This window comes from Collinsella aerofaciens (genome assembly GCF_015558785.1).
Classification (GTDB): Bacteria; Actinomycetota; Coriobacteriia; order Coriobacteriales; family Coriobacteriaceae; genus Collinsella; species Collinsella aerofaciens_P.
Genome location: NZ_JADMOP010000007.1, coordinates 1 through 57,671 on the forward strand (window position 1 = coordinate 1; position 57,671 = coordinate 57,671).

Annotated in this window: 53 protein-coding genes, 2 tRNA genes and 1 pseudogene (1 of these 56 running past the window's edge); 5 read left to right on the forward strand and 51 right to left on the reverse strand. The window is 60.1% G+C overall.

What is annotated here, in order from left to right; translation table 11 throughout:
* Positions 1-2 precede the first annotated feature (2 nt).
* The 8 genes from I2G40_RS04615 to I2G40_RS04650 all read right to left on the reverse strand — a co-directional run bounded on the left by I2G40_RS04615 (position 3) and on the right by I2G40_RS04650 (position 8,619).
* Positions 3-76 (reverse strand) — tRNA-Glu (locus tag I2G40_RS04615).
* A gap of 22 nt (positions 77-98) precedes the next feature.
* Positions 99-175, reverse strand: a tRNA-Glu gene (locus tag I2G40_RS04620).
* 127 nt (positions 176-302) lie between these two features.
* Complete coding sequence (locus I2G40_RS04625; RefSeq protein WP_195544348.1) at positions 303-1,697, reverse strand: CCA tRNA nucleotidyltransferase; 1,395 nt, start codon at positions 1,695-1,697, stop codon at positions 303-305.
* Positions 1,698-1,861: 164 nt separating this feature from the next.
* Positions 1,862-2,794 carry a 1-phosphofructokinase family hexose kinase gene (locus tag I2G40_RS04630; protein ID WP_006233968.1) on the reverse strand — a complete coding sequence of 311 codons (933 nt, stop codon included), beginning with the start codon at positions 2,792-2,794 and terminating at the stop codon, positions 1,862-1,864.
* Between the two features lie 188 nt (positions 2,795-2,982).
* Positions 2,983-3,915: a 1-phosphofructokinase family hexose kinase gene (locus tag I2G40_RS04635; protein ID WP_006233969.1), complete on the reverse strand. Its 933-nt coding sequence runs from the start codon at positions 3,913-3,915 to the stop codon at positions 2,983-2,985.
* Between the two features lie 74 nt (positions 3,916-3,989).
* The gene (gene ptsP / locus I2G40_RS04640) at positions 3,990-5,693 is read right to left on the reverse strand and encodes a phosphoenolpyruvate--protein phosphotransferase (protein WP_035138206.1); all 1,704 of its coding nucleotides are present in this window, start codon (positions 5,691-5,693) and stop codon (positions 3,990-3,992) included.
* A gap of 133 nt (positions 5,694-5,826) precedes the next feature.
* Positions 5,827-6,090 carry an HPr family phosphocarrier protein gene (locus tag I2G40_RS04645; RefSeq protein ID WP_022094575.1) on the reverse strand — a complete coding sequence of 88 codons (264 nt, stop codon included), beginning with the start codon at positions 6,088-6,090 and terminating at the stop codon, positions 5,827-5,829.
* Positions 6,091-6,615: 525 nt separating this feature from the next.
* A complete protein-coding gene (locus tag I2G40_RS04650) occupies positions 6,616-8,619 on the reverse strand; it encodes a fructose-specific PTS transporter subunit EIIC (RefSeq protein WP_195544349.1) in 2,004 nt (667 codons plus the stop codon).
* Between the two features lie 272 nt (positions 8,620-8,891).
* Here I2G40_RS04650 and I2G40_RS04655 point away from each other — a divergent pair, with 272 nt between their 5' ends.
* Positions 8,892-9,749, forward strand: a complete 858-nt coding sequence (locus I2G40_RS04655) for a MurR/RpiR family transcriptional regulator (RefSeq protein WP_055286452.1) — start codon at positions 8,892-8,894, stop codon at positions 9,747-9,749.
* A 59-nt stretch (positions 9,750-9,808) separates the two neighbouring features.
* Here the strand turns inward: I2G40_RS04655 and I2G40_RS04660 are convergent, their stop codons facing one another.
* From I2G40_RS04660 to ileS, 25 genes are all read right to left on the reverse strand, one after another.
* Positions 9,809-11,440 (reverse strand): DNA repair protein RecN, encoded by a 1,632-nt coding sequence (locus I2G40_RS04660; RefSeq protein ID WP_195544350.1) that lies wholly within the window; start codon positions 11,438-11,440, stop codon positions 9,809-9,811.
* Complete coding sequence (locus I2G40_RS04665) at positions 11,430-12,290, reverse strand: NAD(+)/NADH kinase (RefSeq protein ID WP_117746039.1); 861 nt, start codon at positions 12,288-12,290, stop codon at positions 11,430-11,432. The genes I2G40_RS04660 and I2G40_RS04665 overlap by 11 nt, the downstream gene beginning before the upstream one ends.
* Entirely contained in the window at positions 12,287-13,090 is an 804-nt protein-coding gene (locus I2G40_RS04670; protein WP_195544393.1) for a TlyA family RNA methyltransferase, read from the reverse strand. Before I2G40_RS04670 ends, I2G40_RS04665 begins: the two co-directional genes overlap by 4 nt.
* Before the next feature lie 35 nt (positions 13,091-13,125).
* A complete protein-coding gene (locus tag I2G40_RS04675) occupies positions 13,126-13,365 on the reverse strand; it encodes an exodeoxyribonuclease VII small subunit (protein ID WP_006233978.1) in 240 nt (79 codons plus the stop codon).
* Between the two features lie 2 nt (positions 13,366-13,367).
* A complete protein-coding gene (nusB, locus tag I2G40_RS04680) occupies positions 13,368-13,955 on the reverse strand; it encodes a transcription antitermination factor NusB (protein ID WP_195544351.1) in 588 nt (195 codons plus the stop codon).
* A 3-nt stretch (positions 13,956-13,958) separates the two neighbouring features.
* Positions 13,959-14,321, reverse strand: a complete 363-nt coding sequence (locus I2G40_RS04685; protein WP_195544352.1) for an Asp23/Gls24 family envelope stress response protein — start codon at positions 14,319-14,321, stop codon at positions 13,959-13,961.
* A gap of 24 nt (positions 14,322-14,345) precedes the next feature.
* Positions 14,346-14,909 (reverse strand): elongation factor P, encoded by a 564-nt coding sequence (gene efp, locus I2G40_RS04690; protein WP_006233983.1) that lies wholly within the window; start codon positions 14,907-14,909, stop codon positions 14,346-14,348.
* A gap of 160 nt (positions 14,910-15,069) precedes the next feature.
* Positions 15,070-16,200 (reverse strand): M24 family metallopeptidase, encoded by a 1,131-nt coding sequence (locus I2G40_RS04695; RefSeq protein WP_195544353.1) that lies wholly within the window; start codon positions 16,198-16,200, stop codon positions 15,070-15,072.
* A gap of 132 nt (positions 16,201-16,332) precedes the next feature.
* Positions 16,333-17,442 (reverse strand): hypothetical protein, encoded by a 1,110-nt coding sequence (locus tag I2G40_RS04700; protein ID WP_195544354.1) that lies wholly within the window; start codon positions 17,440-17,442, stop codon positions 16,333-16,335.
* Positions 17,439-17,972, reverse strand: coding sequence for a shikimate kinase (locus I2G40_RS04705; protein ID WP_195544355.1), 534 nt, complete (start codon positions 17,970-17,972; stop codon positions 17,439-17,441). The genes I2G40_RS04700 and I2G40_RS04705 overlap by 4 nt, the downstream gene beginning before the upstream one ends.
* Positions 17,973-17,980: 8 nt before the next feature.
* Positions 17,981-18,478, reverse strand: a complete 498-nt coding sequence (locus tag I2G40_RS04710; RefSeq protein ID WP_195544356.1) for a YqeG family HAD IIIA-type phosphatase — start codon at positions 18,476-18,478, stop codon at positions 17,981-17,983.
* Position 18,479: 1 nt separating this feature from the next.
* Positions 18,480-19,913 (reverse strand): endolytic transglycosylase MltG, encoded by a 1,434-nt coding sequence (mltG, locus tag I2G40_RS04715; RefSeq protein ID WP_229089763.1) that lies wholly within the window; start codon positions 19,911-19,913, stop codon positions 18,480-18,482.
* Complete coding sequence (gene ruvX, locus I2G40_RS04720; protein ID WP_195544357.1) at positions 19,906-20,334, reverse strand: Holliday junction resolvase RuvX; 429 nt, start codon at positions 20,332-20,334, stop codon at positions 19,906-19,908. Before ruvX ends, mltG begins: the two co-directional genes overlap by 8 nt.
* 17 nt (positions 20,335-20,351) lie before the next feature.
* Positions 20,352-23,009: an alanine--tRNA ligase gene (gene alaS / locus I2G40_RS04725; RefSeq protein ID WP_195544358.1), complete on the reverse strand. Its 2,658-nt coding sequence runs from the start codon at positions 23,007-23,009 to the stop codon at positions 20,352-20,354.
* A gap of 152 nt (positions 23,010-23,161) precedes the next feature.
* Positions 23,162-24,571 (reverse strand): AI-2E family transporter, encoded by a 1,410-nt coding sequence (locus I2G40_RS04730; protein WP_195544359.1) that lies wholly within the window; start codon positions 24,569-24,571, stop codon positions 23,162-23,164.
* On the reverse strand, positions 24,568-25,359 hold the full coding sequence (locus tag I2G40_RS04735; RefSeq protein ID WP_022094589.1) for an RNA polymerase sigma factor SigF: 792 nt from the start codon (positions 25,357-25,359) through the stop codon (positions 24,568-24,570). Before I2G40_RS04735 ends, I2G40_RS04730 begins: the two co-directional genes overlap by 4 nt.
* 1 nt (position 25,360) lies before the next feature.
* Complete coding sequence (locus tag I2G40_RS04740; RefSeq protein ID WP_195544360.1) at positions 25,361-25,738, reverse strand: ATP-binding protein; 378 nt, start codon at positions 25,736-25,738, stop codon at positions 25,361-25,363.
* Positions 25,731-26,324, reverse strand: a complete 594-nt coding sequence (locus I2G40_RS04745; RefSeq protein WP_195544361.1) for a hypothetical protein — start codon at positions 26,322-26,324, stop codon at positions 25,731-25,733. The genes I2G40_RS04740 and I2G40_RS04745 overlap by 8 nt, the downstream gene beginning before the upstream one ends.
* A 100-nt stretch (positions 26,325-26,424) precedes the next feature.
* The gene (locus tag I2G40_RS04750) at positions 26,425-27,774 is read right to left on the reverse strand and encodes a replication-associated recombination protein A (protein ID WP_195544362.1); all 1,350 of its coding nucleotides are present in this window, start codon (positions 27,772-27,774) and stop codon (positions 26,425-26,427) included.
* 60 nt (positions 27,775-27,834) lie between these two features.
* Positions 27,835-29,082: a deoxyguanosinetriphosphate triphosphohydrolase family protein gene (locus I2G40_RS04755; RefSeq protein ID WP_195544363.1), complete on the reverse strand. Its 1,248-nt coding sequence runs from the start codon at positions 29,080-29,082 to the stop codon at positions 27,835-27,837.
* 31 nt (positions 29,083-29,113) lie between these two features.
* On the reverse strand, positions 29,114-29,536 hold the full coding sequence (locus tag I2G40_RS04760) for a prepilin peptidase (protein WP_195544364.1): 423 nt from the start codon (positions 29,534-29,536) through the stop codon (positions 29,114-29,116).
* Between the two features lie 81 nt (positions 29,537-29,617).
* Entirely contained in the window at positions 29,618-30,913 is a 1,296-nt protein-coding gene (locus tag I2G40_RS04765) for a glycosyltransferase family 2 protein (RefSeq protein ID WP_195544365.1), read from the reverse strand.
* 82 nt (positions 30,914-30,995) lie between these two features.
* Positions 30,996-32,009: an RluA family pseudouridine synthase gene (locus I2G40_RS04770; protein WP_195544366.1), complete on the reverse strand. Its 1,014-nt coding sequence runs from the start codon at positions 32,007-32,009 to the stop codon at positions 30,996-30,998.
* Complete coding sequence (gene lspA, locus I2G40_RS04775) at positions 32,009-32,608, reverse strand: signal peptidase II (protein ID WP_229090660.1); 600 nt, start codon at positions 32,606-32,608, stop codon at positions 32,009-32,011. The genes I2G40_RS04770 and lspA overlap by 1 nt, the downstream gene beginning before the upstream one ends.
* A gap of 372 nt (positions 32,609-32,980) precedes the next feature.
* Positions 32,981-35,758, reverse strand: coding sequence for an isoleucine--tRNA ligase (gene ileS / locus I2G40_RS04780; RefSeq protein ID WP_229090663.1), 2,778 nt, complete (start codon positions 35,756-35,758; stop codon positions 32,981-32,983).
* 511 nt (positions 35,759-36,269) lie between these two features.
* Here ileS and I2G40_RS04785 point away from each other — a divergent pair.
* Positions 36,270-37,352 (forward strand): iron-containing alcohol dehydrogenase family protein, encoded by a 1,083-nt coding sequence (locus I2G40_RS04785; protein ID WP_195544368.1) that lies wholly within the window; start codon positions 36,270-36,272, stop codon positions 37,350-37,352.
* Positions 37,353-37,400: 48 nt separating this feature from the next.
* Here the strand turns inward: I2G40_RS04785 and I2G40_RS04790 are convergent, their stop codons facing one another.
* Both I2G40_RS04790 and ftsH read right to left on the reverse strand, forming a co-directional pair.
* Positions 37,401-37,856 carry a 2-thiouracil desulfurase family protein gene (locus tag I2G40_RS04790; protein WP_138112401.1) on the reverse strand — a complete coding sequence of 152 codons (456 nt, stop codon included), beginning with the start codon at positions 37,854-37,856 and terminating at the stop codon, positions 37,401-37,403.
* An 81-nt stretch (positions 37,857-37,937) separates the two neighbouring features.
* Positions 37,938-39,830, reverse strand: coding sequence for an ATP-dependent zinc metalloprotease FtsH (gene ftsH / locus I2G40_RS04795; RefSeq protein WP_195544369.1), 1,893 nt, complete (start codon positions 39,828-39,830; stop codon positions 37,938-37,940).
* A 122-nt stretch (positions 39,831-39,952) separates the two neighbouring features.
* Between ftsH and I2G40_RS09825 the strand changes: the two genes are divergently transcribed.
* Together I2G40_RS09825 and I2G40_RS04805 are read left to right on the forward strand one after the other, a co-directional pair.
* Positions 39,953-40,021, forward strand: coding sequence for a cob(I)yrinic acid a,c-diamide adenosyltransferase (locus I2G40_RS09825; protein WP_148331232.1), 69 nt, complete (start codon positions 39,953-39,955; stop codon positions 40,019-40,021).
* Positions 40,012-40,170: pseudogene (locus I2G40_RS04805) on the forward strand (cob(I)yrinic acid a,c-diamide adenosyltransferase); the annotation flags it as partial. The gene I2G40_RS09825 and the pseudogene I2G40_RS04805, both read left to right, overlap by 10 nt.
* A gap of 129 nt (positions 40,171-40,299) precedes the next feature.
* On the opposite strand, the gene I2G40_RS04810 reads toward I2G40_RS04805, so the two are convergent.
* From I2G40_RS04810 to thyA, 4 genes are all read right to left on the reverse strand, one after another.
* Positions 40,300-41,649: an MATE family efflux transporter gene (locus tag I2G40_RS04810; protein WP_195544370.1), complete on the reverse strand. Its 1,350-nt coding sequence runs from the start codon at positions 41,647-41,649 to the stop codon at positions 40,300-40,302.
* Positions 41,650-41,774: 125 nt separating this feature from the next.
* A complete protein-coding gene (locus I2G40_RS04815; protein ID WP_138112397.1) occupies positions 41,775-42,689 on the reverse strand; it encodes a TrmH family RNA methyltransferase in 915 nt (304 codons plus the stop codon).
* Between the two features lie 109 nt (positions 42,690-42,798).
* Positions 42,799-43,317 (reverse strand): dihydrofolate reductase, encoded by a 519-nt coding sequence (locus I2G40_RS04820; RefSeq protein ID WP_195544371.1) that lies wholly within the window; start codon positions 43,315-43,317, stop codon positions 42,799-42,801.
* Positions 43,318-43,326: 9 nt separating this feature from the next.
* Positions 43,327-44,175 carry a thymidylate synthase gene (gene thyA / locus I2G40_RS04825; protein ID WP_055309513.1) on the reverse strand — a complete coding sequence of 283 codons (849 nt, stop codon included), beginning with the start codon at positions 44,173-44,175 and terminating at the stop codon, positions 43,327-43,329.
* A gap of 218 nt (positions 44,176-44,393) precedes the next feature.
* On the opposite strand from thyA, the gene I2G40_RS04830 reads away from it, so the two are divergent.
* Positions 44,394-45,158, forward strand: a complete 765-nt coding sequence (locus I2G40_RS04830) for a DUF134 domain-containing protein (RefSeq protein ID WP_195544372.1) — start codon at positions 44,394-44,396, stop codon at positions 45,156-45,158.
* Positions 45,159-45,278: 120 nt separating this feature from the next.
* On the opposite strand, the gene ffh is transcribed toward I2G40_RS04830, so the two are convergent.
* The 12 genes from ffh to recG form a co-directional block, all read right to left on the reverse strand.
* Positions 45,279-46,754, reverse strand: coding sequence for a signal recognition particle protein (ffh, locus tag I2G40_RS04835; RefSeq protein ID WP_195544373.1), 1,476 nt, complete (start codon positions 46,752-46,754; stop codon positions 45,279-45,281).
* Between the two features lie 10 nt (positions 46,755-46,764).
* Complete coding sequence (ftsY, locus tag I2G40_RS04840; RefSeq protein ID WP_195544374.1) at positions 46,765-47,682, reverse strand: signal recognition particle-docking protein FtsY; 918 nt, start codon at positions 47,680-47,682, stop codon at positions 46,765-46,767.
* Entirely contained in the window at positions 47,682-51,218 is a 3,537-nt protein-coding gene (gene smc / locus I2G40_RS04845; protein WP_195544375.1) for a chromosome segregation protein SMC, read from the reverse strand. Before smc ends, ftsY begins: the two co-directional genes overlap by 1 nt.
* Positions 51,219-51,228: 10 nt before the next feature.
* Positions 51,229-51,954 (reverse strand): ribonuclease III, encoded by a 726-nt coding sequence (gene rnc / locus I2G40_RS04850; RefSeq protein ID WP_195503185.1) that lies wholly within the window; start codon positions 51,952-51,954, stop codon positions 51,229-51,231.
* A 3-nt stretch (positions 51,955-51,957) separates the two neighbouring features.
* Positions 51,958-52,200 (reverse strand): acyl carrier protein, encoded by a 243-nt coding sequence (locus I2G40_RS04855; protein ID WP_006234023.1) that lies wholly within the window; start codon positions 52,198-52,200, stop codon positions 51,958-51,960.
* Positions 52,201-52,324: 124 nt separating this feature from the next.
* Complete coding sequence (gene plsX, locus I2G40_RS04860) at positions 52,325-53,344, reverse strand: phosphate acyltransferase PlsX (protein WP_117847658.1); 1,020 nt, start codon at positions 53,342-53,344, stop codon at positions 52,325-52,327.
* Between the two features lie 87 nt (positions 53,345-53,431).
* On the reverse strand, positions 53,432-53,611 hold the full coding sequence (gene rpmF, locus I2G40_RS04865; protein WP_022094017.1) for a 50S ribosomal protein L32: 180 nt from the start codon (positions 53,609-53,611) through the stop codon (positions 53,432-53,434).
* A gap of 64 nt (positions 53,612-53,675) precedes the next feature.
* Complete coding sequence (locus tag I2G40_RS04870; protein ID WP_055309521.1) at positions 53,676-54,230, reverse strand: YceD family protein; 555 nt, start codon at positions 54,228-54,230, stop codon at positions 53,676-53,678.
* Positions 54,230-54,727, reverse strand: coding sequence for an ATP synthase subunit B family protein (locus I2G40_RS04875; protein ID WP_040358176.1), 498 nt, complete (start codon positions 54,725-54,727; stop codon positions 54,230-54,232). The genes I2G40_RS04870 and I2G40_RS04875 overlap by 1 nt, the downstream gene beginning before the upstream one ends.
* A gap of 68 nt (positions 54,728-54,795) precedes the next feature.
* Positions 54,796-55,293 (reverse strand): pantetheine-phosphate adenylyltransferase, encoded by a 498-nt coding sequence (coaD, locus tag I2G40_RS04880; protein WP_117847654.1) that lies wholly within the window; start codon positions 55,291-55,293, stop codon positions 54,796-54,798.
* A complete protein-coding gene (gene rsmD / locus I2G40_RS04885; protein ID WP_161160165.1) occupies positions 55,286-55,942 on the reverse strand; it encodes a 16S rRNA (guanine(966)-N(2))-methyltransferase RsmD in 657 nt (218 codons plus the stop codon). Before rsmD ends, coaD begins: the two co-directional genes overlap by 8 nt.
* Positions 55,939-57,671, reverse strand: the 3' portion of a protein-coding gene (gene recG / locus I2G40_RS04890) for an ATP-dependent DNA helicase RecG (protein WP_195544376.1). It continues 445 nt past the right edge of the window; the window shows 1,733 of its 2,178 coding nt (coding positions 446-2,178); its start codon lies beyond the right edge, outside the window; it ends in the stop codon at positions 55,939-55,941. Before recG ends, rsmD begins: the two co-directional genes overlap by 4 nt.

A 57,671-nucleotide genomic window follows, 5' to 3' on the forward strand; every position in this document is an offset into this window, starting at 1 on the left:
GGTAGCCCGTACCAGATTCGAACTGGTGATCTCCGCCTTGAGAGGGCGGCGTCCTAAACCGCTAGACGAACGGGCCATAAGCCTCAGCAGAAAAAAAGTGGTAGCCCGTACCAGATTCGAACTGGTGATCTCCGCCTTGAGAGGGCGGCGTCCTAAACCGCTAGACGAACGGGCCACATGACATCTGCACTGCCGTGCTGCGAAGAAATATATTACGGGACAAAAAACGTCAGCGCAAGAAGAAATTCCAAATTGCCGAAAAATTGTCGGCAGGTTATGGAACACGCAGGTAAACTAGGTAGCTAATTCAAGTTGAGATGGACCAAAAGAGCTTCGCGATCGTTGGGAATGTTGTCTTCGATCACGGCGTCGAGGGCGGAGTTGAGAAGCTGCCCCAGTTCCGGCCCGGGCTTGACTCCGGCACGGATCAGGTCGCCGCCGTTGATGGCGAGCATCTTGAGCGTATAGGGCTCCCCCGCCCTCAGCAGCTCGTGCGCCATCGCGCGCATCTCCTCAATCGTCTCAACGTAATAGAAGCACGACGGGGCCTTGCCAAGTGTGTCGGCACGCTTAAGATCCATGAGCTCGTCAATCAGGCGGGCCGTGTCGACGCCCTCACCCGAAAGCGCGCGCATCATATTGAGCAGACAGGAGCGCTCGGGGCGCAGCGGCTTGTCATGGTATTTGATGAGCAGGCACACGTCGCGCACCAAGTCGTGCGAGAGCGCCAGGCGATCCATAATGACGCGCGCCTTCTTGGCGCCGAGCTCGGGATGACCGTAGAAGTGTCCGCTACCGGCATGGTCGACCGTGAAGCACTCGGGCTTGGACACATCGTGCAAAAACGCCGCCCACATAAGGCTCGACGAGGGCGCGACGCCGTCACACAGCGCGAGCTCCCCCGCCACCGTCAGCACACGGGCGATATGCACGTAGACGTTAAACGCATGATAGACACTGCGCTGATCAAACCCGCGACCCGCTGCCAACTCGGGCAAAGCGGCACAGATGAGCTCGGGATAGCGAAGCATCGCGTCTCCCCCATGACCGGTCGAAAGAATGCCCTCGAGCTCAATACCCACACGCTCACGCGCCACGGCATCGAGCAGCGGCGCGCACTCGGCAAGCGCACGCTTGGTCTCGGGCTCAATCATAAAGTCCAGACGGCAGGCAAAGCGCACCGCACGCAGCATGCGCAGGGCGTCCTCGTTAAAGCGACGCTTGGGATCGCCGACAGCGCGAATCAGCTTGCGCTCCAAGTCACCCTGGCCGTCGTAGCGGTCGACAAGCCCGCGCTCGGGATGCCAGGCCATGGCATTGACGGTAAAGTCGCGGCGCGCCAGATCGTCCTCGAGCGAGGCGGCACGCTCCACACTCTGGGGATGACGACCATCGGTGTAAAAGCCATCCAGACGGTACGTGGTGACCTCGATACGCTCGCCATCGGAAATAGCCGTGATTCCGCCAAATTTAATGCCCGACTCCACAACCGCGATGCCGGCGGCCTCGAGCGCCGCTTTGGACTCCTGCCACAGGCCGCTACAGCACAAATCAACATCGTGGCTGGGGTACCCCATCAGGGCGTCGCGCACCCAACCGCCCACGTACCAAGCCTCAAGACCAGCCGCCTCAAGCGCGCGCAGGACGCGCAGGGACGCATCGGACGGTTGAGTACCGTTGAGCGAAACATTGCACATGCCTATGGCCTCCTGCGACTATCAAATTGGCTATCGATTGCGTCTGCAAGAAGTCTAGCAAGAAACAGCCTCCACTGCACACGCAAGTCCGATAAACAAAAACGCATCCGTCCTAGTCTAAGACGGATGCGAAATAATCAAACTATTCAGACAAGGTGCCGGAACTAGCAGACCTGGCGAACCTCGATGTGCTTCTTATATTCGTCCACCTTGGCAAAATCACCCAGACCGGGGCACTCGACCACGTTGGCGCCAGTGGCCATCGAAAGGCGCAGGGCGTCCTCGACGCGCTCGGGAGCGTCGTGCCACACGGACAGGAAGGCAGCGAGCGAGGAATCGCCGGCGCACACAGTCGACAGCAGCTTGACGTCGAAGGTGCGGTTGGCAAACCAGATATGCTCGCCGTTGGAGAAGTACGCACCGGCGCCACCAAGGGTCAGCAGCACGTTCTTGGCGCCCTTGGCGTGCAGCTCAGCCATAGCGCCCTTGACGGACTCGTCGTCGCCACCGCTCACCTTGATGCCAAAGATGTCAAGCAGCTCGTCGTCATTGGGCTTGATCAGCAGTGGCTCCAGAGCAATGAGGTCTGCCAGCTGATGGCTCGAGATGTCGAGGACGAACTCGGCCCCCTTGGCCTTGACACGGCGCAGGACCTCGGCCAAGAAGCCCTCGGAAGTGTTGGGAGGCAGCGAGCCGCTGATGACCAGGCAGGTCATGTCATCGAGCGAATCGATAAGTTCAAACATCTCCTGCTCGTTGGCCTCATTGATGGCGGCACCGGCATTGACCATGTTGTACTCGGTGTCGGGACCGGCGTTGAGGAACACATTGACGCGCGTAATACCGTCGGTCCACACGGGCTTGACGGGCACGCCCAGGGCCTCGGCGCCCTTAACGATAAACTCACCCGAGAAGCCGGCGAAGAAACCCAGGATCGTGGTGTCGACACCATAGTGGTCAAGCGTAAACGAGACGTTGAGGCCCTTGCCGTTGGGCGTGTAGACGGCATTGCGGGTACGCGTGACGGTATTGGCAGTAAGGCCGTCGCAGGCGATGTTGTAGTCAATGGCGGGATTTGCAGTGAGCGTGTAAATCATGAATGTTCCTTTCACGAAGCAACGTGTTAATGAAAGTATATTCCACGCATCGGTAAAAGGCTAGGACAACTCGGCGAACGGTGTGGAAGCGATGAAGCACGGCGGGACACCTCTCCCCCGTGGCGGAACAAAAAGGCGCCCCAGCCGAAACCGGGGCGCCACATGCGCACGAATATGTCACGTTTCAATTACTGACGATCGAGCTTGCGGACAGCAACGCGCTTGCTGTACTCGTCGACGTGACCGAAGTCGCCGATGCCGACGGACTCGGCAACGTTGGCGCCGGTGGCCATAGCGAGCTTCATGGCCTCCTCGACGTTGTCGCGATCCCTGTACCACTTGTGCAGGAACGCAGCGAGGGTGCAGTCGCCGGCGCAGACGGAAGAAACCAGCTTGATGTTGAACTCACGCTTGGCGTACCAGATGTCCTCGCCGTTGGAGAAGTAAGCGTCGCCGCGGCTACCACGGGTGAGCAGCACGTTCTGAACGCCAGCGTCGTGAGCCATCTTCATGGCAACGCGGACCTCGTCGTCGGTGTCGACCGGCACGCCGAAGATGGCCTTCATCTCGTGATGGTTCGGCTTGATGAGCAGCGGCTTCTTGTGAGCGAGCTCCTTGAGCTTGTCGGAGGACAGGTCCAGGACGACGTCGGCGCCACGAGCCTGTGCGTGCTCCATGACCTGAGCCAGGAAGTCAGGCGTAGCTTTGGGAGGAACGGAGCCGGAAACGATCAGGCACTCGAGATCGCCCGCGGTGTCCAGGATGTTGTAGAGCTCCTCCTGGTGCTGCGGCGTAATCGGAGCACCAGGATTCAGGATGCCGTACTCGTGCTGGCCATCGTTGACGTAGGTGTTAATGCGCGTGATGCCGTCGGTCCAGACCGGGCGGCAGAGGCAACCCAGGTTCATGACCTCCTCGACGATGAACTTGCCCGTGAAGCCGGCGAAGAAGCCGAGCGCGACGGTGTCGACGCCCATCTTCTTAAAGGCGAAGGACACGTCGAGGCCCTTGCCGTTAGCCGTGTAGCTGGCCGAACCGGTGCGAACGTTCTCGTCGGGCTCGAGCGGAGAGCTCGAAACCGTCATGTCGACAGCCGGGTTAGCGGTTAGCGTGTAGAACATTTACAGTACCCCCTGTATATGTGAGGGCCGCGTGGCCGGCCCATTCCAACCACGCGGTTACCTCTGATACCAAATTAGCGAGCTGCGGACTCGAGCAGTGCCTTGACCTCGGCGGCGGTGTTGCAGGCGAGTGCCTTCTCGGCGAGCTCGTCGCACTCGGCCTTGGTCCACTGGCTGATGGTCTTGCGGGCGCGCAGGATCGACGGAGCGCTCATCGAGAACTCCTCCAGGCCCCAGCTGATCAGCAGCGGCTCGAGCAGCGGATCGGCAGCGGCCTCGCCGCACATACCGACCATGATGCCGGCCTTCACGCCGCTCTCGATGATGTTCTTGAGCGAGCGGAGCACGGCGGGATAGTAAACCTGGTACAGGTTGGAGATGGTGTCGTTACCACGGTCGGCGCACATGGTGTAGCCGATCAGGTCGTTGGTGCCGATGGAGAAGAAGTCGGCGACCTCGGCAAGACGGTCTGCGAGCAGCGAAGCGGCGGGCGTCTCGACCATGATGCCGACCTCGATGTTCTCGTTGAACTTGCGACCCTCTTCGGTCAGCTCGGCCTTGCACTGCTCGACGAGCTCCTTGACAGCCAAGACCTCCTCGACGCAGGTGACGAGCGGGATCATGATCTTGACGTCACCGAAGGCGCTAGCGCGCAGCAGAGCGCGGAGCTGGACCTTGTACTGGTCGGGATTGGCCAGGCAGTAACGCACGGCGCGGAAGCCCATGAAGGGGTTGTCTTCCTTGACCATATGCAGATACGGAATCTCCTTGTCGCCACCCACATCGAGCGTGCGGATGATGACCGGAGCACCCTTGAGCGCGCTGGCGACCTTACGGTAGGCGTTGAACTGCTCCTCCTCGGAAGGAAGCTCAGCGGAGTCCATGAACAGGAACTCGGAGCGGAACAGACCGATGGCCTCGGCATCGTGATCGAGCGCGTTGGGCACGTCATCGGGGTTGCCGATGTTGCAGGCGATGATCTTCTTGATGCCATCAGCAGTCACGGACGGCTTGCCACGGAAGGCCTCGAGGGCTGCCTTCTCGGCAGCGAAGGCCTCGGCCTTGGCGGTGTAGGCGGCGAGCGTCTCCTCGTCGGGATCGGCCTCGACGATACCCTTGCCGCCGTCGACGACAACGGTCATGCCGTTGCGCAGTGCGGTGCAGCTGTTGGAGACCGAAAGGACAGCCGGGATCTCGAGGGCGCGCGCAATGATCGCGGAGTGCGACGTGCGGCCACCGGTCTCGGTGACGATACCGGCAACGTGGGCCTTATCGATCGTGGCGGTCATGGACGGCGTGAGGTCGTGCACGACAACGACAGTGTTCTCGGGCAGGACGGAGAGGTCGACGACCTCCTTGCCCAGCAGCTCGGCCAGAATACCGGTGCGGATGTCGGCGATGTCAGCCGCGCGAAGACGGAACATCTCGTCGTCCATGGACAGGAACATGTTCTCGAACATGGTCGAGGTGTCCATGAGCGCCTGCTCGGCGCAGGTACCGCCGTCAATGGCGGCGTTGATGGCGTCGGTCATGCCCGGGTCCTGAGCCAGGACAATGTGTCCGCTCATGATCTCGGCCTCGGCCTCACCCACCGTCTCCTTCATGTGGTCGGCCTGAGCCTGGGTCTTCTCGCAGAAGACCGAAAGAGCGGACTGATAGCGCTCCTTCTCTGCTGCCGAATCAGCAACCTCGTGCGGCTCAAACGTCAAGTCGGGATCGACGGCGACCATGACGGTGCCGATACCGATGCCCTCGGAAGCGTTGACTCCCTGATACATTCCCATTCCTCTCTCCGTGTCATGTGATAAAGCGTTTTGCCATATCCATGACAAAAGAGCGCAGTTACCTTACAACAGGTCACTGCGCCCCCAAATATGAACTTAGTTGTTCAACATGCGACCCGTTTGAGTTCTACTCGCCAAGACCGCTCTTGATGAGCTCGATGGCAGCAGCCAGAGCCTCGGCCTCGTCAGCGCCGTCGCACTTGACCTCGACCTCGGTACCGCAGGGGATACCAGCAGCCATGAGGGCCATCGGGGACTTGCCGTTGACCTCCTTCTCGGGGGTGACGACCGTCACGTCACAGGCGTACTTGCCCATGGTGGAGGCGAACAGACCAGCCGGACGCATGTGCAGACCCTGAGGATTAACGAGGGTAGCCTTCTCAGAAACCATAGTTGACTCCTTTTTGTGTTTAACCCCTGTCATGCATGTGGCAGGAGTCAGATTCACGACGTTGTTTATATTAACTCACATCAAACGGTTTTTCATTGTGTTTCAGACGAATTATTGGACAGATGTGTTTGTCGTCCGCTTGCTCACCGGGCGGGGCGATTAAGTTTGCTGCTCTACAGTCCTGCGCAAGACGGAAAGCACATTAAGTGCTTTCCTTTGCGTGCGGAACTCGCGACAAACTTAATCGCCCCGCCCGGCGAGCAAGCTGCGGAAACTCGGTCGGTCCAAAGTAATATCGTGCGAACGGAATTCTGGCTGAAGAACTGTTCGCGATAAAGACTCGATAGGTAGCCCCCTCTATATCCTTTTATAAGTTGCGGTGAAATAGGGACTGAATTTGAGGTTGAATCGTTTAAACAGTCCCTATTTCACCGCAACTTATGGGAGGGATAGAAAAAAGGCGGAGGCCCTGGAGAGGGACTCCGCCTTATATACAGGGGGCGATGGTATTCGCGTGTTGCGGGATTAGACCAGGCGGGCGTTGATCGTCTTGGCGATCTTGGCGGCGTCGGTGGAACCCTTGACGGTGGCACGGAAGTCCTCGTCCATGAGCGCCTCGGCGACCTTGGACAGGATCTTAAGGTGCGTGGTGCCGGCCTGGGCACCCGGGATGAGCAGCGCGATGGCCACGTTGACGGGAGCGCCGTCCATGGTGTCCCAACCGGTCACACCGGACTCGTCCTTGACGACGATGACGGCAGCCTCGGTAATGGCGTCGGACTTGGCATGCGGGATGGCGAAGCCCTCCATCATGCCCGTGGTGCCCTCGGCCTCGCGGGCCAGGAAGGCGTTCATCACGGCGTCGGCGTCGCTGGCGATACCAGCCTTGACAGCCTGGTTGGAAACGAAGCTCAGAGCCTCGTCACGAGAAGCGAAGTCCTCGGCGACAAAGACATTCTCGACCTTCACGAAGTCGGCAGCCTCGGCCTTGGGGGCCTCGACGGCAGCGGCCTTGGGGGCCTCAACGGACTTGGCTACAGGAGCGGCCTTCTGATTCTTCTCGAAGTCGTACTTCTTGAAGGCCACGAACAGGATACCACCGACCACAGCGCCGATGAGGATCGCGAGGACCCACAGCGGACCGTTCTCGACAACGGGCAGCACCAGGAAGCCGCCGTGAGGCGCCGGATCGTGAACGTTGAAGAAGATGGTCAAGATGGAAGCGATGGAAGAACCGAGCATCATGATGGGCATGACGGGCCAGATGTTCTTGGTCATGAACGGAATGGCGCCCTCGGTGATGTGGGTGCAACCAAGGATGAGGTTGACGATACCGGCGTCATGATCCTCCTGGCTGAAGTACTTCTTGCCGACAACGACGGCGAAGGTGGTGATCAGCGGCGGAACGATGCAAGCGGCGGAGACGGCAGCCATGAAGTTGGTGCCGAAGTTGTAGGTCTCGGTGCCGACGCCAGCTTCGAGAGCGGTACCGAGCAGGAAGGTACCAGTAGCGTAAGCAGCCTTGTTGACCGGGCCGCCCATATCAAAGGCGCACATGCAGCCGATGGCCAGGCCAAGGATCACCGGACCGGAGTTACCGAGGCTCTGCAGGAAATCCATCATACCCTGGTTAATGGCAGCCATGGGGCCGGAAATACCGAGCATGACCAGGCCGACGATGGCGGTAGAGCACAGCGGATACAGGAAGATTGCCTTCAGGCCATTAAGGCTCGCGGGAATTTTAGAGAAAACCTTCTCGAGCAGCAGGATGACATAGCCGGCGAGGAAGCCGCCGACGATGCCGCCCAGGAAGCCGAAGCCCACGCCGGCGCCACCGGCGTCGATCATGCCGGTCTCGGCGTTAACAGGCAGGCCCTGGATGGCAATCATACCGGCAACGAAACCGGGGACGAGCGCCGGGCGCTTGCCGATGGATTCGGCGATGTAGGCGGAAAGCACCGGAACCATAAGGTTCATGGCGATGCCGCCGATGATCTTGAGCATCGCAGCAAAGCTGTTGTAGTCGGCAGCCGTCGAATCAAAGGACGTGATGCCCCACAGGAACGAAATGGCGGTCAGAACACCACCGGCAACGACGAAGACCAGCATGTGGCTGACGCCGTTCATGAGGTGCTTGTAGATGACGTGGCCGATGGACTCCTTCTCCTCGACCTCGTCCTCGACATCGGCGGCAGCGGCAACCGTGTCGTCGCCCTTGGCGGCGAGCGCGCGGTCGATCAGCTTACCAGCAGCCTCGACAGACAGGGCCTTGGAAACACCAACGGAAACCATGGGCTTACCGGCGAAACGCTCAGCCTGGACATCCTTATCGGCTGCGACGACGACGGCCTTGGCACCGGCGATCTCGCTCTTGGTGAGCTCGTTCTCGACACCGACCTGGCCATGAGTCTCGACCTTAATGGTCAGACCGCGCTCGGCAGCTGCCTTCTCCAGCGCCTCCTTCGCCATGAAGGTGTGCGCAATGCCGGTCGGGCAACCGGTCGCGGCGATGATGTCAAACTTAGCCATGTGTCCCTCCTTCTTGAGTACAGCGCCCTCGGGCGCTCCCCTACACGCGCTTCGATGCGCGTTTTTCCACAACTGAAAGATACCAACCTACCGTCCGCGTGAGAAGAGACAAGGCGCAATTCTCCGGTGAAAGGTTCTTTCATAACCGTAAACGGCAAGTGAAAGTTTACCATCAACACTTGAAACGGCAAGGTGTATCTTGTAATTGAAAATGCCCGTATACTATGGCATTGCAAATCAAGTTAGATTTTCATGCCAACCAGGAGCCATCCATGACCGATAGTAGCAAAAGCGCACTTTCCCTCATTAGTACCCACCAGGGATACAGCGAGTCCGAGCAGCGCATTGTCGACTATATATTGGAGCACCAGTCCGAGGCGCCACGCCTCACGGCGGCTCAGCTCTCGCGCGCAGCCGCCACGTCCGAGGCGACCGTTTCGCGTTTCTGCCGCAAGCTGGGCTTTGGCAGCTTCCGCAGCTTTCAGTTTTCGTTGGCGCGCGACTTAGAGAGTCAGCGCAACGAGGGCCTGACCGACGAGGTCTCGCTCGACAACATGGAGCAGAGCCTTAAAAATATCCTCGCCGCCAAGGTGAGTGAGCTTAATGCGACCATCGACGGCATTGATCACGACACGTTGGCCGCAGTTGTACACGCGCTTAAGAACGCCGGCGTTATTGAGTTTGCGGCCGTAGGCAACACCAACGCCGTCGCGCTCGACGCGACGTTCAAGTTCTCGCAGCTGGGCCTGCGCTGCATGGCGAGCACCATTAGCGAGACATCAATCGGCTTTGCGCTCACGTTACGCCCGGGTGACGTCATCGTGCTAATCTCAAACTCTGGCAAATCGCGCCGACTGAATCGCATGGCAAAAGCGGCTCGCAACTGCGGCGCAACCGTAGTCGTCATCAGCAGCGATAGCAAGTCTCCACTTGCGCGCCTCGCCGACTACACCTTTAATACCGTCAATCACGAAGCGCTGCTGACAACGGGTGACTTCGCATTCTCCAAGATGAGCGCCACGATGATCATAGAGGTCATCTACAACTTCCTGCTGCCCGAAATCGAGGACGCCCGAGAGCATATCAGCTACTACGAAGAGCTCATCCAACCGGATAAGGTCGTGGAGTAAAACGCGAAGTGGGACAAAAAATTCAGTCTATTTTGTCCCACCAGCACCGCTGATACGACCTAACCTCGAGCTTCTTCAAGCATCTGCTTGGCATGCGCCAAGCTCGCCTCCGATTGATCGCCGCTCAACATGCGGGCGATCTCGGCGGTACGCGCTTCGCCGGTTACCTCGTCCAAATGCGTCTGGGGAACATCGCCCGGTTCCTTACTGACAACATAATGTTTGTCGGCCATGACCGCAACCTGCGCAAGGTGCGTTACGACGATGACCTGATGAGTAGCGGCAAGATCGGCCAGCACACCAGCAAGAGCACGAGCCGTAGAGCCGCCGACACCGGCATCGACCTCGTCAAACACCAGCGTATCGACACCGTCCGCGTTACCGAGGACAACCTTACTTGCCAACATGACGCGGCTGAGCTCGCCGCCCGACGCAATGCGGCGCAGGGGACGTGGAGTCAAACCGGCACCGCTGCGGTATAGCAGCTCGTAGCTCGAAGGACCAACGGGCGTCCACTCAGCACGGGGAAGATCACGCGACTCCCAGACGAGCTCGGCGCCGCCCATCTCCAGGCGAGCCATCTGGCGGCAAACCTCGTGGCAGAAGCGCGGGGCCGCCATATTGCGAGCGCGCTTAAGTGCCTTGGCAGCGGCAAACAACTCGTGCTCGGCGCTCCCGAGTGCCTCACGCGCCTTTCTGATCTGTTCATCGCCATCATCGACCAGGGACAGCAGCTCTTGCGAGCGATCGCGCATGGCAAAAACATCGTCCATGGTAGGACCCCACTGACGCAGCAGGCCCTTGAGGTCGGAATACCGCTCACGCATGCGAGCGAGCTCGCGCGGATCGAAGGCGACGCCATCGCGATAGGCACGAAGTTCGTTCGCGCAATCCTCAAGGGAGATACAGGCATCCGAAAGCAAATCGGCAATGTCGCCAAGTTTGCGATCGACGGAAGCCATACGGGAAAGTTCTGCCACGGCGCTGTTCACGGCATCGAGCGCTCCCCCTTCAGAGGCAAGCGATGCATGGGCATCATTAGCTGTGGCAACCAGCACCTCGGCATGTTCGGAGCGCGGCAGCAGTTCCTCGAGTTCCTCATACTCGCCCGGTTTGGGGTCGACCTCGCCGATGCGCTCGAGCGCAAAGCGCGCTTCCTCGACGCGGCTCCCCTGCGCACGCGAGGTCTCTTCGACACGTCGAACCTCCTTAGCGGCAGCGCGCGAAGCCTTAAAGCAGGCGCGGTAGTGCTCGAGCGCCTCGAGTGCAGGGCGCCCTGCCCAGGCATCGACCATCGCAACATGATGCGCCGGATCGAGCAAGCGCTGGTGCTCGTGTTGGCCGCACAGATCCATCATCACGCCAACGCGCTCCGAAAGCTCGCGCACACTGGCGATGCGTCCGTCAATCTTCACGCGGCTGCGGCCCTCGGCAGAAGAAAGACTGCGCTGCACGATGAAGCCCTCCGTGTCGTGCGGGCCGTCAAACAGGCGCGCCTCGACGCTCGCCAGTGCCTCGCCCTCGCGCACCATAGACGAATCCGCGCGCTCACCCAAAATAAGCTTGAGGGCCGAGAGCAGCGCGGTCTTGCCGGCACCGGTCTCGCCGGTCAGGACAGTCAGGCCGGCACTCGGCAGCAGCGTCGCCTCGCGAATGAGCGCAATGTTAGAAACCTGCAGCTCATCGATCATGACGGACTCCGTAGAATACGCGGCTCACCGAGTTATAGAAGCTCTCGGGGCCGTAATCCAGCAGCAACACATCTCCGGGCCCGCGGCGCACCGCCACGCTCTCAACGGTGCCATCGCAGGTAATAAACTGTCCATCGATAGCAATCGCTGGAACGCTCGGACGATCATCAGACATAAAGATTTCGACGACATCACTCGGCGAAGTCAAGAAGGCACGGGCCTGAATGGTGTGCGGCGCAATGGGTACGCAGACCATGCCCGTATAGTCGGGGCTCACGATGGGGCCACCGGCACTGAGCGCGTAACCCGTAGAACCAGTCGCCGTGGACACGACCACGCCGTCGCCACGCAGGCGATCGATATGGTGGCCGGACACCGTGATGTCAAACTCGACCATATCGGACAGGGGGCCGCGCGTGAGCGCCATGTCATTGAGGGCGAACGTGCGCACGACATCCTTCGTGCCATCGTCACGCACGGACACGATATCCGCGGCGATGGTAGCGCGACGGCTCACATGCAGCTCGCCGGACAGGGCGTCGCTCACAACCTGCAAAATGTCGCGCTCCTCGGGACTCGCGGCCGTCAAAAAGCCCAGGTGACCATAGGAAAGACCGAGGATAGGAATCTCGCGATGGTTGAGGATGCGGGCAGCGCGCAGCAACGTACCGTCACCGCCGAGCGTAATGACCAGATCGGAGCCGTCAATATCAGGCGTGCTCTGAATCTTCGATCGCTGGTCGGCAGCCCATGCGACCTCATAGCCCTGGCGCGTCAGCCAAAGCTCGAGCATCAGGCCGCTCTCGACCGCCTCTTGCTTGTAGTAATTGGGAACCAGAAAGACCTTCATAGCGTTGCAGCTTTCTCGCTCAAAACCGATACCTGGGATTGCAGCACGTCTTGCGAGCGGTCGCCAGATTCAAATCTCGTGCCGTACAGGAAAAACTCAACGTTGCCCTTGGCACCATGAATGGGCGACACGCACACATCGACCGGGAACAGCCCCTTGGCAGCAAAGAGCTCAACCGCCGCCACGAGCGTATCGCGGCGCACGGCAGGATCGGTCACAATGCCGCCCTCGCCCACCAGCGCCGCCGGAGCTTCAAACTGCGGCTTTACGAGCGTGCAGAATGCACCCGTAGGCGCCAGGCACGCCAGTACCGCATCGATAATGTTCGCGATGCTGGTAAACGAGACATCACACACAGCCAGGTCGATGGCGCCGGCATAGCCAAGCTCAGGCAGCTGCGTCACGTTTGTGCGCTCATGCAGCGTCACGCGATCGTCCTGACGCAACGACCAATCGAACTGGGCGCGACCAACGTCCACCGAGACAACGGTCGCAGCTCCGCGCTTGAGCAGGCAATCGGTAAAGCCACCGGTAGAGCAGCCCACATCCAGACAGGCAAGGCCCGTCGGATTGATGCCAAACGCATCAAGCGCACCTTCGAGCTTAAGACCGCCGCGGCCAACATAGGGAATGCGCCCCTTAACGTGCAGCGGCTGGCCCGGCGTCACCTTGAGCCCCGGCGAAGTCAAGCGCTCGCCGCCACTCGAGACCAAGCCGGCCATAAGAGTGCGAAGGGCATCCGCGCGATCGGCGCAGATGCCCTGTGAAATCAGTTCGTCATCAAGACGCACGCGTTTCATGAATGCCATCAACCATTCGTATCCGGAGATGCGGCCTAGCTATCCTGGGATTCGTTTGCCGCATCCTCATCGTATTCCTGTTCGAGCTTATCGGCCTCACGCGGCGTCAGCTCAAACTTGTCGACCATATCGACCGCGCGGGATCCCAGCTCAATCGCCTCGTCAAACAGATCGAGCGAACGCTCCAAGGACGTATCCTTGGAGCGAACGGTAGCGATGATCTGGTCCAGGCGATCCGAGATCTCATCGAAGTTGCGGACGGAACCCTCTGGCATGGCTACTCCTCGATGGAGTCGGCCTCGACGGCCTCAGCAGCGTCCGCATCCTCAGCAAGTACACCGGCGGCAGCCTGAGCGGCAGCGACCTTGGCGGCCGCCTCGGCAGCCTGTGCCTCCTCGCGAGCGCGATCCTCGGCCAGCAGCTCTTGGTACAGGTCCTCGCCCGGCAGCTCCTCACTGCGAGCGATCTTGCCCAGCACGCCGTTGACAAACGACGCGGACTGGTCGGTACCATAAGCCTTGGCAATCTCGACTGCCTCGTTGATCACGATAGCGTCCGAGACCTCCTCGTCGGTGAGGAAGCGCATCTCGTAGACGGCGATACGCAGAAGGTTGCGGTCGGCACCGGGCATGCGCATAAGATCCCAGTTCTTAGCGACGGCGCGCAGGGCACAATCGATGCGATCGATGTGCTCGTAGGCACCGCGGCAAAGCTCCAGCGCATAGGGGTCGAGGGGACCCTTCGAGATCAGGAAATCGCCCTCGAGGACGCGCTCGAGCGGGCTGTCCGTGGCCTCGGCCTGGAACAGCAGCTGCAGCGCCTGACTGCGGGCAAGCGTGCGCCCGCGATAAACCTTAAGGCTCAAAGGTTACTCCTTGGGGAAAACGAGGCCGTCGATGCAAACGTCAACGCGTTCGACCTCAACGCCCACCTGGGCATCGATGGCGGCGACCACGGCGGCGCGAACGGCCTCGGCGAGTTTCTTGAACGGATAGCCAAAGAACACCACGACACGCACGGTGAGTGCGAGCTTGTCGCTGACAACCTCGGCCTCGACCGCCGGCTCGGAAGCCGGGGCCTTGGACGAGAGCATCATGGAGACAAGGTTGGTGGCAAGGTCCTTGACGCCAACGGAGGCGATGCCCTCGACATCCGACACGGCGCGCGAGACGATGGCGGTCAGAACATCGGGCGAAATGCCGATGCCGTCAATCTTGATTTCCTGGGGCATGAGTCCTCCTAGAAGAGTTGGTTGCTAGACGCGGGAGACGAACTTGCCGTCGCGGGTGTCAACCTTGATGACCTCGCCCTCGTTGAGGTACATGGGGACCTGGATGACAGCGCCGGTGTCGATCGTGGCCGGCTTGGTGGAACCCTGGACGGTGTCGCCCTTAAAGCCCGGGTCGGTCTGGACGATGGTGGTCTCGATGAACATCGGCGGGGTCACGCCCATGAGCTCATCGTCGGCGAAGAGCAGCTGGCAGATGTCGTTCTCGCGCAGCCACTTGGAGTTCTCGCCCACCATGTCCTCGGGAACGGGAACCTGCTCATAGGACTCGTTGTCCATGAAGATGTAGTCGGTGCCATCGTTGTAGAGGTACTGGAACTCACGGGTGGTGAGCATGACGCTCTCGAACTTGGTGCCGGCGTTGCAGGTGTTCTCGACGACGCGGCCGCTCTTGATGTCGCGGGTCTTGTAGCGCACAAACGCGCCGCCCTTGCCCGGCTTGACATGCTGGAACTCGACAATGGTGTAGACCTTGTCCTTGATGCGGAGACCGAGGCCGTTCTTGAAGTCGGCGGTAGAAATGGTAGGCATAGCGACCTTTCTTGTTATGGGCAGAACGCACAAGCGTCCAAATTACATACGACAGAAATTATACACTTGCAGACGGCGCCTGCAGCGAGCGCATAAAAAGAGAACGCGGGGCGTCCGAATCGATCCGAACGCCCCGCCCCAAACTATCTACCGAAGTAGACTAGCAGTCGATAACGTGCAGGTCGTGCGGGGTCTTGGTGAAGGGCTCGTAGCCGTTCTCGGTGACCACGCCGTAGTCCTCAAGGCGCACGCCGCCCACGCCGGGCAGGTAGACGCCGGGCTCCAGGGTGACAACCGAGCCGATCTCGATGGTGTTCTTGCTGCGGTTGAAGTTGGGCAGCTCATGGATGTCGATACCAACGCCGTGGCCCAGACCATGGTTGTAGTAATCGCCATAGCCGGCATCGCCGATGATCTTCTTAGAGAGCTTGAAGATGTCGTTGCCCTCGACGCCCGGATGGATGGCGGCGACGCACTCCTCGTGCGTACGGCGCACGAGCGCGTACAGGTCGAGCTGCTCCTGCGTGGGCTCGCCCATCACGACGGTGCGTGTCATGTCGGAGCGGTAATCGCAGTAGCCCGCGCCGTAATCCATAAGAACGAAATCGCCCTTCTCGATCACGCGGTCGCTCGGCACGGCATGCGGGTTGGCGGTGTTGGGACCGCTCGCCACGATGGAGCCGAAGGCAAGGCCGTCGGCGCCGTTGGCGAACATAAAATTCTCGAGCTCGTTGCGAACCTGCTTCTCGGTCATACCAGGCTTAATAAACCCGAGCATGTGCTGGAAGGCGGCATCGGTGATCGACTGCGCATGGCGCATGAGCTCGATCTCCTCGGCGTCCTTGATGGCGCGCATCTTGCGGATGTCGTCGTGCATCAGCGGCAGCATGCAGGTGACGGAGCGGTCCTCCAGGCCGCGCTGAATGCCCTGGTAGAAATTAATCTGCATATCGTCTTCGACAGCGCAGACACGGCACTTGTTGGCTGCGATCTTGCCGGCGACCCAGTCGGGAATGGTACCCTCATCCATGTCGTAGACCCAAGGGCTGCCGGCGGGCGTGTTCTCCTCAAAGCTGTTGAGGTAGCGCGAGTCGGTGTGGAACAGGCACTGGTCGACCGTAATAAACGCAGCGTGCGGGAACTCGAAGGTGTAGTCGAAGACGCCCTTCACGCCCGTAAGCCAACGAAGGTTGGCCTCGTCGCGCACCACGATGGCGTCGTAGCCACGCTCGGCCATCAGGGCACGGACACGCTCGATACGACCGGCAGGACCGGCAGCAAACTCAGACATGCAGATTCCTTTCTTGTTGTCTCTATATAGACGGGACGGGTCTCAAACGAACGACGGAATCGCATGCGATCCGCAACCGATTGAAAACCCGCCCCTCAACATGATACGAAAGACAATGGATGTCAATAAATCTTAGAGAAGTTCTTTGCGTGAAGCCAAGTAGGCGTGAGTATGGCGCTCAAGAACCTCGTCCTCAACGCTCGTTAGACGAATGGCGCCGAGTGCCGCGGGCAGCGGCAACATGCTGCGGTTCGAGCGAGCGAACTGCTGCTTGCGGAACTCCTCGATATATACGGCAGGCTCCAGATCGAAGGCAAGTTCCTCGATACCAAAGTCCTCCAGGCAGTCATCGACCTCAAAGACGTAATCGATATCGAAGTCGCAGGCATCATGTGCTAGGCGCGCCTCAAAGCGCATGCCCTCGGATAACAGCTGATAGGCAGGAACCTGCGAAGCAGCATCGCCCAAGCAAGCGCGCAGAGTACGCTCCCCCGTCTTGCCAAAATCGAGCGCATGGCGGGCGCTCGGGTTCGTGGCCATCAGTACGTCCTTACGGGCAGTCTGGGACCATTGAACTGCATTGACGAGCGCGACCTCCTCGCCCGCGAGAATCTCAGGAACGGTCTCAGTAAACTGATTCCAGCGGGACTTGCTGCTCGAAAGCATGGTACCAACAAGTACCACATAGCCGAGCTTGAGGTACTCGGGGTCCGCCTCGCGAACAAGGTCGAGGTCACACACGACCAAGCCCGGTTCGGGACGGAACGCGATAGCGGGAAGCGCATTCGACGACGAGGCGACGAGCGGCTTCATGGTCGTCGCGACCGTGAGCATGGCGTCGAAGGTCGTCGGCAGCAACGCGCACTCGGTGCGGCCGCACCACTGATTGGCACACCAGCTAACAACCGAGCAGGTTGCGGCATCGCCAACGGCGACAACCAGATCGTCACAGGTAATGCCATTGGCAGTCAGGGCGCCAAAGATAGCATCGGCATCAGCAAGCGTGGCACCAGCAGGCGAAACCTCGAGGGGAAGCTGTGACATGACAAAACCGGCGTCGACCAGCGCATGCTCGACGACCTCACCAAAACGCTCGGATGTGGCGTCGTTCCAAACCACCATCGCGCGCTTAGGCTTGCCCACAGTCGAGGCAAACATGCGCGACAGTTCCTCAAATGCGCCAAGACCGACGCGAACATCGACACTGCGGTTTTGGAAATTGATGAGTTGACGGCGAATCATAGCAATCCACGCTCCAAAAGCACCTCGGCACAAAGGTAAGAAACGTCCTCGAAGGACTTGTTGCGAATATCAAGGGTAATATCGGCGGCCTGGCGATACAGCGGACGGCGATGCTCAAACAGGCGCGCAGCATGCTCGGGCGAGCGGAAATCGGGCCGGGTATCGGAGCGGCGGATCTGGCGCAACGAGTCCTCAAAATCGCCTTCGAGGTACACGCACGTACCCATCTCGTGCATCAGTTCAATGTTCACCGGCGTCTCGACGATGCCACCCCCGCACGATACCAGCAGGCTTCGCTCGCTTTGAAGCGAACGGAGTGCCGAGGTCTCGAGCTCGCGAAAACGATACTCGCCCTCCGTCTCAAATATCTCGGTCACGGATTTACCGCATCGACGCACGACCAGGCGATCGGTATCGATGAATCGACGCTTGAACATAGTGCCCACATTGCGCGCAAGCGTCGACTTGCCCGCGCCCAAAAAGCCGATAAAGAAGATATGGTCGCAGCCGTGTTTGATGTGCTGAGACATGGCGAAACCTATTCCTCGCAGGGAAGGTCGCGCAGGGCCCGGCGCTCAAAGATACGGAAGATCTGCGTATACCACAGGTCCTGGGTTGCCTGCGGCTTGACAAGAATGGTGTCAACGCCGGCAAAGTTACCGCTCCATACGTCCGTGTAAAGCTGGTCACCGATCAGTACGGCCTCGTTAGCCGTAGCACCTAGGCGCTTAAGGCCCGCTTTGAGGGCAAACGGGGCGGGCTTCATGGCGTGGCTGATGGCCTCGAGCCCCAACTCGCGCGCCGATGCCATGACCTGATCGCGATGCCAGTTATTGGACACCATACACAGCTTAAAGCCCTTGGCATGGGCGGCTTCGAGCCAAGCGGAAACCGCAGCGGGAACCCGCTCGGTATCGCGCGGCACCAGGGTGTTATCGCGGTCGAGTAGAATGGCTCGCTTGCCGTCGGCCCACAGGGTATCGAGGTCGATGCGGTCGACTGAGGCTACATATCGTTTGGGGCTAAAAATCCTCATGCTAATTCCAAGACTGTTGATGCTCTTCGTAGGTTTGCGAGAAGTACTCCTCGTCCTGCGTAATGTAGAAATACAGGTCATCGGAGTCGGTCGGCTCAAGCGTGGCCTTGAGTGCCTCGAGCGACGGAGAGCAGATGGGCGTGGGTGGCAGACCCTCATGCTTATAGGTGTTATACGGACTATCGCTCTGCAGGTCGTCGGCGGTAACCTCGCCACCGGTGACATACATCATAGTCGCATCGCTATTGAGATAGCGCAGACCGTCGAGCTTGCCGGCAAGGCGGTTGTAGAAAACCGAGGCCACATGCGCACGTTGATCGGCGTTGAGGCCCTCGCGCTCAACGATAGAGGCCAAGTTGACGATGTCGTAGTCGGACATCTCCACACCGTAGCGTTCCTTGATCTTGGCTTCGCAGCTCGCAAAGTCAAGCGACTTGTACTCGGTCTTAAACTGATCGAGCATAGCGCGAATCACGTCATCGGCCGTCGGCGAATCGCCCAGCGAATAGGTCTTGGGGAACAAGAAACCCTCGAGCGAATCGTTGGCGGCGCCCTTAAGGAAGCTATAGTCGTCCACGTAGTTGGAGGCCTTGGCCTGGTTGAGGAAGTCTTCCTTAGAGATGCTGTCGTAGGCCTGGGCCACACGGTCGGCGACTTGATCGACCGTCAGGCCCTCAGGGATAGTCAGCGTATTGGAGCCCGCGTTGGGGCCTTCCATGAGCTGCTGAACAACCTTGGTCGCATCCATGAGTGTGGTGAACGAATAATCACCAGGCTTGAGCGACATATCGGCGTTGAGCTTTTTCACCGCCGCATAGTAATCCTTGGGATTTTCTACGATATGGTTCTCGGAGAGAATCGAAGCGATGCTGTCACCCGAGGCACCATCGGGAATCGTGATAGTAACCTGCTGGCCTGCAACGACTTTCGCACCCTCACCGCCAAAGAAGCCCTTGACGGCTGGCACGACAAAGAAAACGATCGCGACAAGCGCAAGCACGGCAACAACGCCACCGATAATCATAGGCACCGGGGAGCTTTTCTTTTGAGCACCGCGACGAGCATGCGTGTTGTAGCTCGAGCGGGTCGCCGGAGCAACGCCATGCGAACCACGAGCGTGATGCGAATGCGATTGGGGGGCCTGCGTTCGCTGGGTAGGTGCCTGCTGCTTAAAGCGGGTGCCGCCTGCAGGCTGGGCCGTACGAGCAGTGGGCTGCTGAACCGCGTGAGAAGCCGAATGCTGAACCGAACGAGCAGAAGGCTGCTGACCCGTCCGTTGAACAGGTTGGGCCGAACGAGAGAAGGACTGCGCCGGGCGCGCGGCAGGCTGAGCTGCGCGCTGCGTCGGCTGTGCCGGACGCTGGCCAGGCTGGGCAGGGCGCGACGCCGGCTGCTGTGTACGATTCGGCTGGCGCGGATCGGAAGCACTAGGCATGCGAAACCTCCTCGTTTTTACGATCGAGCCACGTCTGCAAAAACAGGCTGGCGGCAATCATGTCGATCTTGCCCCTCATCTGCTTTTCGTTGAGTCCCTGCTCGCGCAGGATACGCTTGGCCTCTTGCGAGGACAGACGCTCGTCCTCAAACTCCAACGGAAGATCGAGCTCGTCGGCAATCTTTTGCGCCACAGCGGCAACGCGCTCGGCCTGAGGGCCGGGCTCACCGGCCATGGTCAGGGGACGTCCGCTTACCAGGATGTCGGGCTCATAGTCCTCAACCAGGTAGCGGAACGTCTTGGCCATACCGGTGACCTCGGCAGCCGGAAGCACCTTGACAGGCATCGCCATCTTGCCATCACGGCTCGAGACGGCGATGCCAATCCTGGTCTCCCCTATGTCCAGCGCGAACGCAACCACAGTGACTTCTTAGATTCTTAGGCGCCGAGCGCGGTCTTAGCGGCCGCGAGGGCATCGGCGATGCCGGCAGCATTCTTGCCACCGGCCTGGGCCATGTTGGGACGACCGCCACCGCGACCGTCGACCAGACCCGCGATCTGCTTGATCACGTTACCGGCGTGGAAACCGGCCTTGACGGCGTCATCAGAGCCGGCAGCGAGCAGGGCCGGAGTGCCCTTCTCAGTCACGCTGGCGACGACACAAGCGACAGGGCCGGCGACCTTCTGATGCACGGTATCCCATACGTTGCGCAGGTCGGCAGCCTCAAGGCCCTGGAGCTCAGCGACAACGAGCTTATAGCCGTCGAGCTCGACGGCGCCCTCGATGGCGCTGGAGATGGCGTCGGAGGAGCCACCGGTCAGAGCCTTTTTGAGCTTATTGGACGTCTCGCGCAGCTCGGCCTGCAGGTTCTCCACACGAGCGGGAACCTCATCCACGCGGCACTTGAGCGCAGCGGCGGCGGCGTCAACGAGTGCCAGGCGGTCGGCCATATAGTCGAGGGCACCCTTAGAGGTCACGGCCTCGATACGGCGGACATTGGAGCCCGTGGAGGACTCGGAAATGATCTTGAACAGGCCGATCTCGGCGGTGTTGGCAGCGTGTGTGCCACCGCAGAGTTCGCGGGAGAACGGCTGGTCCTCAGCGCCCACGGAGACAACGCGGACGACGTCGCCATACTTCTCGCCAAACAGGGCGACAGCGCCGGCAGCCTTAGCCTCGTCGATGCCCATGACACGGGTCACGACCGGCTTGGAAGCGAAGATCTGCTGGTTGACCAGGTCCTCGACAGCCTTGAGCTGCTCGGAGGACAGGGCCTCGAAGTGCGTAAAGTCAAAGCGAAGGTGCTCGGGCGTCACCAGCGAGCCGGCCTGGGAGACGTGCTCGCCCAGGACCTGCTTAAGGGCGGCGTCGAGCAGGTGCGTGGCGGTGTGGTTGCGGCGCAGGAAGCCACGGCGCTCGGCGTCGAGCGCGGCGGTAACAGCGGCACCGACAGTCAGCGTGCCATCGGCAACGTGCGCGACGTGGGCATACAGGCCGTTGTGGTTCTTGGTGTCGGCAACGGTCAGAACAACGCCCTCGGCGGAAAGCTTGCCGGCATCACCCTGCTGACCACCCATCTCGGCATAGAACGGGGTGCGGTCGAGCACAACCTCGACGTCCTCGCCGGCGGCAGCGGACTCGACGGACTCGCCGTTGCGCACGATGGCGACAACCTTGGCGCCCTCGATCACATCGTTGTCATAGCCGTCGAACTCGGTCGCGGCGACCTTGTCGGAAAGCTCGACCCACACGTCGTTGAAGCTGCCCCAGGCGTCGCCCTTGGCATTGGCGCGGGCGCGGGCCTTCTGGTCCTCCATGCAGGCAGTGAAGCCGTCCATGTCGACGTCGTGACCAGCGGTGCCGGCGATCTCGACGGTCAGATCGATGGGGAAACCAAAGGTGTCGTGCAGCTTAAAGGCGACATCGCCCGGAAGCACGGCGCCCTCGGAAAGCGCTGCCAGAGCCTCGTCCAGATAGACGCGGCCGTTGTCGAGCGTCGTGGAGAAGCGCTCCTCCTCGGAGGCGACGATACCCTTGACGAGGGCGACGTTCTTGAGCAGCTCGGGATAAGCCTCTCCCATCTGAGCATTGACCTCGTCGATGAACTTGGTCAGGAAGGCACCCTCGATGCCCAGCAGGCGACCGTGGAACACGGCACGGCGGAGCAGACGGCGAAGGACGTACTCGCGACCCTCGTTACCGGGCAGGATGCCGTCCGAGATCATAAAGTCGACGGCACGGGAGTGATCGGCGATGATGCGCAGGGAGCGGCTGGCGCCGGAGTAATCGTCGGCGTCATAGGTCTTGCCGCTAATCTCCTCACCGAGCTTGATGAGGTGCTGCATCAGATCGCCGTCGTAGTTAGCAGTCTTGTGCTGCATGATAGCGGCCATGCGCTCCAGACCCATGCCCGTATCGAGGTTGCGGTGCGGCAGCTCCGGCATGGAGCCGTCCTCCTGGCGGTCGTACTGGGTAAAGACGAGGTTCCAGAACTCCAAGAAGCGGTCGCAGTCGCAGCCGGGCTTGCAGTCGGGGCTGCCGCAACCGACCTCCTCGCCCATGTCAAAGTAGATCTCGGAGCACGGACCGCAGGGGCCGGTGGGGCCAGCGGCCCAGAAGTTGTCGTCCTCGCCCAGACGCGAGATGTGATCCTCGGCAACGCCCAGGGAGCGCCACACGTCATGGGTCTCGTCGTCCTCGGTAAAGACGGTGAAGTACAGGCGGTCGAGCGGCAGCTTGAACTCCTTGGTGATGAGCTCAAAAGCCCAAGCGCAGGCCTGCTCCTTGGAGACGCCGCCAAAAGAGAAATCGCCGAGCATCTCGAAGAACGACAGGTGACGGCCGTCCTCGCCGATGCAATCGATGTCGTTGGTGCGGACGCACTTCTGGCAGGAAATCGCGCCGATCTCCTTCATGGTCTTCTTGCCCTGGTAGTACTCCTTAAACTGGTTCATGCCGGCGTTGGCAAGCAGCAGCGAAGGATCGTCGGGAACAAGAGACGAAGAAGGATAGAGCTTAAGACCGCGCTCCTCAAAGAAGTTGAGGAACTTGGAGCGGATCTCGGCCGTAGTCATTGACGGGTAGTCAGCACTCATAGAGGGAATCTCCTCGGTTTCACATCGAAACAGTTCAAACGTAACGATATTACCATCCCACCGCGCAAGTGCAAAAAAGAGGGTCGGCACAATGCCGGCCCTTCAGCGAAATTGCATGTTAGCGCGTATGAATATTAACCCGAATTACCCCGCTAGTTGTCGTCATCGTCCATGGAGCCGTCGATGCCGGTTTTGGTATCGTCGTCCGAGTTGGAGTCATCGTCCTTGGCGAAGGGATTCTTGAAGAAGCCCGTGGCATCGGGTTGCAAACCCGAGAGCTTGATCCAGGGATTATCGAACTCGGGCTTAGGCATCGCCTGGGCCTCAGGCGCAGTCTCGTTACCGATGAGCTCGGACTCATAGATGAAGGTGTCGTCACCGAGCGCGTCGTAAGCGGCGACCGGGTTGCCATCGGCATCGCGGTACGGCGTGCCCTTAAACACGGCTCCGTCATAGGCCACAAGCTGGCGGCCGGTCTCATTCTCGAAGTAGTACACGAAGATACCCTTGAGGGCCGCACACAGCGGGATGGCAATAATCATGCCGATGGGGCCCATGAGTGCCGAGCCAATAACGAGCGCCGTGAGGCTCATGATGGGATGCACCTGCACCGAGCTCTGCATAACCTTAGGCGAAATCACGTTATCGGTGACGTTTTGCGCGATCATCGTCACGATAAGCGTCCAAAACGCCAACATGGGGCTGAACATGAAACCGAGTACCGTGGCGATTGCTGCGCTCACCCAAGGACCGACGACCGGAACCAAATGCATGATGCCGGTAAAGATAGCCATGAGCGCCGCATACGGATGGCCGATGATCATAAAACCGATAAAGGCGAGGAAACCACCGCAGATGGACGTCACGACCATACCGCGCATGTAGCCGCCGACAGAGCGAGAAAGGATGGCGACCATAAAGCGGTACGAGGTCTCCTTCTCCTGACCGATGATGGTACAAATCTCGTGATGCATGCGAGGGTAGTCGCAGGCCATCCAGTAGGCAAGCACCAGACCAAGGAAGATCACGAACAACTGCGAGGCCGTATTGGTGATGAGCGGGAACACACCGCGGCCAAGCTCGGCAGCAATCTGAGACACATACTTCGATGCCACGGCAACCAGCGACGAAAGATTATCGTCCAAATACTCCTTGAGCGGCGTGTTGTTGAGCGTCTTGGCATGCGAGATCATCTCGTTGAGATCGCCACCTGCAACACGAAGCTGCTCGGGCAGGCGGCTCAGGACTTCCATGATCTGACCAAAGAGAATCGGCGACAAGATGCAAACGACACCGACGAGCACGGCAACAACAACAATAAGCGCGATAAGCGAACCGATGCCGCGATTCACGCCATGGTGCTCGAGCCAATTGGTGATCGGGGACATCACAAAAGCAATGATGGAGCCGACGGCAAGAAACTCAATAACCGGTGCCAGGATGCCCATAAGGTTAAAGAAGACAGCAGCAATAACAATGCAGCCGACAACAGCCCAAATGCGCAGAGTCAGAATGCGGGTGTCGCGCAGCACGCGATCGGTTTGTTGGGGGTGCTCACTCATGAACGAATCATCACTCCGTCGGGGTCGATCTTGTCCTGAATCTTCTTAAGCGTGCGGCGCAGCAGACGCGAAACCTGCACCTGAGAAATACCCAGTTTCTTGGCGATCTCGATCTGGGTCATGCCCTTCACAAAGCGCAGCTCGATCACCTCGCGCTCGCGCGGCGAAAAATCACGGATGGCTTCCTCGATCACTAGGCGGTCATCGGTAAAGTCGAGCTCGTTGTCGTCGTCGGCGTAACGGTCGAGAATCGAGGGAGCATCGTCGGAATCGGACGCACCAGGAGCCTCGATGGGCACCGAGGTATAGGCCGAAGACGATTCCATAGCCTCGAGGACCTCATCGACAGTCACATCTAGATACTCAGCGATCTCCTCAACCTTGGGCGAACGCTGCAGCTCGTTGGTAAGTTTGTCAGTAGCCTGGTTGACCTTGGCAGAGAGCTCCTGCAGGCGACGCGGAACGCGCACACTCCAGCCCTTGTCGCGGAAATGGCGTTTGATCTCGCCCAGGATAGTGGGTGTTGCAAACGTCGTGAACTCGAGCCCGCGCTCGGGGTCAAAGCGGTCGATAGCCTTGAGCAAACCCAGATATCCGACCTGCATGAGGTCGTCGAGCGGCTCGCCGCGATTCTTAAATTTGTTGGCAAGAAACCTTACCAGATTCATATGGGACATGACGAGCTGCTCGCGGGCGTCCGGATCACCGGTCTCTTTGTAACGACGAAACAGCTCGCGGGTTTTCTCCTTGTCCCAAGCGGTCTTGCCGCTTCGGGAACGTTCGGTCATATTAGATATCCGCCTTGAGGTCGAGGGAAAGCGTCAGGGGCGCCGCAGTCTTTTCGTAGGAGTCGCACACACTCGCGAGGATGAGCTCGGCATATACCGCAGCCTGGTCATCCTCATCGACAGTCGCCTGATCGCCAAAGGTAAATGTCATACCCACGTGAGTTTCGTCGACATCGAATTTAATCGAGATATCGTCGGAATCAACAGCCGTGCAGCCGAAAATAAATGCTTCCTCGGCAGCCATGCGGATGTCCTCGATGCGATCGACGGACATGGAACACAGGGCACCAACGTTGGCTGCCGTCATGCGCACAAGGCGAGCGAGACGCGGGTCGCCGGCAACGGTCAGCGTGATGGGGCAGGTTGCTTCGCTACTCATCGCAGGACTCCTCAGAGGTCTCGGAGGGTGTATAGGTGTAATACTGAGCCCGCTTGGATGCAGACTTCTGAGCCACATCTGCGCCATCGGCGGCCTCGTCCTCCGCCTTGCCAATCAAGACGCGCTCGGTCGGCTGCTCGGCTTCTTCGGCGGCAGCGGAAAGCTTGCGCTCGGCTTCAGCTGCAGGAGCCTTCACCTTATTGAAGAGCTTCTGCACAGCACCGGCGGCAGAGTCGGTCACGCTCGACACAGCATTGCTGGCCTCGGCCATGCTACCGGTGACCTCAGAAATGTCGCGAACCACGGCTTCGACCTCTACGAGATTGGAGGTAAGGGCATCAACTGCCGTCTTGCTCGACTTAAGCAGCGGCTCCATCTGGGCAAGCGCCGGCGTAAGCTCATCGACAGCGCCATCGAGCTTTGCCACCACAGGCTGAGCCTCGGCGATGGTGTTGTTGAGGTCGTTCACGGTCTTATCGAGCGAGTCGACAACATTGCGGGTCTTGCGCAGGGTAAGCGCGAGCTCAGCGATGACCCACACGCCGGCAACGGCGAGCAGCAGCAGGGCAATCTGAATGGGACTCATACAAGCCTCCCAAAGGAATCGATATACAGACGGTTTCCATGGTACCCCAAAGGGGACCGAACATGCCAAGAGCAGCAACGTGGGACAAAATTATCAGCAGCTACTTCGGTGCATTCCCGCTGCGGTCGCGTTCGCTTTGCTCTACGCGCCACTCTTCCCAGCCGCGCCCGGCAGGCTGCCAAAATGCACCGCGTTCCAAGCCTTCGGGCAAATAGCGCTGATCGACCCAGCCTTCGGGATAATCGTGCGGGTATTTATACACACCGTAGTCGTCGCTGCCTGGACGATGGCGATCGCGCAGATAACTCGGCACCTCGCGAAGCCCACTAGAATGGATATCGGCCAGCGCCGCATCAATCGAAGCCTCACACGCGTTGGATTTAGGGGCCAAACACACATAGAGTGCAGCCTGAGCCAGGTTAATGCGGCACTCGGGATAGCCAATGACCTCGGCAGACTTAAACGCGGCATGCGCCACCAAAAGCGCCTGCGGGTCGGCGTTGCCAACATCCTCAGAAGCCTGAATCATAATACGGCGAGCGATAAACTTGGGATCCTCCCCCGCATCAATCATGCGCGCGAGCCAATAGATCGTGGCATCGGGGTCGCTACCGCGCATGGACTTAATAAACGCACTGATGATGTCGTAGTGCATGTCGCCGTTTTTGTCATACGAAAATCCACGACGCGGGTTGGCGATCTTCACGTCATCCACGGTGATGGGATAGCGCTCCCCCGCCGCGGGCGCTGGCGTTCCCTCGGTATCGGGACGCGTGACGGCAATCTCGCTCGCAAGTTCGAGCGTCGTGAGCGCCGAGCGAGCGTCACCCGCTGCCAGCGTGCAGATGGTCTTAACCGTATCCTCATCGGCCGAGAACTTGCAGTTCAAACCCTGCGGCGCCTCGAGCGCACGCTCGATAAGCGTGGCGATATCCTCGTCTTTAAGATGCTCAAGCTCCACCACGCGACCGCGCGAGAGCAATGCCGAGTTGACCTCGAAGTACGGATTCTCCGTCGTGGCGCCAATCATAATGACGGTACGGTTCTCAACCGCATGCAGCAAGGCGTCCTGCTGAGACTTGGAGAAGCGGTGAATCTCGTCGATAAACAGGATGGTGCGGCGGTCGTAGGTATTCAGGCGCGTCTTGGCCTCGTCAATCACGCGGCGAAGATCCTTTACGGTACCCGTCACGGCGCTGACCTCGACAAACTCGCTCTTGGTATGGTTGGCGATAATGTGGGCCAGCGTCGTCTTACCCGTACCGGCCGGCCCGTACAGAATCACGCTCGAAAGCACGTCGTGCTCGATCGCGGCACGCAACCATGAGCCCTTACCGACGGCCTTTTGCTGGCCCACGTACTCGTCGAGCGAATTGGGGCGCATGCGCACCGCGAGTGGCGCATTTTTAAAGGAACGCTCGCGCGTCGAGGCAGAAAAAAGGTCGTCCATAGCCATCCCGTGTATCAATCAAAAACGTTTTCCACTAACAGTATACCGAATTAATACGAACTACCGTTCGTTAATATAGGTACGGTGCGGAAACTCCAGACCAGGGAACAGCTTGCTCGTCAGCTCGCAGAAATAACCGTCCGTCATGCTCGCGATATAATCCACCACGGCTTGATCCTTGTCGTCCCGCCAGGCATAGGTGCGATCATAGTAGGAAAGCTGCTGCTCAATGCGCGAAATATGGTGCTTAAAGATGTAAGAGGACTCGTCGCCACTGTTTAGATCCCGCAGGCAACGGTCGTAGAGCTTTTCGAACGCCTCGCGCAGCTCCACCTCGGAATCGCCTTCGATACCGCCCTTGCTATAGATCTTCTCGTAGTTCTCCCGCTTGGCCCGGCGGATTTCCTCAAACAGGTCCTCGCTCATCTCGATACGCGGCTTACCATAACTGTGCTCAACGATATCGATGGAGGCATGCGTGAGGATCCAACTGTTGTAGGCACCGCCCCGGCCATCATCAAAGGCGTCGGGTGACAGCAGGCCCGCCGCAATGGCGTCTTGGCGATCGCGCCCAACGTAGGCAAGAATATCCGAGATGCGAACGACGCAGCCCTCGAGCGTCATGGGACGCAGATGCTCAATTGCGCTATAGCCCGTGGCAATGCAATCTTCAACCGTCAGGTCAAACTGGTCAAAGGAGCTCATGTCCGAGAGCTCAAACACACGCTGCTCGTACTCGCCGTTATGGCATAGCACGCCGTCGAGCGTCTGGAGCGACACGTTGCGGCCGTACAGTGCGTCGAGCACGCGGACCGACTGCACGTTATGGAAAAAATAACGCCCCGTGCGCTCATGATAGATATCATTGAGGAAGCGCTCGCCGGCATGGCCGAAAGGCGTGTGTCCCAAGTCGTGACCCAGGCCAATCGCCTCGATCAGATCGCAATTGAGCCCCAGGGCGCGACCGATATCGCGCGCAATGCGCGAGACAAGCTGCACGTGCAAACCGCGGCGTGACAGATCGTCATTGCTACGGAAGCTAAAGACCTGCGTTTTGCCTGCATAACGGGTGTACGCCGGAAGATGAAGTATCTTTTCGGTATCGCGCATAAACGCCGGACGCATAAGCGTGCCTTTGTCGGCAGCGCGATCAATACGACGAATGACCTGGTCGTCGTTACAACGATACGGGTTGACATAGCCCGAAGCACGATCAGCGACAATGCGCTCGACAAGTTCGGGCGACAACGCCGAGGGAATACGGTCCATGCGCGCCTTAATGACGGCCGTTTCTTGATTAGTTGCCATGGCATGCTCCTTAAGAAGGATGCGCAATCGGTTACAATGTGCAGCCCACGACCTCGATTATGGCAAAAATCGGCACCAAAAACGGGAGCAATGGCAGGGAGCGCGATTTTGTGATGAGGCAGGAGAGGGCAAGGACCAGGAGCGCAGTGGCAAATGCGACGATGCCGCCCATAGGGTCGAGCGTGCAAAGCGCAAAGAGTGCCTTGGCATCTCCCATGCCGATGCCCGGGGTTTGGCGAAAACGACGCCAGAGGGACTCAGTCAGCACGAGAGCAAAGTAGACGATGACCGCAAGACCGGCATGGTCAAGCGCCGTGTTAACGCCTTTGTCGAGCCAAACGCCCACTAACGCCGTCACCGCACACGCACCGGCAAGCTCATTGGGAAAACGTCGATGGCGGGCATCAATTGCCACGCCGGCAAAGATGCAAATCCAAAACGGGATATAAGCCATCGGACTCCTCCTCGAGCTGCATCGCAAAAGCAAAAACCACCACAAAGGTGCCTGTCCCCTTTGCGGTGGATTTGGTGGTGGTTATTTGGCGCCTTGCATGACCTCGTCGAGGGTGACGTTTACGGCGTGCTGCGTCGGGACCCAGTCGACCTTTAGGAACAGTGCAGCCACCGTGATGGGGATATAGCTGAACATAAAGATCGGGAAGGTAAACAGGTTGGTCACCAAACGCCACTTTTGCGCGCAGTGAATATGCTTGTACTCAAAGATAGTCGTGAGCAACGCCAGGATAAAGAAGGTCTGGTACATCATGGCGAAGGTCATAATGAGCGACGCGGCACAGGCCTGCATCTCGACTTCGGTAGCCAAAAAGCCGTGCGAGAGTCCACCCACGATGAGGAAAGTCGCATTAGCGAGCATCGAGATCAGCGATAGCAGCATACCCGGGGCGATCGTCATGAACATGTCGTAGGCGGCAAAGCGATGATAGCGGAACGTCGACTTGACCAGATGCTTGCCGTAGGTAAAGAACACCTGGTAAAAGCCCTTGGTCCAGCGCATACGCTGCTTCCAGGATGCCTTGAACGTCACGGGTTGCTCGTCAAAGAACTCCGCCGGCGCATAGCCAATGCGAATACCGTAAATAGCGCAGAACGTAGTGAACTGAATGTCCTCGGTCAGCGTGTGGAACTGCCAACCGTGCATGCCCTCGATCACACTCGCCGAAATAAGGTAACCCGAACCCGAGACGGCGCAGGACGTCTTGCAGATATTACGCGCGTTGTTGAGGAAGCGCGCCTCGCGTAGATACCACGTGGCATTAGCTGCCGAGATCCACGAGCTGCCAAAGTTCTTGGAGTTGCGATAGCTCGTGACCACATGGAATCCCTGGTCAAAGGCATCGTTCATCTTGGACACGTAATCGCGGGAGATAACGTTATCGGCATCGAAGATAAAGTAGCCCTCGAACGTGTCGGGATACTCGTTAAGAATGCGATCAAAACCAAAATCCATGACCCAGCTCTTACCCTTGCGGGCCAGGTCGTTGCGCTCATAAACGATGGCACCCTCCTCGCGCGCGAGCTGCGCCGTGTTGTCGGTGCAGGCATCGGCGACCACGAAGACCTCGATAAGCTCGGACGGATAATCCTGATCCTTGATGGAGCGAACAAGGTTGGCGATCACGGCCTCCTCGTTATGCGCCGCGATAAAGAAGGCATAACGATGGAGCTTTTTGGCCTTAGGGGGCGCGACCTCACCACGAAGAGCGCCAATGACAAAGAAGACCACCTGGTACAGAAAACAGACCGTGAGCAGCGTGACGACAATCTGGTTGAAGATCACGATGGGTGTGTTGGTTTGTAAAAAGGCGAGCATGCAGGCTCCCAGCAACGCGTTACGTAAACAACCGTATATCTTACCGCAGGCTTACCGAGTTCAAGAAACCACCTAATACTGGCTAGGCTTCGAGAAGACCGAGCTGCGGAACGATTTCGTCTCCAACGGCCGTGCGACCGAGCGAGCGCGGAGCCAGATCGTCGAGAACCGCAGCGAGATCCCACGGCAACTCGTCGCGGCACTCAATGCGCTCCCCCGTCACGGGATGGTCGAACGCCACGCGCCAGGAATGAAGGAACTGCCTGGTCAGGCCCTGGTCGGCGCGCGCATCGCACTTGCCGTAGAGTGGATCGCCCACGCAGGCGTGGTTGATATGACGCATATGCACGCGAATCTGGTGCGTGCGACCGGTAAACAGATGGCACTCAACGAGCGTATAACCATCGTCAAAGCGCGTGGAATCAAAGCGCTCGAGGACCTTAAAGGTCGTAATGGCCTGGCGCGCGAAAGGATCGTCAGAAACCGCCATCTTGACACGGTCGCGCGTCGATCGGGCAATACCGGTGTTAATGGTTCCCTCGTCCATGGCGATGTGCCCGTGGACAAGCGTGATATAGCGGCGGTCGAGTGTGCGCGTACGGATAAGATTTTGGAGCGCGCGCTGGGTGTCGTCGTCCTTTGCCGCAAGCATGAGACCCGAGGTATCGCGATCCAAACGATGCACGATACCGGGGCGATCCTCGCCCTGCACGGTGCCCAGATGGTCGATACCGCAGTGATAGACCAGGGCATTCGCGAGCGTACCGCTCTCATGACCATGCGCAGGATGGCACACCAGGCCACGCTGCTTGGAGAGCACAATGAGATAGTCGTCCTCATAGCGAATGTCGAGCGGGATGGCCTCGGGAATCACATCGGTGGGATCGTGCGGCTCGGGCAAATCGACCGAAATACGGTCGCCGGCTCGCACGGCGTACTTTTTAGACAGACAGGTCTCGCCATTGACGGCGACGGCGCCGCCCTCGATCAGATGTGCGCAGGCAGAGCGCGTGGGACAGCCATCGTTGGCGCCCAGATAGGCGTCGAGACGCTGACCAGCGGAATCGTCGGCAACAAGAATATGGATGTCGGCCATTAACGCTCATTCCTTTCGCGAATCTTGCGGGCACGCTCCCCACGCTGCTTGGCTTTGCGTTTTGCGCAGGCCTCGTCGCGGGCGTTGAGCTCAGCGGTCGCATCGACCTCACGAGCAGCGGGACTCAAGAACATGTACCCGATGAGTGCCAGTACCACACCGACCGTAATGCCGATATCGGCCACGTTAAAGACGGGAAAGTCGATGAACGTGGTGGCTATAAAATCGGTCACGAAGCCAAAGGCCAAACGATCGATAGCGTTGCCGATAGCACCGCCCGCAACCATTGCCATGCCCACAACCTCAAGATGGGCGAGCTGGGGCGCACGAACGAGGTACACGGCAATAGCGATAATGACCGCCAACGCCAGCACGGCAAACGCAATGCCATGCCCCTCGCCCATACTAAAGGCAGCACCGATATTGCGGACAAACACAAAATCGATCACACCGGGGATAACAGTCACATGCAAAGCGTCGCCCACGGCACGAACCGCAAGCTTGGTCAGCTGGTCAACAAGCAGCACAACGAGCGCTACCCCACCAGCAACACCCAACCGCCAACGCAAAGGCGGCGTCATATCCCCAGCACGACCCAAATCAATCCCCTACCCTCAAGATCATCGAATTACGTTTAACGCAATTAACCATCTTATATTGCCACACGCAGAGCGCACGACATATTCGCTAACGCCAGATAAATAACCAGCATAAAAAGAAAGCGGCATTCCGAATAACGGAATGTCGCTTGATAGCTTTCGACTAAGAGCGAAAGCGAAAGAAAGCCTTTAGCTCCAGCAATGGAAACGCCGCGTTATCGTCACCAACAGCGAAAACGTCCCTAAGCGAGCAAGGTGACGTGAAAGAGGAGGGAAGCGTACTTTGGTACGCGACCGACGATTGAACGTCAGATTGCCGCTTAGGGGCGTTTGCAGCGTCGGTAGGTTACGGCGTTCTAGGAACGCCGTAACCTACAAAGCGTCGGCGCAGCGCTTGCAAATATGTGCATGGCCGTTGTACTCGCCGACGGTGGTGCGATAGTTCCAGCAACGGTCGCAGCACTCGCCCTCGGCAGCCTCGATGGCAACGGAAAGCTCCTCGCCCTGGGCAAGCTCAACATCGGAGACGATGTAGAACTCGGCCAGGTCGACGGCCTTGTCGCCGGTCAGCAGCGCGTACATCTCGGCGGGAACGACCGCCTTGACGCGGACCTGCTGGCTCTTAGTGAAGGTGCCGGCGGAGCGGGCATCCTCAAGGGCCTTGGTCACGGCGCTACGGAGCTCGAGGGAAGCCTCGAGCACGCCCTCGAACTCATTGGCCTCGTCGACCGTGATAGGCGACTTGTACCAATCGAGCAGCGCGGCGTACTTCTGGTGATCGACGCAGCCAGCGGGCGCATATGCCATGGCCTCGTCGACGGTGTAGGACAGGATCGGCTGCAGGTCGCGCATGAGCATCGAGAAGAGCTCGGCCAGCACGGTCTGGGCGCTGCGGCGCTCGAGCGAGCCGGGCTTGTCGCAGTACAGACGGTCCTTCAGGGCGTCGAGGTACACGTTGGAGAGCTCGGTAACCACGAAGTCGTAGAGCGCGCGGTAGGCACGCGGGAACTCGTAGCTGGCGTAGGCGTCGTCGACCTCGGCCTGGACCTGGGTCAGACGAGCAACCATGAGCTTGTCGAGCGGCAGCAGGCCGGCAAAGGCGACGCCGTCGGTCTCGGGCTCAAACTGGCCTTCGAGCTCGGAGAGCAGGAAGCGCAGCGTGTTGCGGAAACGACGGTAGGCATCGGACGTACGAGCGAGAATCTCGTGGTCGATGGAGACGTCGGAGCTGGTATCGACCGAGGCGACCCACAGGCGGATGATGTCAGCGCCCATCTCGTCGCAAACCTTGTTGGGGTCGATGACGTTGCCGAGCGACTTGGACATCTTGCGGCCCTGGCCATCGAGCGTGAAGCCCTGAGAGACGACCGCCTTGTACGGAGCATGGCCGTTGGCACCCACCGAGGTGAGCAGCGAGCTCTGGAACCAACCGCGGTGCTGGTCGGAGCCCTCGAGGTACACATCCGCCGGATACTCCAGCTCGGGACGGTACTCGCAGACGGCCTTCCAGGAGACGCCGGAATCCCACCACACGTCGAGGATGTCCTTATCGGCCTTGAGGTGATGGCCGCCGCACTTGGGGCAGACGCAGGCCTCGCCCAGGTAGCTCTCGGGAGCGTCGGTGAACCAGGCGTCGGAGCCCTTCTCGTGGAAGAGCTTGATGACGGCGTCGAGCGTGGCGTCGTTCATGACCTTCTCGCCGCAGTCGGCGCAGGTGTAGCTGGGGATAGGCACGCCCCAGTTGCGCTGACGGCTGATGCACCAGTCGGGACGCTGCTCGACCATGGCGCCGATGCGGTTTGCCGCGTGGGCCGGATACCACTTGACGTTCTCACGGACCTCCTTGCCAGCCTGCTCGCGCAAACCGGTCTTGTCCATCGAGACGAACCACTGGTCGGTAGCACGGAAGAGCACCGGATGCTTGCAGCGCCAGCAGTGCGGATAGCTGTGCGTGATCTTCTTCTCGAGGACCAGGGTGCCGCGCTCGCGCAGGAACTCGATGATGTGCGGGTTGGCCTCATCGGTATCCATACCGCTGAAGGGGCCACCGGTGCCAAACTCCTCGCCGGTGTAGAACTTGCCGTCGTCATCGACCGGCATGCAGATGTCGGTGATGCCCTCCTTGAGGCAGGCAAAGTAGTCGTCGACGCCGTGGCCGGGCGAGTTGTGGACGATACCGGTACCGTCATCGACACCGACGTAATCGGCCAGCAGCGCCACGCCCTCAACGCCGTCAAAGATCGGCTGCTTGTAGTGGATGTGGTGGAAGGTCTCGGCGGGAACCACATAGGGCTTGTCGTCGACCATAACCGGGGTGTACTCCCAGCCAAACTCCTCGCAGCACTTGGGAGCCAGGTCCTCAAGCATGACCTCGGCACGGCCGTCGTGCTCAACGGCGACGTAGGCGGCGCCGGGCTTGAGGGAAACTGCCTGGTCAGAGGGGATGGTCCACGGCGTGGTCGTCCAGATGATAAAGTCAACCGGGCCGTCGAAGTTCTCGAGGCCGGCGGGCTTGGAGGTCATCTCGAAGCGCACGAAAATGGACGGGCTCGTCTCGTCGGAGTACTCGATCTCGGCCTCGGCCAGCGCGGTGTGGCAGTGCTTGCACCAGTGAACCGGCTTGTGGCCGCGATAGATCATGCCCTTATCGAACATGGCCTTGAAGACCTCGATGTCGGCGGCGTCGTGCTGGTGATAGAGCGTCAGATACGGGTTGTCCCAGTCGCCGAGCACGCCCAGGCGACGGAAGCCGGCCTTCTGGAGCTCGATGTTCTCGACAGCGAACTTGTTGCAAAGCTCGCGGATCTTAGCCGTGGAGGTCTGGTTGAACTTCTCGGTGCCAAGCTTCTCCTCGACCTTATGCTCGATCGGCTGGCCATGACAGTCCCAACCGGGGACATAGGGAACCTCATAGCCCTGCATCATCCAGTAGCGGTTGATCATGTCCTTGGAGATCTTGTTCATGGCGTGGCCGATATGGATCGGGCCGTTGGCGTACGGAGGACCGTCGTGTAGCACGAACTTCTTGTGACCCTCGTTCTTCTTTAGAACTTGCTCGTAGACCTTGTTGTCCTGCCAGTCCTTGAGTCGCTTGGGCTCGGACTTGGAAAGACCGGCACGCATGGGAAAACCGGTCTTGGGCAGATTCATCGTCTGCTTGTACTCGTTTGCCACGGTACCCCTTTCATGTCGTGGGCGCGCACGCCCGATGGGCACCAAAAAAAGCGCCCGTCCCTGCAAGCTGGGACGAAGCGCCACAAAACGGGCTGCACGCCCGCAAAAGCTCTTCGCTTAACCACCCAGCTTAGATGCCCTCGCCCGCGTATTCGCGCGCTCGCATCCGTTACTCGGCTGGCCTGTATCGACGACCATCTCGGCGATGTCTACTAAGACGAGCCTGCGCGGCACGTCCGTTGGGACCGCAGCTCCGGGGTGATTTTCATCGGTCGCATGCACGGGTTCTCAGCGCTCCCCGCTCTCTGTAGCATGCGGACGGCCGACTACTCGTCCCCATCAACGCTTATGCGGAGTATGCTAGCACGTTCCGCGCCGGCGAAAAACCCTCAACACTGGTTTTATACGTTCGAAATTTCTCGCGGCTGTGGACCTTCTCTAGGAGCAAAATACCTGAAAGCACTTTATCGAAAGAAAGAAGGTTGCCATGCGCACGATTGGAATGAGTGATTATACCGTTGGCGAGGATTGCTTTACCGAGCTGCCCGCCGCACTGGCCGAGTACGGAGCGACCAAGGTCGCTATCATTGGCGGCAAGCGAGCCCTGGCTGCGGCGCTGCCGGGAATCGAGGCGGCACTTGAAGGTACCGATGTCGAGGTCCTGGAGACGCGCGTCTATGGCACCAACAGTACGCGTGCCAATATCGCCAAGGTCGTGAACTCCCCTGCCTGCCAGGAAGCCGACGTGCTCATCGCATGCGGCGGCGGCAAGGCGCTCGACACCGTGAAGACCGCAGCCATCGAGCTCAAGAAGATCGTCTTCACCGTCCCGACGATCTGTTCTAACTGCTCCGCCGCGACCGCCATTGCCGTCGTCTACAACGACGATGGATCGCTCGAGGGCTATTCGTACCCCAACCGACCGGCGCACATCTTCATCAATCCCAAGATCATCGCCGAGGCTCCGGCGGAGTACTTCTGGGCCGGCGTGGGCGACGCCCTGTCCAAGCAGCCCGAAGTCGAGTACGCCACGAGCGCCGGCGACCTGGAGCACACCGCCGGCCTTGGCCTGGCTCTTGCCCACACCTGTTCCGAGCCGCTGTTTACCTACGGTGTTCAGGGTCTTGAGGACGTTCGTCAGAATCTGTCGAGCGAGGCCGTCAAGCAGATCGCGCTCGACATCGTGGTCAACACGGGCTATGTCTCGAACCTGACCAACCAGAACGATTACTACTACAACTCGAGCGTGGCGCACGCGTTCTACAACGCCACCTGCAGCATTCCGCGTGAGGGCACCTACCTGCACGGCGAAGTCGTAAGCCTGGGCGTGCTGGTGTTGTTCGCCTACACGGGCGACACCGAGAACCTTAAGCGCTATGCTGACTTCAACAAGCAGATGGGGCTGCCCGTAACGCTTGAGCAGGTCGGGCTTTCCGAGACCGATATCCCTGCCCTGTGCGAGCACGCGCACGCCACCAACGAGTGGAAGCAAGGCAACCCGGAGCCCTTCACCGACGAAAAATTCGCCGCCGCCATCAAGGCCGCCAACGCCTACGGCCACACGCTCTAGACCCAGGCCAAAACCACCACAAGGGAGCAGCACCTTTGTGGTGGTTTTTTATTGCTCCAGCATGCTGGGGTCGAACTCGCTAGCCGGGATCACGCGATAACCGTGGCGGAGCAGTAAATCAACGAAGACGCCGTTGCCCGCCGTAAGGGTGCCGCTGAATGTTCCGTCGTAGATGCGACCCGCGCCGCACGAGGGACTACGGTCCTGCAGGATGCACGCGGCGATCTCTTCCGGCCCGCCCGCCTGCTCGCACATATCGAGCGCTCGTTGGGCACCCAGGCGAAATTCGCGATCGACCGATATGCCCTCGCAGGTACGAACCTCTCCGTTCACAATCTCGGACGGCTTGCGCGGCGTGGGCAGGCCCCCAAAGACCTCAGGGCACACCAAGAGGACCTCGGTCCCTGTACGCTCGCAGGCCTCGACCAACTCGCGATGGTAGTTGTCGAGCCCGTTATACTTGCAGCTCTCGCCCATCAAGCAGGCGCTCACCACGATCTTCATTTCCATCCCTCTCAAGCAAAACGCCCCATTTGAGAAAGCTGCTCAAATGGGGCGTCGGCGTTTACTGGCTCGGCCGCGGCTTTACTGCTGCTTGGGCATCAGCGGATTCTCGCGCGTGAGGAGGTTCATGAACTCCTCGCCCGTGATGGTCTCCTTCTTATACAGATAACGAGCCAGCTCGTGGAGCTTAAACTTGTTCTCCTTCAGAATCTGCAAAGCGCGGTCGTGCGCATCCTCGATCAGCTTGGCGACAATCGCGTCCACGCGCTCGGCCGTACCGGGGGCGCAGGTGAGCGACGTGTCCTGATTGAGATACGCGTTCTGCACGGTACCGAGCGCCATCATGCCAAACTCGTCGGACATACCAAAGCGCGTCACCATATTACGGGCGAGCTTGGTGGCCTGCTCGATGTCGTTGGCGGCGCCGGTCGTCATCTCTCCAAAGATGAGCTCCTCGGCTGCGCGGCCACCGCAATAGACAGCGAGCTTGTCCAAGACCTCCTGGCGCGTCGTCAGGAAGCGCTCGTCCTCCTCGACCTGCATGGTATAACCAAGAGCACCGCTCGTGCGCGGCACGATGGTGATCTTCGTGACCGGCGCAGAGCCCTTCTGGCGAGCGGCAACGATGGCATGGCCGATCTCGTGATAAGAAACGACCTGCTTCTCGTGGTCGGACAGCACCGTGGACTTACGCTGTTGGCCGGCAATGACGACCTCCACCGACTCCTCGAAGTCGTCCTGGGTTGCACGCTTGCGACCCTCGCGAACGGCGCGCAGGGCGCCCTCGTTGATGATATTGGCCAGGTCGGCGCCCGAGGCACCGGGCGTGGCGCGGGCAATCGCGGTCAGGTCGATCGGCGGCTCGGTCTTCACGCTCTTGGCATGCAGCTCGAGGATGTTCTTGCGGCCGGTCAGATCGGGCAGCTCGACGGGGATGCGGCGGTCAAAACGACCGGGGCGCAGTAGAGCGGGATCGAGACTGTCGGGGCGGTTGGTTGCGGCAAGGACAACGATACCCTTATGGTTATCGAAGCCATCCATCTCGGTCAGCAACTGATTGAGCGTCTGCTCGCGCTCGTCGTTGCCGCTAAAGCCGCCGCCATCGCGCTTCTTACCGATGGTATCGATCTCATCGATAAAGACGATACACGGTGCCTTTTCCTTGGCCTGCTTAAAAAGGTCACGCACCTTGGCGGCGCCACGGCCGACGAACATCTCGACGAACTCAGAACCCGAAATGCTAAAGAACGGAACACCAGCCTCGCCGGCAACAGCCTTGGCAAGCAGGGTCTTACCGGTACCCGGAGGGCCAACAAGGAGAGCACCACGCGGCAGCTTGGCGCCGATCTCCTCGTAGCGCTGCGGCTTCTCCAGAAAGTCGACGACCTCCTTGAGAGACTCCTTGGCCTCTTCCTGACCGGCGACGTCCTTAAAGGTCACGCCCACGTCCTTGGAGGCGATCACGCGCGCGCCGGACTTACCCAGTCCGCCGCCGCCAAAACCGCCGCCGCCAAAGTTCATCGACGGGCCGTCATCGCCCATAGCCTTCTTCATGCGGCGGTTGAGCCACCAACCGATGAGGAAGAAAATCGCCATGGGAAGAATGAGTGTGAGCAGGTAGTAGGTCATCAAACCCGAGTTTTTATCGGGAACGACCGACTCCAGCGAAGCGCCAGACTCAAGCACGCGATCGGTAAAGCCCGCATCGTTCGGCACACCGGTCGTCTTATAGGCGATGTTCTCATCCTCGCCCTTCTTGGTGTAATAAATCGAGTAATCGTCCGTGTTGTACTCGACCTTTTCGACGCTCTTCTTGTCGAGCGCTTTCACAAACGTCGAGTAATCGGTCTCCGTAATCTGCTGCGTGTGACCGATGTTGGGGAACAGAACGGTCGAGAGCACGAGGTAGACGACGAAGGCGATGAGCACGTAGAGGATCATATTCCGTCTACGCTTGTTGTCATCCATCTCCATCTGCTTGAACTCCATCTACTGGGGTTGATAATAGTTTCTAGAATACCCAACCCGAGCGACGATAAACCGACGCCGGGCACGAAAGGACAGAGATGGCATCACTGTAAGTCGGCAAGGTTCAAATCTATACGGGAGACGGCAAGGGCAAGACGAAGGCTGCTTTGGGGCGCGAGAGGATGTCGAGGAACTGATTGCGATAAAGCCCGCCACCACGGAGCTCGTGCTAACCGGCCGCGGGCTGCTGCCGTTGGCCGACCTCGCGGACTTAGTCACCGAAATACGTCCCATCAAACACTACTTCGACGAAGGCCTCCTAGCCCGCCAAGGCATCGAATACTAATTGATTCGTTTTCCGCCAACACCTACAGCTCATAAGGAAGTTGCGGTGGAATAGTACTTGTTTGACGGTCCGCAAGGGCTTTTCAGGAACTATTTCACCGCAACTTATCAGGGGTATCTGACGGATGAGCTAGGCGGTGGCGCGACCTAGCCAGTTGCCGCTGTGGTGGTAGATGGTGAACATGGTTGCGGTGATGAGCCAGGTTACGGGGTAAACCAGCAGTAGATGCTCGAGCGACGGATCGAAGGGCATGATCGCAAACACCCAGATCACCCTCAAGACAACGGTGCCAAAGATGGTGAGCATCATAGGCTGCAAACTCACGCCGGCGCCGCGGATGGAACCCGAGGCGTTCTCGATAATCGAGAAAATCGCATAGAACGGCGCAATGAAATGGAGGATAGTCGTGGTGTACGCCGAAATCGAAGCATCGTCGACAAACAAACGCGACAGCGGGCCCGAGAACACCAGCAGCACGGCAGACAGGCCACCAATGAGCATAAACGACAGCACGAGCGACGTATGGTAGCCCTTGCGCATGCGCTCGTAGTTGCGCGCGCCAAAGTTCTGCGCCGAGAACGTAGTGATCGATACGCCGAGCGCCTCGGTCACCATCCAGATAATGCCATCCAGGCGCCCAGATAGACCCCAAGCAGTCGTGACATCGGCGCCAAACGAATTAACCGACACCTGGATCAGCACGTTCGAGATCGAATAGGCAGCCGATTGAAAACCGAGTGGCAGACCACACGAGATCATACTCTTGCAAATACCGCGATCGATACCGAGCTTAGACAGCGAAAGACGCCATGCACCCGGAGCGCGCATCATGCGCAACACGATCATCGTTGCATTGGAGCAAATGGTCAGCGCCACCGCGATGCCGCAGCCCAGCGCCTCCATATGCAACACAGCGACAAAAATGATATCCAGCACCACGTTAACCAGGCAGCCAGAGGCAATGATCACGGCGGGGCCGCGCGTGTCGCCCACGGCACGCAGCAGTGCGGTTCCCATATTAAGCAGCAGTGCCGCAACCATCGCGGCAAAATAACAGCGAGCATAGGCCACGCCCTCGGCCAATAGTTCATGCGGCGTGTTCATAAGCACCAGCATGGGCTCAACGAACACTATGCCAAGAATCGAGAAAGCGATACCGCCCACCAGCGCGAGCGTCATGGCTGTATGGACCGAACGACTCAGTCGCTCATCATCGTGCTGGCCAAAATACTGACCGGTAATGACCGCGCAGCCGGCGCCGACGCCAACGCAAAAGCCAATGCAGAGCTCGGTGAGCACCATCGTGGCTTGAATGCCACCCAGCGCGAGCTTGCCGCCAAACTGACCGACGATATACGTACCGATAAGCGTGTAGGCCTGCTGAAAAAACGAACTAAAAAAGATGGGAACGCACAGCGACAGCAGCTGTTGCCAAATGACACCCTGCGTTACATCGATAGCCGTAGATTTCTTAGCCACACGCCCTCCCCGCCAACGTATGTTAAACAACAAAACGGCAATTTAAGACCAAAGCAAATACCAGCTTAGCACCGACCGGCGTCGACCGAAACACCCCGAATCAGAGCCCAGTGCAAAATATCTGCCTAGTGATACAAACCCGGCTGGTAGTGATACTCATTGCTCACGTGCGGGCACAGCTGCCAAAAGGCGACGGCGCTCGCCGCGGCCACGTTGAGCGAATCGACCCCGTGCGCCATCGGAATGCGCACCGCGTGGTCACAGCCGGCAATGGTCTTGGCGCCCAAGCCGGCACCCTCGGTGCCCATAAAAATCGCCAAGCGATCAATCTTCCGCAGTACAGGATCATCAAGCGAAACAGAGTCGTCCGTCAACGCCATAGCGGCACACGAAAAACCGGCATCGTGCAACGCGCTCAGACCATCATGCGGCCACACACGAGCCTCGCTGCCAATGCGCGTCCACGGCACCTGAAACACGGTGCCCATGCTCACGCGGGCCGAGCGACGATACAGTGGATCGCAGCACGTCGGGCTGACCAAAATACCGTCAACGTTCAATGCGGCAGCCGAGCGGAAAATCGCGCCAACATTGGTGTGATCGACAATACCCTCAAGCACGCACACGCGCACCGGACGACCCCCCGCCGCCTCGACAACGCCGCCCAAGAACTCATCAACCGGAATCTGACGCGGGCGACGGAACGCCGCCAGCGCGCCGCGCGTCACGTTAAAGCCCGTCAACTGCTCCATGAGCTCCATGGAGGCCACGAACACGGGAACCGGACCCGCTCCCTCGCGCACGACAAGCTGGTCAAACAGCGGCATCATCTGGTCGAGCCAGCGCTCGCCCAGAAGAAAGCTCACCGGCTCATATCCGGCGCGAACCGCACGCTCGATGACCTTGGCACTCTCAGCGATAAAAATGCCCTTCTGCGGCTCCAGCACGCAGCGAAGCTCACGCTCGGTCAGTCGCACGTAGGCATCGAGCCGCTCGTCCTCGAGCGAATCAATTCGCAGAACCTCAACGGCATCAGTCATAGCAGCCAGCCCGCACCCTTCTTTACAGCACATCTATACCAAACGAGGCGACGCTAAGCGCCGCCCCATGCATTCAATCAACCCGATGATACCGTTCACGCCAGACGATTTACGCCTCGATGCGACGATACGTCACGAACTCATAATCGACGCCCTCGTCACCCTCACCGGCGGCAATCGTCGCGACCCCGCCACGCCACGCAATCTCCCACGCGGGATCGGCGTCCAAATCGGGAAAGTACGTGTCCACGGCATGAGTGCAATGGTTGTGCGTGACCTCGGCCTCGGCGCAATACGGCAAAAACTGCCGATACACCTCGCCGCCACCGATCACCCAGGCAACGGGCTCATCGGCAACCGCGGCGAGCGCCTCGTCGATGCTATGCACCACGTCGACGCCCTCGACAGCAAAATCCTCGTCGCGGGTAAGCACGATATTGCGACGGTTCTTGAGTGGACGCCCACCGGGAAAACTCAGCAGCGTCTTGCGCCCCATGATGACCGGGCAGCCCTTGGTGCAGGCCACAAAATGGCGCATGTCGGCGCGATTGGACACCACCATGTCGCCCTCGCACCCAATGCCACAATCGTCACACACGGCAACGATAGCAGATAGCTTACACGTCATGAGCACCACCTACACCGCAATGGGAATGTTCTTGACCTGCGGGCCGTGCTCATAGCCCTCGACGATCAGGTCATCGGTCGTAAACGCATAGAAGTCATGCACATCGGGGTTGAGCGTTACCTTGGGTGCCGCAAACTGCGGACGCTCGATAAGTTCGCGGACAATATCGACATGACGGTCGTAGATATGGGCGTCGGCGATCACATGCAGCAGCTCGCCGGGAATCATATCGACCGACTGCGCAACCATCATTAGCAGAATGGCGTACTGGCACACGTTCCAGTTGTTCGCGGCCAAAATATCCTGGCTGCGCTGGTTGAGAATCATATTGAGCGTCGGTTTGTCATCCTGCGGGCGCTGCGTGACGTTATACGTCACGCTGTAGGCGCACGGATACAGGTGCATCTCGGACAGATCGCTAAACACATAGGTGTTCGTCATAATGCGGCGGCTGTACGGCGTGTGCTTAAGGTCGTACAGCACGCGGTCCATCTGGTCAAAGTCGCCCTCGGCATAATGGCTCTTCTGCCCAATCTGATACCCGTAGGCCTTGCCGATGGAGCCGGTCTCGTCAGCCCACTCATCCCAAATGTGACTATTGAGGTCATGCACGTTATTGGACTTCTTTTGATAGATCCACAGGATCTCGTCCATGGCGGACTTGAGCGCCGTACGACGCAGCGTAAGTGCGGGGAACTCCTCGCGCAGGTCGTAGCGTGCCGTGACGCCAAAGTTTTTAATGGTATAGGCAGGGGTGCCATCCTCCCACACTGGGCGGACCTTTTGGCCCTCGGTGGTGGTGCCATGGTCCAAGATATCGCGGCACATGGTTACAAACTGCTGATCAGCTTTGCTCATTGACCCTCCTGTCAGTCGCCTATAAGCGAGATTTATTGTAGCCCAGGCGCGCGAGTGTCGAATTGGGCACTTAGTCCGGCACACGCAATGCACGGCAGCGCGGCTCCGCATGCGGCAACTAGGCATCTTAGCCTTTTTCTGACATATGACAGAAATGCCTTGCGCCCAACGACTAACGCGTTATCCTATTGTTGACATATGTCAGATAAGGAGTGTGCATGGCAGGAAGACGCGAAAAACTGCGCCGCGTCGGGATCATCCCCGAATACCGCGGCTTTACCCCCGATGGCCTGGCCAGCGGTGATGCCATCGACATGACCGTCGACGAGCTTGAGGTGCTGCGCCTGTGCGACCTGGAAGGTCTCAACCAAGAGGCGGTCGCCCAGCAGATGGGCATCGCCCGCGCAACGGTGGCGGCCATTTGCAGCCGCGCGCATCGCAAGGTGGCAAACGCGCTGGTCAATGGACGGGCGATCGTCATCGAAGGCGGCAATATCGCGTACTCCCCCATCACCACAGTGACGGCCGTATGGCCAGCAAAGGAGGTCGACACCATGAGAGTGGCAACCACGTACGACAACGGCAACATCTTTATGCACTTTGGCCGCAGCGAGCAGTTCAAGATCTACGACATTCAGGACGGCAAGGTGCTCAACGAGCAGGTCGTAGGCACCGGCGGCACCGGTCACGGCGCCCTGGCGGGCCTGCTCGCCAACGGTGGCGTCGACACGCTCATCTGCGGCGGTATCGGCGGCGGTGCCATCAACGCGCTTGCTCAAGCCGGCATCACGGTATATGCAGGTGCCCAAGGCAACTGCGACGCTTGCGTCGAGGCACTTATCTCCGGCACGCTCGCACAGAACGGCGAGGCCACGTGCAGCTGCCACGGCCATGACCACGAGCACGCCTATGAGCACGGCGAATCCTGTGGTTGCCACGGCCATCACGAGCACGAGGGCCACGAGGGCTGCGGCTGCCACTAACGGCACGGCACCGTGAACTCGGGGCGCGACACTGAACGCAACCCAACAATCAAAGCCAACAACAAAGGCCACCCGGTAGCTACCGAGTGGCCTTTGCCATATCAAGCTGGAATTACAGCACTATTTCTTATTGCGCATCTGCGCTTCCATCTGGCGCAGCAGGTCCATATCGGACTTGGGGCCGCCCGTTCCCAGGCCGCCCATGCCGCCCAGCCCCATGGCATCCAGACCGGGAATATTGGGCATGCGCATCTTTTTGCCCTTCTTACCCTTCTTGCCCTTCTTGCCGCCGGCCTGCGCCTGATTGGCCATCGTGCGCATGCGGCCCATCATCTTGTTCATCTCGCCCCACTGCTTCATAAGGCTATTGACCTCGGTGGGGGTCACGCCGGCGCCCTTGGCAATGCGGGCACGGCGCTGACCGTTGATGATGGAGGGGCGAAGGCGCTCCTCCTTGGTCATCGACATGATGATGGCCTCGTTCTTATCGAAGATACCTTCGTCCAGGTTACCACCCATCTGGTTAAGCGCACGCTGGCCACCGGGGAGCATGCCCAGAATGCCCTTCATGCCGCCCATCTTCTTGACGGCCTTCATCTGGTCGAGCATGTCGTTCATGGTAAAGCCCTCGCGCAGCATGCGCTCGGCGGCCTCGAGCTGCTCGGCGTCGGCCGCCTCCTGGGCCTTCTCGATAATGCCGACAACGTCGCCCATACCCAGAATGCGCTTGGCCATACGATCGGGGTAGAACGGCTCCAGCGAATCGGGCTTCTCGCCCATGCTCACAAACTTGATGGGCTTGCCGGTCACCTGGCGCACGGAAAGCGCGCCGCCGCCACGGGCGTCGCCGTCGAGCTTAGAGATGATCACGCCGTCAAAGTCGGTGCGCTCGGCGAAGGTCGAGACGACGTTGACGATATCCTGACCGGTCATGGCATCGACGACCATCAGCACCTGATCGGGCTTGACGGCCTTCTTGATGTCCACGGCCTCCAGCATCATCTGCTCATCGATCTGAAGACGTCCGGCGGTATCGACGATGACCACATCGCGCAGGTGGTCGACGGCCTCCTGGATGGCGCCCTTGGCGATATCGACCGGGTGCGCACCGTCGCCGCGGAAGACCGGTACGCCGATCTCGCCACCGAGCGTGGCCAGCTGGTCGGCAGCAGCGGGACGGTAGACGTCGCACGCGGCGAGCAACGGCGAGCGACCCTGCTTCTTGAGCAGGTAGGCCAGCTTTACGGCAGCCGTGGTCTTACCGGAGCCCTGCAGACCCACAAGCATGATGACATTGGGAATACGGTTGCTAAAGACGAGCTTGCTCTCGGTGGAGCCGAGCATCTCGGTAAGCTCGTCGAGCACGATCTTGACGACGTTTTGCGCCGGAGAGAGCGACTCCATGACCTCTGCGGTCATGCAGCGCTCCTTGGTCTTGGCGACGAACTCCTTGACGACCTTAAAGTTAACGTCGGCCTCGAGCAGCGCCATGCGAATATCGCGCATGGCCGAAGTAATATCGGCCTCGGTAAGCTTGCCCTTGCCGCGCAGGCGGTCAAATGTGTCGTTGAGGCGATCGCTCAGGGAATCAAACACTAGTCACTCCTTAATTGGACTCGCCCACCAGGGCGCGGCAGAAATCTTTGGCATTGAACTCCTGCAGGTCATCGACCTGCTCGCCCACGCCCACGCGCAGGATCGGGAGCTTGAGTTTCTCGGCCACGGCCATGGCGATACCGCCCTTAGCCGTGCCGTCGAGCTTAGTCATGATAATACCGTCCAGGCCCAGCGCCTCGTTAAACTCGAGCGCCTGGTTCAGACCGTTTTGGCCCGTCGCGGCGTCGATCACAAGCACGACCGAAACCGGCATGGGACCGGCGGCCATATTGGCGGCGCGCTTACGGGTCACATTGACCACCTTGGCAAGCTCGCGCATGAGCTCAGGGCTCGTGTGCAGACGGCCGGCGGTATCGATAAGCACCAGGTCGCTGCCGCGCTTGTCAGCCTCGTCGAGCACGTCGTAGCAAACACTTGCCGGGTCGGAGCCGCGGTCGCGCTTGATGACGGGGACGCCGGCGCGCTGGCCCCACACATCGAGCTGCTCGATAGCGGCAGCACGGAAGGTATCGGCCGAACCGATCACGACGTTCTTGCCGCGGGCGGCCATGGCGCTCGCGATCTTACCGACCGTCGTGGTCTTGCCGGCACCGTTAATGCCCACAAACAGCACGCAGCTCGGCGTATCGGAGAACGGATCTCGCTCGATGGGCACAAAGTGCTGCTCAAGCTGCTCGGCCAGGGCACGGCGAAGCTGCGGAGCGGTCTTGAGGTTCTTCTTGGCCGCGGCATCGCGCAGGTCATCGGAGACCTTGATAGCGACCTCGGCGCCCATGTCACCCATGACGAGGGTGTCCTCCAGGTCCTCCCAAAAATCCTCGTCGACCTCGCCGCCAAAGTAGAAGACCTCGTTGAGGGCCTCGCGGCTGCGCTCAAGTCCGCGCGAGAGAGCATCGAAGAATCCCATTATGCATTCACGACCTTTCCGGTTTCGCGATCGAGTTTTTGAGAGACGACGCGACTGACGCCGTCGGCTTGCATCGAGACGCCATAGAGGACGTCAGCGTCCTCCATAGTACGGCGCTGATGCGAGATAACCAAGAGCTGCGTATCGGAACGCAACACATCGAGCGCGCCGATGAGCTTGGACAGGTTGGCGTCATCGAGCGCCGCCTCGACCTCGTCCAGCACATAGAACGGCACCGTGCGCGTGCGATACACGGCAAAGAGCAGGGCGAGCGCCGTCAGACTCTTCTCGCCGCCCGACATGAGCATCATCTTGGTGATGCGCTTGCCGCGCGGCTGCGCCACGACCTCGATACCCGTCTCGGCAGGATGCTCGTGATCGGTCATCTCCAGATGAGCCTGGCCGCCCGGGAAGAGCATAGCGAAGATCTCGCGGAAGTTCGCGTCGACCTTCTCAAACGTCACCAGGAAGGCTTTGCGCATCTTGCGATCAATGGCCACCGTGATCTTGGTGAGCGCCTTGCGCGCGCTCTCCAGATCGGCCAGCTGCTCCTCGATGTAGTCGGCGCGACGCTTGAGCTGCTCGTACTCCTCCATGGCAACTTGGTTAACGGGACCAAGGTTGTTGATCTGGCGCACAAGCTGGTTGAGTTCGCGCTCGGCGGCATCGCGGTCCGTGGGCGCCGGAAGCATGAGCGCTTCCTCGAGTACCGTGGTGCCATCGGCGGTAATGGCCTTAATGGCGGCCTCTACCTGTACCTCGAGCTTGCCACGCGCGACCTTGAACTCGTTTTGCGCGGCGGAGGCGGTATCGACTCGCTCCTTAGCGCGGGCAACCTCTGCCTTGGCATCCTCGATGGTCTTCTTGAGCGAAGCGGAGTCCGCCTCCTCCAGAGAGGCCTGGTCACGCAGGCGCGCTGCCCAATCCGACGCGCGTTCCAACAGGGCAGAATAGCGTTCGTGCATGGGGTCGACGCGCAGGCGCAGCAGCTCGAGCGAGCGCGAAGCCTGGCGTGTTCCGCGGATACGACGGTCGATGCCCTCAAGACGATGCTCAAGGTCGGGCACGCGGCCCTTCAGCGAACGCAGGCGCTCGCTCGTCTGGGCCAGGCGCACCTTGGCATCGGCGAGCTTACCGGCGGCCTCGGAATCGTCACGGCGAACGCGATCGAGCTCATCGTTGGCCTCGGCAATCTGGAGACCCAGGTCGCTTGCCTGTGCACGCGCCTCGTCACGCGAACGGGTGAGCTCGTCAACGCGCGGGCGCGCGGCACGAACGGCCTCGGCAGCCTGCTCGCGGCGCTTGGAGATGCGCACGTGCTCGACCTCGGCATTGTTGGCGCTTTGCTCCAGGCGGCCGATCTCGGAGAGCAGCGAGCGGCGCTCGCCCTCAAGACGGGCGATCTCACCGGCGGCATCGCCCTCGGCGGCACGGGCCTCCTCGACGGCAGCGTTGGCCTCAACGACTTGGTCCGAAGCATGCTCAAAGATGGCAGCCAGATCGGGTTCCAGGCCCTCGAGCTCACGGATGCGGCGCTTGCGCTCCAAGGCACCCAAAGCCTCGCCGGCATCAAGCCCCACGCGCACCAGGCCGCCGCAGGCGACGCGGGCGCCATCGGGGGTCACGTAAGTCACGCCTTCAACGACCGGCGCCGACAGCGCGGCAGCAAGATCGTCAACGACGTAATAGCCGCCGAGCAGCGCCTCGACGACGGGACCGTAGCCTGCGCGCACGGACAGACGATCAACCAGACGGGTACCGGAGGCGCCCTCAGCGGCGGTAGAGCCGCTCACGCCGCGCGCCACCAGCAGTGCCTCGCCCGAGGCCTTCTTCTGGTCCAGAGCCGCACGACCGGCACGCTCAAGCGCAGACGTATCGTCGAACAGCAGCGCATCGATATCGCCGGCGAGCAATAGCTCAACCAGGCCCTCAAGCTCGCGAGGGGCTTCGAGCACATCGCCCAGGCGACCCGTTACGTCATCGCCCAGCGCACCCACCAGACGGCTCACGAGCGGCGAGCTGTCGGCCATGCGCGCATCAAGCTTCTTTTGGCTGGCAAGCTCCGAGCGCACCTCGGATAACTTGTTGCGCGCCTCGCTCTCACGATTACGCAAGTCCTTCAGGGCCGCACGGGCGACCTCGGTGGCCTCACGCGCATCGACCTGGGCCTGGCGCGCCTCCTCAAGAGCGCCCTCAAGCTCCTCGGCGCGGTCGCGACGGCTCTCGAGCGAGGCCGTGACCTCCTCGAGCTGTTCATCGATCTGCTCCAGGCGCGAGGCATACATGTTGTCCTCGACCTCGGCATTGCTCAAGGAATCCTTCACCTTGGCGAGCTCGAGCGCGGCGTTATCGGCTACGCGCTGCACATCGCGTTGTTCACGCGTGAGCTTCGAAATCTGATTGTCGAGCGCCACGCGCCGCTCGTGGAGCTCGGCGGCGGCAGGACCAGCGGCGTCAACGTCCTCCTGGGCCTGCATATGCGCACCGGTCACTTCCTCAAGCTGCGCACGCGCGTCCTCGAGCTCCTCGACCACGCGACGACGCTGATGCTCGGAGCTCGAAATCTGACCGCGCATGTCAGACAGGCGCGACACCATGTTGTGGCCCTTTTCTTCGAGCAGGCGCATGTCGGAGTTAATGCGGCCGACCACATCTTGCATATGGCGGCGTTGCTCGCCCAGGTCGCCCACAAACAGGCCCTTTTCCTCGAGCATGACCTGGAGCTTCTCGAGCTCGCGCTCCTTTTCGCCCAAGCGGTACTGCGCAAGCTCAAGCTCGGCCGCGCCCTCCTTGGAGCGGCTCTCCAGGTCGTTCCACTGCGACTGCAGCGAACGCAGCTCATCGACGGCCAGCATCTGCGTAAGCTCGTTCGCGCGCGAGGACAACTCTTTGTACTTGCGCGCACGATCGACCTGACGCTCCAGCGGTCGCAGCTGACGGGCGATTTCCTTATTGATGTCGCGGGCACGCGTCAGGTGCTCGTCCATCGACTTAATCTTTTTGAGCGCACGCTCCTTGCGGCGCTTGTGCTTGGAGATGCCGGCGGCCTCCTCGATGAGGGCGCGGCGCTCCTCGGGGCGGCTCTGCAAAATGGCGTCGAGCTTGCCCTGGCTGATGATGGAATGCGTATCCTTGCCCAGGCCCGAATCGTGCAGGATGTCCTGAATGTCCATCAGGCGGCACGGACTCGAGTTGATGAGGTACTCGCTTTCGCCCGAGCGATACATGCGACGGGTGATGGCGACCTCGTCAAAATCGACGGGCAGCATATGGTCCGAGTTATCGAGCACCAGCGTGACCTCGGCGACACCCACCGGCTTGCGCGCTGACGAGCCCGAGAAGATGACGTCCTCCATGGCCTGGCCGCGCAGCTGCTTGGCGCTCTGCTCGCCCAGGACCCACAGAATCGAGTCAGAGATGTTCGATTTTCCCGAGCCGTTGGGACCGACGATGACGGTCAGGCCCGGCTCAAACGTCATATGGGCGCGGTCGGCAAACGACTTGAACCCTTTGAGCGTGAGGGACTTGAGATACACGGTTCCTCGCTTACACGTGCTTCTTGTTCAGAATCACGCCGTTGGTGGTGTAACCCATGCGGTCGAGCGCTTCGAGCGCGGCGGCTCCCTCGGCTTCCTTCTTTGAGGAGCCGGAGCCGCGACCCTGGCGAATACCATCGATCAAAACCACGGCGGTAAAGGTGGGCGCATGCGCCGGGCCCTCGGAGCCAACGAGCTTATACGCCGGGGGTTCGTGACCGTCGGCTTGCACGCACTCCTGCAAAAACGACTTGGGGTTTGCAGGATGCTCGGCACGCTCGGAAGCCAAATGCGGCTTAAGCGTACGATGGATAAACTCCGCTGCGGCATCCCAGCCGGCATCCAGGTACAGTGCGCCCACGAGCGACTCGTAGACGTTCTCGAGGGCCGAATGCAGGCCGCGCGCACCGGTACCGGTCTCGGAGGCACCAAAGATGATGATGTCGTCGATGCCCAGCTCGTGAGAAACCTCGGACAGCGTAGCGCCCGAGACAAGCGACACCTTCAGGCGTGTGAGCTTGCCCTCGTCAAACTCCGGATAGGACTCAAACAGGGAGCGTGCGACCACAGCGCCCAAAATGGAATCGCCCAAGAACTCAAGGCGCTCATAGCTGGCAGAAACCGGCTGGCCCTCGACTGCCGAGGGATGCGTAAGCGCCGCGCGCAGCAGCACCTTATTGTTGAACTCGTGGCCCAAGATTTCCTGGGCGCGCGTAAGTCGGTCGGATAAAGCCAAGACTTAGGCCTCCTTGGCAGCTTCGATAGCGTCGACGGCGTCGGCGACAGAGTTGAGCGAGAGAAGGGTCTCGTCATCGATCTCGAGGTTGAACTCGTCCTCGATAGCCGTAACCAGCTGCAGGCGCTCGAGCGAGTTGGCATCGAGGTCGTCAAAGGTGGTCTCATCGCTAATTTCGGCAACATCGACGCCCAGAACGTCAGCAGCGACCTCGGCGATCTTGTCGAAGATTTCGGAGCGGTCCATAGCGCTTCCTCTCATAGTGCATGAATACCAAAAGAATGGTACCGCCCGGGCGGTACCAAGACACGGTTCTGATTCTACCCCACGACGTGCGCCGCGAAGCACATAACAGCACTCTAACTCGCTCTTATAAAACGATACCGTCCATAGAGTTGGCGACATTCTCGACCAGCCCGGCGCGCACGGCTTCGGCCGCCGCAAGCGTACCGTTTTTAACAGCCTCGACCGAGGTGGCACCATGGCCGATCAGGACCACGCCGCGCAGGCCCAAAAGAATCGCGCCGCCCTTGGCGTCGCCCGAAAGCTTGGCTTTAATCTCGCGCATCTGCTTTTTAATGAGCAGCGCGGCGATCTTGGTGCCGAGCGAGGCCATAAAGGCACCCTTGAGTTCCTGCAGCAAAAACTTGGCAGCGCCCTCGGTGGCCTTGAGCGCGATGTTGCCCGACATGCCGTCGGCGACCACGACGTCAAAATTGCCCGACGTAAGATCGGTGCCCTCGCAGTTACCAACAAAGCCGGGAACGGCGGCTTTCATGGCCGGGAAGCAGGCCTTGGTAAAGTTGGAGCCCTTCTCGTCCTCGGTGCCGTTGGCAAGCAGGCCCACGCGGGGATGCTCGATGCCCAGGACGACGCGGGCATAGGCGCTACCCATCTGAGCAAAACGCACCATGTCATCGACCTCCACATCGGGGTTGGCACCCATGTCGCACAGCACCGTCAGACCGCCGGCGCGATTGGGCAACGCATTGGTGAGGCACGGACGCACCGGCTGCTTCTTGCCTTCGGCCTGATACCTAAACGGCGTCACGTAGGCGGTGGCAGCGGCGGTCATGGCACCGGTCGAGCCGGCGGAGAAGAACGCATCCGCGTTGCCCTTCTTAATGGCGCGGCAAGAAAGCACGATCGACGACTTACGCTTGGTCATCACGGCGCGAATGGGATCGTCATCCATGGCGATAACGTCGGGTGCCTCCAGGGCCTCGACGCGCGCATGGGAGGCGGCAAAGGGATTGACGATTTCGGCGGGGCCAGCTGCCAAGACCTCGATATCGGGATCGGCGGCAAGCGCAGCCTCGATACCATCGAGAACGACCTGAGGTTTCTCGTCTCCGCCCACAACGTCTACACAAACGCGAACGTTACTCATATACATGCTCCTTATACAAAAATGGCCGACTCATTGAGCCGGCCATTGTGGTTCCATTTGGAACGGCATCGCATCCAGAGTATACCGTTACTCGGTAACGATAACCTCGCGGTCCTTGTAGAAACCGCAGCTGGGGCACACGTGGTGCGGGAGCTTGACAGCGCCGCAACGGGGGCACGTGGACTGAGCCGCAGCCGAGATCTTCATGTTGGCGGAACGACGGGTGTGAGTGCGGATACGACCCTGCTTTTGTTTAGGTACGGGCATAGTGACCTTCCTTATGAACTATCCAGTGTGGCGATTACGCGCAAGTAACGATACTACCACAGTTTTACTCATCGAGCTTGAGATTCTTCAATGCTGCAAATGGATTTTCCGTGGCAGCGGCCCATTCTGCCTCTGCCTGGGCGGCGCAATCGCATTGCTCGACGTTGAGGTTGCAACCGCAAGTGGGGCACAAACCGCGACAATCGGGCTTGCAAAGCACCACAAACGGCGTGTCCATAACGACCGCGTCGTTGATGGGCTCGCCCAGATCGACGATGCGGTCCTCACCCAGGAGCTCGTAGCCATCCTCGTAGGCCTCGGGATCCTCGGGCTCCTCAAAGAGGTAGAACTCCTCGATCTCGCCGGCGATATCAAACGAGGCGGGCTCCAGGCAACGGTCGCACTCGCCGGTGGCGTGCGCACGGACCATGCCCGTGAGCAAGACACCGGTACCGGCATTGGTAAAGACAACGTCGTAGTCGATGCCGTCCTGAAGCTGGTACTCCTTCTCGCCCACCGTGTAGGTGGCGACATCGACCTTACCGGTCAGCGGATACGAATCTCCAGGAAACTCGAGCTGCTCGGAAAGATCGACGGTAACGCTCGGGAACTCAGCCATTACCACTGACCATTCTGTTGGGCGGCACCCTCGTTGAGCTGCTGACGGCAACGGGTAACGGTGCCGGTCAGGCTCTTGAGGTTCTCCTCCAGGTGCGTAAAGACCTGCTCTGCGTAGTCCTCGGCAGCATAACGCGTCTCCCGCTCGTACTGCTGGGCACGATCGCGGATGTCGTCGGCCTGCTGCTGCGCAAGGCGGACGATCTCCTGCTCACCGGCAATGGTGAGGGCCTGCTGCTGAGCGTCGGCGATGATGGAATCGGCCTGGGCGGCGGCGGAAGCCATAAGCTCCTCGCGCTCCTTAAGGATACGGCGGGACTTCTGCCACTCCTCAGGATAGCTCATGCGGATCTCGTCGAGGATGTTGAAGAACACGTCGGCGTCGATGACCTTGAACTGAGCGTTCTTGCCGAAAGGCGGCTTGGCTTCCTCGATCAGCCCTTCGAGCTCATCGACCAAGCTGACGATCCTATCGCCAGGAAAATTCTCGCCCGGCATCCGGTCTCCTTTCATAGGTAACATATCATCGTGCTAGTTTACCACATGCCACCAGGCAATAAAAAACGTCACGAAAAGCGATGTCTGAGCGCTTCGACCACGTTGGGCGGCACAAACGTCGATACATCGCTGCCGAGCGAGGCGATCTGGCGAACGACCGAGCTCGAGATGTAACCGTACTGCGGAGCACTCATGACAAAGATGGACTCCAGCTCGCTATCCAAGCGATAATTGAGGTCGGCCTGCTGCAGCTCATACTCAAAGTCGGTCATGGCGCGCAGGCCCTTGACCACGGCCCCCGCCCCCTGCTCACGAGCGAAGTCGACCAAGAGGCCGGTAAAGGGCAGGACTTCGACGCCGTCGATATCACCGAGCGCCTCGCGGGCCAGCGCCACGCGCTCATCGAGCATAAACGTGGTGCCCACACCGTTTTTACCCTGCGACTCTGCAACAGCGACGATCACACTGGGAAAGATGCGGCGGGCGCGGCGGATCACATCGATATGGCCAAACGTGATGGGATCGAAGGTGCCCGGGACGATCACGCGGTTGATGGTGTCATTCATGGGCGTCCTCCTGAAACGTCGTGGCATCATTGTTGTCAGCATCGGTGCCGGCGCTATCGCCCTCACCATCGTCATCGCCGACCCAACGGAGCAGGTCGACCGAGGTAATGCCGTAGCGCTTCTCACGTACAGTCTCAAAGTCTGCCGGATGCGCGCCCGCATCGGCGGCGGCATGCTCAAACAGGGCGTAAGCGCCAGACGCAAGCAGACCCTGCTGGGCCAGATTCTGCAGCAGTTCCTCGACCGGCTCGGCACCAAAAGCATAGGGCGGGTCGAGCAGGACCAGATCAAAGGGGCCGCCCGGTACACGACCGCGTGAGGCACTCGTCAGCATGTCGCCCGTGACCACGCGCCAACGCGCACGGTCATGGCAGAGCGACTCGATATTCTTGGTAATGAGCCGCGCGGCGTTGCGATCGATCTCAAACGTCGTGAGCGAGCGGGCCCCACGAGAGAGCATCTCTAACCCTAAGGCACCGGAGCCGCCAAAGGCGTCCAACACACGAACCTCGTCCAAATCGAAATCGAATGCCGACATGACCATAGATGCGCACGCCTCGCGCACGCGATCAGTCGTGGGGCGGGTGACATCGCGACCACGGGGCTCCTCGATCTTACGACCGCGCCATTCGCCGCCGATGATTCTCATCCTCCGCTGACCTCCTTAAAGATATGTCGATAACGCATGGCGACCGCGTCGCGCAAGGGACGCGTCGCCACAGAGTCAAGGTTGCAAGCATACCGCAAGAGCTCGACCGCGTCCAAATGGGCCCACTCGATCAGCTCCTCGTCGGCGTCCAGGTCGACAAAGCGCAGGGTCACACCACCATGCTGGCGATAACCCAGGATCTCGCCTTCATGGCGCAGGCGCAGGTCCATCTGGGCGAGCGTAAAGCCGTCCGAGGTCTTTTCGAGCGACTGGAGACGGTCTTGTGCCGCCGATGCGCCGCCGTTGCCCTTGGAGTGCGTCATGACCAGGCACGTGCCCGACACACTGCCACGGCCCACGCGGCCGCGCAGCTGGTGCAGGGCAGCCAATCCAAAGCGCTCGCCGTTCTCGATGACCATGACGGTGGCGTTAGGCACGTCGACGCCCACCTCGACCACCGTAGTCGAGACGAGCACGTCAATCTCGCCACGCTTGAAGGCATCGATAACCTGGTCCTTCTCCCCCGCCGGCATGCGGCCGTGAAGGCGCTCGACGGTAAGCCCCGGCAACGCAAGACGCAGTCGGTCGAGCTCGGTTGCCGTATCGTGCAGCGGCACGGGGACGGTTACGCGGCCCTCGTCGTCGCGAGCAATACCGGGCACGTCTTCCAGCTCATCGGCCGAGTCACTCGGCTCCACGAGCGGACAAATCACGTAGGCCTGCTGACCCTTTTCATGCGCCTCGCGGATGGCGCCATAGGCGAGGTCACGGCTCGACTCGGTGAGCACGCGTGTCGTCACGCCAGCACCAGGGACGGGCCGATGGCGAATGATGCTCGTATCCAGATCGCCGTAGACCGAAAGCGCCAGCGTACGCGGGATGGGCGTCGCCGTCATAACGAGCAGATCGGCACCCGGCCCCTTCGCGCGCAGGGCGTTGCGTTGGCCCACACCAAACCGGTGCTGTTCATCGATGACCACGAGCGACAGATGCTTGAACGCAACGTTATCCGAAAGAACCGCGTGGGTGCCAAAGAGCACGTCAAGCTCGCCCGATTCCAGCTGTGCATGGATGCGCTCGCGCTCTGCGGCCGGCGTGGCACCCGTCAGAAGTGCCCAGGACATGCCGGCCTGCGAGAGCAGAGGGCCGGTCTTATCGGCATATTGGCGCGCCAGCACGCCCGTGGGCGCCATAACGCAGGCCTGCGTGCCGCTATCGGCAGCCACAGCCAGCGCGCAGGCGGCAACGGCGGTCTTACCGGTACCGACATCGCCCAGCAGCAGACGGTTCATCACGCGCCCGCCATCGCACATGTCATGCAGGATGTCTTGGAATGCGGCCTCCTGCTCGTCGCTCAGCGAAAACGGAAGGGCCTGTTTAAGCGCGCCCAGATGCTCGCCCGCAGTGTGGGCATAGGGCACCACATCGACCAGGCCGCCGTCGTTGCGCAGACGCAGCGCCAGCTGCAGGTAGAGGCACTCCTCGTAGGCAAGACGCCGGCGTGCGATGTCGCGCTCAGCCATGCTCGAGGGAAAGTGGATCGATCGAAGCGCACGAGCATTGCTCATCAGGCGACGTTTAACGCGCAAGCGTGCGGGAATCGGGTCGAACGGATTGCCGACGACCTCGAGCGCGCCGCTTACGATGCGGCGCATCCACGCCTGGCTCACGCCATCACTCACGTAATGGACCGGCAGGATGGTGCCTGCGGCACGCCCGTCCTCGAGCT

Coding starts and splice junctions, on each gene's coding strand:
- I2G40_RS04740 (WP_195544360.1), bottom strand. CDS start 25,738: ATGAGTAGCGAAGCAACCTGCCCCATCACGCTGACCGTTGCCGGCGAC.
- I2G40_RS04870 (WP_055309521.1), bottom strand. CDS start 54,230: ATGGCTGAGTTCCCGAGCGTTACCGTCGATCTTTCCGAGCAGCTCGAG.
- I2G40_RS04785 (WP_195544368.1), top strand. CDS start 36,270: ATGCGCACGATTGGAATGAGTGATTATACCGTTGGCGAGGATTGCTTT.
- I2G40_RS04750 (WP_195544362.1), bottom strand. CDS start 27,774: ATGGACGACCTTTTTTCTGCCTCGACGCGCGAGCGTTCCTTTAAAAAT.
- I2G40_RS04685 (WP_195544352.1), bottom strand. CDS start 14,321: ATGCCCCAGGAAATCAAGATTGACGGCATCGGCATTTCGCCCGATGTT.
- I2G40_RS04755 (WP_195544363.1), bottom strand. CDS start 29,082: ATGGCAACTAATCAAGAAACGGCCGTCATTAAGGCGCGCATGGACCGT.
- I2G40_RS04875 (WP_040358176.1), bottom strand. CDS start 54,727: ATGCCGGGCGAGAATTTTCCTGGCGATAGGATCGTCAGCTTGGTCGAT.
- I2G40_RS04730 (WP_195544359.1), bottom strand. CDS start 24,571: ATGAGTGAGCACCCCCAACAAACCGATCGCGTGCTGCGCGACACCCGC.
- I2G40_RS04625 (WP_195544348.1), bottom strand. CDS start 1,697: ATGTGCAATGTTTCGCTCAACGGTACTCAACCGTCCGATGCGTCCCTG.
- I2G40_RS04660 (WP_195544350.1), bottom strand. CDS start 11,440: ATGATCGATGAGCTGCAGGTTTCTAACATTGCGCTCATTCGCGAGGCG.
- I2G40_RS04710 (WP_195544356.1), bottom strand. CDS start 18,478: ATGAGGATTTTTAGCCCCAAACGATATGTAGCCTCAGTCGACCGCATC.
- I2G40_RS04820 (WP_195544371.1), bottom strand. CDS start 43,317: ATGACGTGTAAGCTATCTGCTATCGTTGCCGTGTGTGACGATTGTGGC.
- I2G40_RS04630 (WP_006233968.1), bottom strand. CDS start 2,794: ATGATTTACACGCTCACTGCAAATCCCGCCATTGACTACAACATCGCC.
- I2G40_RS04665 (WP_117746039.1), bottom strand. CDS start 12,290: ATGAAGGTCTTTCTGGTTCCCAATTACTACAAGCAAGAGGCGGTCGAG.
- I2G40_RS04735 (WP_022094589.1), bottom strand. CDS start 25,359: ATGACCGAACGTTCCCGAAGCGGCAAGACCGCTTGGGACAAGGAGAAA.
- I2G40_RS04645 (WP_022094575.1), bottom strand. CDS start 6,090: ATGGTTTCTGAGAAGGCTACCCTCGTTAATCCTCAGGGTCTGCACATG.
- I2G40_RS04830 (WP_195544372.1), top strand. CDS start 44,394: ATGGCAGGAAGACGCGAAAAACTGCGCCGCGTCGGGATCATCCCCGAA.
- I2G40_RS04705 (WP_195544355.1), bottom strand. CDS start 17,972: ATGTCTCAGCACATCAAACACGGCTGCGACCATATCTTCTTTATCGGC.
- I2G40_RS04815 (WP_138112397.1), bottom strand. CDS start 42,689: ATGACTGATGCCGTTGAGGTTCTGCGAATTGATTCGCTCGAGGACGAG.
- ftsH (WP_195544369.1), bottom strand. CDS start 39,830: ATGGAGATGGATGACAACAAGCGTAGACGGAATATGATCCTCTACGTG.
- I2G40_RS04790 (WP_138112401.1), bottom strand. CDS start 37,856: ATGAAGATCGTGGTGAGCGCCTGCTTGATGGGCGAGAGCTGCAAGTAT.
- I2G40_RS04760 (WP_195544364.1), bottom strand. CDS start 29,536: ATGGCTTATATCCCGTTTTGGATTTGCATCTTTGCCGGCGTGGCAATT.
- efp (WP_006233983.1), bottom strand. CDS start 14,909: ATGCCTACCATTTCTACCGCCGACTTCAAGAACGGCCTCGGTCTCCGC.
- I2G40_RS04745 (WP_195544361.1), bottom strand. CDS start 26,324: ATGAGTCCCATTCAGATTGCCCTGCTGCTGCTCGCCGTTGCCGGCGTG.
- I2G40_RS04700 (WP_195544354.1), bottom strand. CDS start 17,442: ATGATTCGCCGTCAACTCATCAATTTCCAAAACCGCAGTGTCGATGTT.
- I2G40_RS04770 (WP_195544366.1), bottom strand. CDS start 32,009: ATGGCCGACATCCATATTCTTGTTGCCGACGATTCCGCTGGTCAGCGT.
- rpmF (WP_022094017.1), bottom strand. CDS start 53,611: ATGCCCGTACCTAAACAAAAGCAGGGTCGTATCCGCACTCACACCCGT.
- coaD (WP_117847654.1), bottom strand. CDS start 55,293: ATGAATGACACCATCAACCGCGTGATCGTCCCGGGCACCTTCGATCCC.
- plsX (WP_117847658.1), bottom strand. CDS start 53,344: ATGAGTAACGTTCGCGTTTGTGTAGACGTTGTGGGCGGAGACGAGAAA.
- thyA (WP_055309513.1), bottom strand. CDS start 44,175: ATGAGCAAAGCTGATCAGCAGTTTGTAACCATGTGCCGCGATATCTTG.
- mltG (WP_229089763.1), bottom strand. CDS start 19,913: ATGCCTAGTGCTTCCGATCCGCGCCAGCCGAATCGTACACAGCAGCCG.
- I2G40_RS04635 (WP_006233969.1), bottom strand. CDS start 3,915: ATGTTCTACACGCTAACCGCTAACCCGGCTGTCGACATGACGGTTTCG.
- ptsP (WP_035138206.1), bottom strand. CDS start 5,693: ATGTATCAGGGAGTCAACGCTTCCGAGGGCATCGGTATCGGCACCGTC.
- ileS (WP_229090663.1), bottom strand. CDS start 35,758: ATGAATCTGCCCAAGACCGGTTTTCCCATGCGTGCCGGTCTTTCCAAG.
- ftsY (WP_195544374.1), bottom strand. CDS start 47,682: ATGGGATTCTTCGATGCTCTCTCGCGCGGACTTGAGCGCAGCCGCGAG.
- I2G40_RS04655 (WP_055286452.1), top strand. CDS start 8,892: ATGACCGATAGTAGCAAAAGCGCACTTTCCCTCATTAGTACCCACCAG.
- I2G40_RS04650 (WP_195544349.1), bottom strand. CDS start 8,619: ATGGCTAAGTTTGACATCATCGCCGCGACCGGTTGCCCGACCGGCATT.
- I2G40_RS04855 (WP_006234023.1), bottom strand. CDS start 52,200: ATGGACCGCTCCGAAATCTTCGACAAGATCGCCGAGGTCGCTGCTGAC.
- alaS (WP_195544358.1), bottom strand. CDS start 23,009: ATGAGTGCTGACTACCCGTCAATGACTACGGCCGAGATCCGCTCCAAG.
- I2G40_RS04670 (WP_195544393.1), bottom strand. CDS start 13,090: ATGAAACGCGTGCGTCTTGATGACGAACTGATTTCACAGGGCATCTGC.
- I2G40_RS04765 (WP_195544365.1), bottom strand. CDS start 30,913: ATGCTCGCCTTTTTACAAACCAACACACCCATCGTGATCTTCAACCAG.
- rsmD (WP_161160165.1), bottom strand. CDS start 55,942: ATGAGAATCATCGGCGGCGAATGGCGCGGTCGTAAGATCGAGGAGCCC.
- I2G40_RS04695 (WP_195544353.1), bottom strand. CDS start 16,200: ATGTCTGAGTTTGCTGCCGGTCCTGCCGGTCGTATCGAGCGTGTCCGT.
- I2G40_RS04675 (WP_006233978.1), bottom strand. CDS start 13,365: ATGCCAGAGGGTTCCGTCCGCAACTTCGATGAGATCTCGGATCGCCTG.